At 72.1% G+C, this 56,487-nt stretch carries 52 protein-coding genes, 1 tRNA gene and 2 pseudogenes (2 of these 55 cut by a window edge); 42 read left to right on the plus strand and 13 right to left on the minus strand.

Annotation, left to right across the window (positions count from 1 at the left end; all coding sequences use genetic code 11):
- Positions 1-5, plus strand: partial view of a lytic polysaccharide monooxygenase gene (locus ACGF3H_RS12595; RefSeq protein WP_362486529.1) — the end only. Its footprint begins 601 nt before the window's first position; only the last 5 of its 606 coding nucleotides appear in the window; its start codon lies beyond the left edge, outside the window; its stop codon occupies positions 3-5.
- A 139-nt stretch (positions 6-144) separates the two neighbouring features.
- Here the strand turns inward: ACGF3H_RS12595 and ACGF3H_RS12600 are convergent, their stop codons facing one another.
- Positions 145-888: a DUF3152 domain-containing protein gene (locus tag ACGF3H_RS12600; RefSeq protein WP_362486531.1), complete on the minus strand. Its 744-nt coding sequence runs from the start codon at positions 886-888 to the stop codon at positions 145-147.
- 305 nt (positions 889-1,193) lie between these two features.
- On the opposite strand from ACGF3H_RS12600, the gene ACGF3H_RS12605 reads away from it, so the two are divergent.
- Genes ACGF3H_RS12605 through ACGF3H_RS12615 form a run of 3 tightly spaced genes read left to right on the plus strand, consistent with a single transcriptional unit; the run spans position 1,194 to position 4,008 of the window.
- The gene (locus tag ACGF3H_RS12605; RefSeq protein ID WP_362486533.1) at positions 1,194-1,880 is read left to right on the plus strand and encodes a response regulator transcription factor; all 687 of its coding nucleotides are present in this window, start codon (positions 1,194-1,196) and stop codon (positions 1,878-1,880) included.
- Complete coding sequence (locus tag ACGF3H_RS12610) at positions 1,877-3,424, plus strand: HAMP domain-containing sensor histidine kinase (RefSeq protein WP_362486535.1); 1,548 nt, start codon at positions 1,877-1,879, stop codon at positions 3,422-3,424. The genes ACGF3H_RS12605 and ACGF3H_RS12610 overlap by 4 nt, the downstream gene beginning before the upstream one ends.
- Positions 3,421-4,008, plus strand: a complete 588-nt coding sequence (locus ACGF3H_RS12615) for a hypothetical protein (protein ID WP_362486537.1) — start codon at positions 3,421-3,423, stop codon at positions 4,006-4,008. Before ACGF3H_RS12610 ends, ACGF3H_RS12615 begins: the two co-directional genes overlap by 4 nt.
- Positions 4,009-4,421: 413 nt before the next feature.
- On the opposite strand, the gene ACGF3H_RS12620 is transcribed toward ACGF3H_RS12615, so the two are convergent.
- The gene (locus ACGF3H_RS12620) at positions 4,422-4,892 is read right to left on the minus strand and encodes an ArsI/CadI family heavy metal resistance metalloenzyme (RefSeq protein WP_362486538.1); all 471 of its coding nucleotides are present in this window, start codon (positions 4,890-4,892) and stop codon (positions 4,422-4,424) included.
- A gap of 79 nt (positions 4,893-4,971) precedes the next feature.
- Between ACGF3H_RS12620 and ACGF3H_RS12625 the strand changes: the two genes are divergently transcribed.
- From ACGF3H_RS12625 to ACGF3H_RS12645, 5 genes and pseudogenes are all read left to right on the plus strand, one after another.
- A complete protein-coding gene (locus ACGF3H_RS12625; RefSeq protein ID WP_362486540.1) occupies positions 4,972-5,379 on the plus strand; it encodes a metalloregulator ArsR/SmtB family transcription factor in 408 nt (135 codons plus the stop codon).
- On the plus strand, positions 5,376-6,476 hold the full coding sequence (arsB, locus tag ACGF3H_RS12630) for an ACR3 family arsenite efflux transporter (protein WP_362486542.1): 1,101 nt from the start codon (positions 5,376-5,378) through the stop codon (positions 6,474-6,476). The genes ACGF3H_RS12625 and arsB overlap by 4 nt, the downstream gene beginning before the upstream one ends.
- On the plus strand, positions 6,469-6,888 hold the full coding sequence (locus ACGF3H_RS12635) for an arsenate reductase ArsC (protein WP_362486544.1): 420 nt from the start codon (positions 6,469-6,471) through the stop codon (positions 6,886-6,888). The genes arsB and ACGF3H_RS12635 overlap by 8 nt, the downstream gene beginning before the upstream one ends.
- Positions 6,885-7,388, plus strand: coding sequence for an N-acetyltransferase family protein (locus ACGF3H_RS12640; RefSeq protein ID WP_362486545.1), 504 nt, complete (start codon positions 6,885-6,887; stop codon positions 7,386-7,388). The genes ACGF3H_RS12635 and ACGF3H_RS12640 overlap by 4 nt, the downstream gene beginning before the upstream one ends.
- Positions 7,389-7,428: 40 nt before the next feature.
- A pseudogene (locus tag ACGF3H_RS12645) lies at positions 7,429-7,677 on the plus strand (DnaA ATPase domain-containing protein); the annotation flags it as partial.
- Positions 7,678-7,906: 229 nt separating this feature from the next.
- On the opposite strand, the gene ACGF3H_RS12650 reads toward ACGF3H_RS12645, so the two are convergent.
- A tRNA-Gly gene (locus tag ACGF3H_RS12650) sits at positions 7,907-7,980 on the minus strand.
- Between the two features lie 532 nt (positions 7,981-8,512).
- On the opposite strand from ACGF3H_RS12650, the gene dcd reads away from it, so the two are divergent.
- From dcd to ACGF3H_RS12665, 3 genes and pseudogenes are all read left to right on the plus strand, one after another.
- Positions 8,513-9,088 (plus strand): dCTP deaminase, encoded by a 576-nt coding sequence (gene dcd / locus ACGF3H_RS12655; protein ID WP_189230045.1) that lies wholly within the window; start codon positions 8,513-8,515, stop codon positions 9,086-9,088.
- Between the two features lie 13 nt (positions 9,089-9,101).
- Positions 9,102-9,611, plus strand: a complete 510-nt coding sequence (locus ACGF3H_RS12660; protein ID WP_362486547.1) for a phosphoribosyltransferase — start codon at positions 9,102-9,104, stop codon at positions 9,609-9,611.
- 964 nt (positions 9,612-10,575) lie between these two features.
- Positions 10,576-11,298: pseudogene (locus ACGF3H_RS12665) on the plus strand (replication initiator); the annotation flags it as partial.
- Here the strand turns inward: ACGF3H_RS12665 and ACGF3H_RS12670 are convergent.
- The 4 genes from ACGF3H_RS12670 to ACGF3H_RS12685 form a co-directional block, all read right to left on the minus strand.
- Complete coding sequence (locus ACGF3H_RS12670) at positions 11,253-12,674, minus strand: recombinase family protein (protein WP_362486549.1); 1,422 nt, start codon at positions 12,672-12,674, stop codon at positions 11,253-11,255. The pseudogene ACGF3H_RS12665 and the gene ACGF3H_RS12670 overlap by 46 nt on opposite strands.
- A gap of 195 nt (positions 12,675-12,869) precedes the next feature.
- A complete protein-coding gene (locus tag ACGF3H_RS12675; RefSeq protein ID WP_362486551.1) occupies positions 12,870-13,898 on the minus strand; it encodes a Yip1 family protein in 1,029 nt (342 codons plus the stop codon).
- A gap of 70 nt (positions 13,899-13,968) precedes the next feature.
- The gene (locus ACGF3H_RS12680; RefSeq protein WP_362486552.1) at positions 13,969-15,285 is read right to left on the minus strand and encodes a VCBS repeat-containing protein; all 1,317 of its coding nucleotides are present in this window, start codon (positions 15,283-15,285) and stop codon (positions 13,969-13,971) included.
- Between the two features lie 144 nt (positions 15,286-15,429).
- The gene (locus tag ACGF3H_RS12685; RefSeq protein WP_362486554.1) at positions 15,430-17,712 is read right to left on the minus strand and encodes a (Fe-S)-binding protein; all 2,283 of its coding nucleotides are present in this window, start codon (positions 17,710-17,712) and stop codon (positions 15,430-15,432) included.
- A 244-nt stretch (positions 17,713-17,956) separates the two neighbouring features.
- On the opposite strand from ACGF3H_RS12685, the gene ACGF3H_RS12690 reads away from it, so the two are divergent.
- The 7 genes from ACGF3H_RS12690 to ACGF3H_RS12720 all read left to right on the plus strand — a co-directional run bounded on the left by ACGF3H_RS12690 (position 17,957) and on the right by ACGF3H_RS12720 (position 25,931).
- Entirely contained in the window at positions 17,957-19,114 is a 1,158-nt protein-coding gene (locus ACGF3H_RS12690; RefSeq protein ID WP_362486654.1) for an MraY family glycosyltransferase, read from the plus strand.
- A 94-nt stretch (positions 19,115-19,208) separates the two neighbouring features.
- Positions 19,209-21,068 (plus strand): molecular chaperone DnaK, encoded by a 1,860-nt coding sequence (gene dnaK / locus ACGF3H_RS12695; protein WP_362486555.1) that lies wholly within the window; start codon positions 19,209-19,211, stop codon positions 21,066-21,068.
- A complete protein-coding gene (gene grpE, locus ACGF3H_RS12700) occupies positions 21,065-21,712 on the plus strand; it encodes a nucleotide exchange factor GrpE (protein ID WP_362486557.1) in 648 nt (215 codons plus the stop codon). Before dnaK ends, grpE begins: the two co-directional genes overlap by 4 nt.
- Positions 21,713-21,754: 42 nt before the next feature.
- Positions 21,755-22,945: a molecular chaperone DnaJ gene (dnaJ, locus tag ACGF3H_RS12705; protein ID WP_362486559.1), complete on the plus strand. Its 1,191-nt coding sequence runs from the start codon at positions 21,755-21,757 to the stop codon at positions 22,943-22,945.
- A gap of 4 nt (positions 22,946-22,949) precedes the next feature.
- Positions 22,950-23,405 (plus strand): heat shock protein transcriptional repressor HspR, encoded by a 456-nt coding sequence (locus ACGF3H_RS12710; protein WP_362486561.1) that lies wholly within the window; start codon positions 22,950-22,952, stop codon positions 23,403-23,405.
- A gap of 248 nt (positions 23,406-23,653) precedes the next feature.
- Positions 23,654-24,769 carry a substrate-binding domain-containing protein gene (locus ACGF3H_RS12715; protein ID WP_362486563.1) on the plus strand — a complete coding sequence of 372 codons (1,116 nt, stop codon included), beginning with the start codon at positions 23,654-23,656 and terminating at the stop codon, positions 24,767-24,769.
- A 139-nt stretch (positions 24,770-24,908) separates the two neighbouring features.
- Positions 24,909-25,931 (plus strand): LuxR C-terminal-related transcriptional regulator, encoded by a 1,023-nt coding sequence (locus ACGF3H_RS12720; protein ID WP_362486565.1) that lies wholly within the window; start codon positions 24,909-24,911, stop codon positions 25,929-25,931.
- On the opposite strand, the gene ACGF3H_RS12725 is transcribed toward ACGF3H_RS12720, so the two are convergent.
- Together ACGF3H_RS12725 and ACGF3H_RS12730 are read right to left on the minus strand one after the other, a co-directional pair.
- Complete coding sequence (locus ACGF3H_RS12725) at positions 25,894-26,910, minus strand: helix-turn-helix transcriptional regulator (RefSeq protein WP_362486567.1); 1,017 nt, start codon at positions 26,908-26,910, stop codon at positions 25,894-25,896. The two genes, ACGF3H_RS12720 and ACGF3H_RS12725, sit on opposite strands and share 38 nt — an antisense overlap.
- A complete protein-coding gene (locus tag ACGF3H_RS12730) occupies positions 26,907-27,917 on the minus strand; it encodes a helix-turn-helix transcriptional regulator (RefSeq protein WP_362486569.1) in 1,011 nt (336 codons plus the stop codon). The genes ACGF3H_RS12725 and ACGF3H_RS12730 overlap by 4 nt, the downstream gene beginning before the upstream one ends.
- Before the next feature lie 324 nt (positions 27,918-28,241).
- Here ACGF3H_RS12730 and ACGF3H_RS12735 point away from each other — a divergent pair, with 324 nt between their 5' ends.
- The 3 genes from ACGF3H_RS12735 (at position 28,242) to ACGF3H_RS12745 (ending at position 32,288) form a co-directional block, all read left to right on the plus strand.
- A complete protein-coding gene (locus ACGF3H_RS12735) occupies positions 28,242-28,577 on the plus strand; it encodes a hypothetical protein (RefSeq protein ID WP_189230031.1) in 336 nt (111 codons plus the stop codon).
- A 236-nt stretch (positions 28,578-28,813) separates the two neighbouring features.
- A complete protein-coding gene (clpB, locus tag ACGF3H_RS12740) occupies positions 28,814-31,435 on the plus strand; it encodes an ATP-dependent chaperone ClpB (RefSeq protein ID WP_362486571.1) in 2,622 nt (873 codons plus the stop codon).
- 319 nt (positions 31,436-31,754) lie between these two features.
- Complete coding sequence (locus ACGF3H_RS12745) at positions 31,755-32,288, plus strand: YbjN domain-containing protein (protein WP_189230029.1); 534 nt, start codon at positions 31,755-31,757, stop codon at positions 32,286-32,288.
- A 79-nt stretch (positions 32,289-32,367) separates the two neighbouring features.
- On the opposite strand, the gene ACGF3H_RS12750 is transcribed toward ACGF3H_RS12745, so the two are convergent.
- Entirely contained in the window at positions 32,368-33,558 is a 1,191-nt protein-coding gene (locus ACGF3H_RS12750; RefSeq protein WP_362486574.1) for a pyridoxal phosphate-dependent aminotransferase, read from the minus strand.
- Positions 33,559-34,424: 866 nt separating this feature from the next.
- On the opposite strand from ACGF3H_RS12750, the gene ACGF3H_RS12755 reads away from it, so the two are divergent.
- The 18 genes from ACGF3H_RS12755 (at position 34,425) to ACGF3H_RS12840 (ending at position 52,116) form a co-directional block, all read left to right on the plus strand.
- On the plus strand, positions 34,425-34,961 hold the full coding sequence (locus ACGF3H_RS12755; protein WP_362486576.1) for a DUF2617 family protein: 537 nt from the start codon (positions 34,425-34,427) through the stop codon (positions 34,959-34,961).
- Between the two features lie 88 nt (positions 34,962-35,049).
- On the plus strand, positions 35,050-36,831 hold the full coding sequence (locus ACGF3H_RS12760) for a polyamine aminopropyltransferase (protein ID WP_393816481.1): 1,782 nt from the start codon (positions 35,050-35,052) through the stop codon (positions 36,829-36,831).
- 170 nt (positions 36,832-37,001) lie between these two features.
- On the plus strand, positions 37,002-37,124 hold the full coding sequence (locus tag ACGF3H_RS12765; protein ID WP_362486578.1) for a hypothetical protein: 123 nt from the start codon (positions 37,002-37,004) through the stop codon (positions 37,122-37,124).
- 104 nt (positions 37,125-37,228) lie between these two features.
- The gene (locus tag ACGF3H_RS12770) at positions 37,229-38,035 is read left to right on the plus strand and encodes an SRPBCC domain-containing protein (protein WP_362486580.1); all 807 of its coding nucleotides are present in this window, start codon (positions 37,229-37,231) and stop codon (positions 38,033-38,035) included.
- A gap of 53 nt (positions 38,036-38,088) precedes the next feature.
- Positions 38,089-38,877 (plus strand): aldose 1-epimerase, encoded by a 789-nt coding sequence (locus ACGF3H_RS12775; protein WP_362486582.1) that lies wholly within the window; start codon positions 38,089-38,091, stop codon positions 38,875-38,877.
- Between the two features lie 10 nt (positions 38,878-38,887).
- Positions 38,888-39,460: an orotate phosphoribosyltransferase gene (gene pyrE, locus ACGF3H_RS12780; RefSeq protein WP_362486584.1), complete on the plus strand. Its 573-nt coding sequence runs from the start codon at positions 38,888-38,890 to the stop codon at positions 39,458-39,460.
- 120 nt (positions 39,461-39,580) lie between these two features.
- Positions 39,581-40,612 carry a class II fructose-bisphosphate aldolase gene (gene fbaA / locus ACGF3H_RS12785; RefSeq protein WP_359398058.1) on the plus strand — a complete coding sequence of 344 codons (1,032 nt, stop codon included), beginning with the start codon at positions 39,581-39,583 and terminating at the stop codon, positions 40,610-40,612.
- Between the two features lie 84 nt (positions 40,613-40,696).
- Positions 40,697-41,110, plus strand: a complete 414-nt coding sequence (locus ACGF3H_RS12790; protein WP_362486586.1) for a DUF3151 domain-containing protein — start codon at positions 40,697-40,699, stop codon at positions 41,108-41,110.
- A gap of 139 nt (positions 41,111-41,249) precedes the next feature.
- Positions 41,250-42,065, plus strand: a complete 816-nt coding sequence (locus tag ACGF3H_RS12795) for a tryptophan 2,3-dioxygenase (RefSeq protein WP_362486588.1) — start codon at positions 41,250-41,252, stop codon at positions 42,063-42,065.
- Entirely contained in the window at positions 42,058-43,263 is a 1,206-nt protein-coding gene (kynU, locus tag ACGF3H_RS12800; protein WP_362486590.1) for a kynureninase, read from the plus strand. The genes ACGF3H_RS12795 and kynU overlap by 8 nt, the downstream gene beginning before the upstream one ends.
- Positions 43,264-43,435: 172 nt before the next feature.
- A complete protein-coding gene (locus tag ACGF3H_RS12805) occupies positions 43,436-44,320 on the plus strand; it encodes an alpha/beta hydrolase (protein WP_362486592.1) in 885 nt (294 codons plus the stop codon).
- 168 nt (positions 44,321-44,488) lie between these two features.
- Complete coding sequence (locus ACGF3H_RS12810) at positions 44,489-45,487, plus strand: alpha/beta hydrolase (RefSeq protein ID WP_362486594.1); 999 nt, start codon at positions 44,489-44,491, stop codon at positions 45,485-45,487.
- Positions 45,480-46,694 (plus strand): acyltransferase, encoded by a 1,215-nt coding sequence (locus tag ACGF3H_RS12815; RefSeq protein WP_362486596.1) that lies wholly within the window; start codon positions 45,480-45,482, stop codon positions 46,692-46,694. The genes ACGF3H_RS12810 and ACGF3H_RS12815 overlap by 8 nt, the downstream gene beginning before the upstream one ends.
- Positions 46,687-48,084: a sensor histidine kinase gene (locus ACGF3H_RS12820; protein ID WP_362486598.1), complete on the plus strand. Its 1,398-nt coding sequence runs from the start codon at positions 46,687-46,689 to the stop codon at positions 48,082-48,084. Before ACGF3H_RS12815 ends, ACGF3H_RS12820 begins: the two co-directional genes overlap by 8 nt.
- Positions 48,081-48,767 (plus strand): response regulator transcription factor, encoded by a 687-nt coding sequence (locus ACGF3H_RS12825; RefSeq protein ID WP_362486600.1) that lies wholly within the window; start codon positions 48,081-48,083, stop codon positions 48,765-48,767. Before ACGF3H_RS12820 ends, ACGF3H_RS12825 begins: the two co-directional genes overlap by 4 nt.
- A 53-nt stretch (positions 48,768-48,820) precedes the next feature.
- On the plus strand, positions 48,821-50,203 hold the full coding sequence (locus tag ACGF3H_RS12830; RefSeq protein WP_393816482.1) for a sensor histidine kinase: 1,383 nt from the start codon (positions 48,821-48,823) through the stop codon (positions 50,201-50,203).
- Positions 50,200-50,865, plus strand: a complete 666-nt coding sequence (locus ACGF3H_RS12835) for a response regulator transcription factor (protein ID WP_362486604.1) — start codon at positions 50,200-50,202, stop codon at positions 50,863-50,865. Before ACGF3H_RS12830 ends, ACGF3H_RS12835 begins: the two co-directional genes overlap by 4 nt.
- A gap of 45 nt (positions 50,866-50,910) precedes the next feature.
- Positions 50,911-52,116 (plus strand): cytochrome P450, encoded by a 1,206-nt coding sequence (locus tag ACGF3H_RS12840; RefSeq protein WP_362486606.1) that lies wholly within the window; start codon positions 50,911-50,913, stop codon positions 52,114-52,116.
- Positions 52,117-52,233: 117 nt separating this feature from the next.
- Here ACGF3H_RS12840 and ACGF3H_RS12845 read toward each other — a convergent pair whose 3' ends face one another.
- Together ACGF3H_RS12845 and ACGF3H_RS12850 are read right to left on the minus strand one after the other, a co-directional pair.
- Positions 52,234-53,847 carry an ABC transporter permease gene (locus tag ACGF3H_RS12845; protein WP_362486608.1) on the minus strand — a complete coding sequence of 538 codons (1,614 nt, stop codon included), beginning with the start codon at positions 53,845-53,847 and terminating at the stop codon, positions 52,234-52,236.
- On the minus strand, positions 53,844-54,740 hold the full coding sequence (locus ACGF3H_RS12850; protein WP_362486610.1) for an ABC transporter ATP-binding protein: 897 nt from the start codon (positions 54,738-54,740) through the stop codon (positions 53,844-53,846). The genes ACGF3H_RS12845 and ACGF3H_RS12850 overlap by 4 nt, the downstream gene beginning before the upstream one ends.
- A 74-nt stretch (positions 54,741-54,814) precedes the next feature.
- Between ACGF3H_RS12850 and ACGF3H_RS12855 the strand changes: the two genes are divergently transcribed.
- Positions 54,815-55,318, plus strand: a complete 504-nt coding sequence (locus tag ACGF3H_RS12855; RefSeq protein ID WP_362486613.1) for a helix-turn-helix domain-containing protein — start codon at positions 54,815-54,817, stop codon at positions 55,316-55,318.
- Between the two features lie 61 nt (positions 55,319-55,379).
- On the opposite strand, the gene ACGF3H_RS12860 is transcribed toward ACGF3H_RS12855, so the two are convergent.
- On the minus strand, positions 55,380-56,291 hold the full coding sequence (locus ACGF3H_RS12860; RefSeq protein WP_362486615.1) for a diacylglycerol kinase family protein: 912 nt from the start codon (positions 56,289-56,291) through the stop codon (positions 55,380-55,382).
- 185 nt (positions 56,292-56,476) lie between these two features.
- Here ACGF3H_RS12860 and ACGF3H_RS12865 point away from each other — a divergent pair, with 185 nt between their 5' ends.
- Positions 56,477-56,487: the 5' portion of an adenylosuccinate synthase gene (locus tag ACGF3H_RS12865; RefSeq protein WP_362486617.1), read on the plus strand. Its footprint extends 1,273 nt past the window's final position; the window shows 11 of its 1,284 coding nt (coding positions 1-11); the start codon lies at positions 56,477-56,479; its stop codon lies beyond the right edge, outside the window.

Consider the following 56,487-nt stretch of genomic DNA (forward strand, 5'->3'; position numbering starts at 1 on the left):
GCTGAGCCGGGGAGCGCCGCACACGGCACCGGCCTCGGTCTGAACCGGTCGCGGCACCAGGAGCGCAGTAAGCCGTAGGGGCAGGGTGACCACATGGGTCCCCTGCCCCGAGCTGTCCGTTCACGACCCTGGGGCCGGCGCCGGTCATACGGGCGGCCCGGTGACGAAGTCGCCGTTCTCGTCGTAGGGCCAGGCGTTGGCGACGCACCCGTGCAGGCCCTTGATCTGCTGCATCATCACGGGGGCCAGTCGCCCGGCGCCCCCGCAGGTCGCGTGCGAGTGGCCGAGGAAGTGCCCCACCTCGTGGTTGATGATCAGCGCCCGGTAGTCATGGATCGGCCCGTCGAAGGTGGGCGAGCCCTTGACCCAGCGCTTGAGGTTCACCACCACCCCTCCGGGAACCTCGCAGTTGTACTCGCCTCCGGTGTCCTGCTGGATGCCGGCCCAGCACAGGGCGTCCGCCGTCGCCGGTGTCGCGATCCTTATGGTGATGTCGTGCCGTGATCCCGCGCCCACCAGCTCGAACGCGTTGTCCGGGTCGCGGGTCCAGCCCCGCGGGGCGGCGAGTATCCCGGCGATCTCGTTCGCCGCCTGGGACGGCGAGACGTCGAGGCCGGTCTCGACCTCCACGACGTAGCGCACCGGGCGGGAGCCGCCGCCCGCCTTCTCCCCACTGGCCTGCGCGGTGACGAACGTCCCGCTGCCCGTCGGGGGAACGTCGATCTCGGTCCGGCTCGCGGTGGGAGAGGGCGAGGGTGAGGGGGAGGAGGGGGGCCGTGTGGGGGTGGGGGTGACGTGCGTGGTCCGCGGGTGCGGCACCCCACTCGACGCGTCGCTCCGCCCGCCATCCAGCAAGTACGCCGCCGAACCCAGCAGGCCGGCGGTCACCAGCAGGCTGGTCAGCAGTCTCCGGCCCCGGTGGCGCGGCCGTTGCCGGCGATGGGAGTACCGGCGTCGGCGACCGGCCCGGTGACCGGCCGTGGTGCTGCCGGTGGCGGGTGCGGATTGCCGCTGTCGTGCCGCATGCATGGCAGCTCAATCTGGTGATCCCAGATGATCCCCATGAGCCGGTGCCGTCACGGAAAGATAACGACGCCCCGCGTTCCCCGGGCCATGTGATCGTTGTGTAACGGCGGCCGGAGAGGGACCTTCCTCGGGACGGTCACCTCGTCCGGTCTGCTTACACTGCCGAAATGCCACGGGTCCTGATCGTCGAAGACGACCTGGATGTCCGCAGGGCCGTCCAACTGGGTCTGCGGCACCAGGGCCATGAGGTCCTCGCCGTGGAAACGGGGGAGGAGGGGCTGGGACAGCTCGGCCCCTTCCGGCCGGACGTCGTCGTACTCGATCTCATGCTGCCCGGCATGTCCGGCCTGGACGTGTGTCGCCGGATCAGGGACCGCGACCAGGTGCCGATCATCATCGTGACGGCCCGGGGGGACGACGTCGACGTGGTCGTGGGACTGGAGACCGGCGCGGACGACTACGTGGTGAAGCCCGTGCAGGCCCGGGTGCTCGACGCACGGATACGGGCCGTACTGCGCAGACAGGACGCGTCGCTGCCGGACGGCACCCGTCCCCGGGCGGAGACGCACGGCGACCTGGTCGTCGACCGTGCCGGACTCGTGGTGACGCACCGCGGCAAAACCGTCACCCTCGCCCCCTCCGAACTGCGGCTGCTGCTGACCCTGTCGGCCTCGCCCGGCCAGGTGTTCAGCCGCCAGCAGCTGCTGGAAGCGGTCTGGGAACACAGCTACCACGGCGACATACGACTCGTGGACGCCTGTGTGAAGCGACTGCGCAACAAGCTCGGCGAGGGCAGGAATCCCCGTTACGTGCAGACCGTACGCGGATTCGGTTACCGCTTCGTCACCTCATGAGAAACCGGGGGTCCGCCGCCGTACCGGGTGCCGGCCCCCGGTGGTTCCTCCGAGCGGCACTGGCGCGCGTTCCGCTCCCCCTGCGCGGCCTGCGCCCCCGCCTGCTGACGTCCTTCGTCCTGGTGGCCATGGTCAGCTCCCTGGGCACCGGGGCCCTCGCCTTCCGCGAGGCGCGCACGGGGGTGCTCCAGCAGAGCCAGGACTCCGTCATCAACCGGTTCCGTACGAGCGTCGACGCCGTCGCGCCCTCCATCCCCCTTGCCCCGGACCAGTCGGACCTCCAGTTCGCGGTGGACCAGGTGCTGTACGCGAACCGTTCGTCGGGCTGGCGGATCATGGCCACGTACGGCGGCCACCGCGCCTATGCGCCGAGCGCCGGTTTCGTCGAGCCGAGCCCCGAAATGCTCCGGTCCGTCCGCGACCGACGTGCCGCGGTGTTCCAGCGGATGAACGTCGACGGGCGCCCTCGTCTCGTCGTCGGCATGCCCGTCACGTACACCTCGGGCGAGGGCCTGGAGACCACGCTCTCCGGGTTCGTGATGTACCTGGAGGTCCCGCAGACCACCGAAGAGGGGTACGTCGAGGCCATGGTCCACGGCATCGAGCGGGCCACCCTGGTGGCCCTGTGCCTCGCCGCCGTCCTGGCGCTGCTCGCCGCGAGTGGCGTACTGCGTCCCGTACGGGCGCTGCGCCGGGCGACGCGCCGGATGGCCGCGGGGCATCTCGACGTCCGGCTGGACGTCACCGGCTCCGACGAACTGGCCGACCTCTCCCAGTCCTTCAACGAGACGGCGGCCGAACTGGAGCGGACCGTGGGAGAGCTGCGCCGCCTGGAGGCCCAGGGGCGCCGCTTCGTGGCGGACGTCTCCCACGAGCTGCGCACGCCGCTGGCGGCGATGTCGGCGGTCACCGACGTGCTGGACCTGGAGGGGGAAGGGGAGACCGGTGAAGCGCTGCGGCTCATCAGCGAGGGAACGAACCGGCTGAGCGGACTGGTGAACGACCTGATGGAGATCTCCCGCTTCGACGCGGGGGCGGCCGAACTCAACCGGGACGAGATCGACCTGGCCGAGTCCGTACGGCGCACCGTCGCCTCCCGGTGGCGGCAGGAGCAGGTGGAGACCCGGCTGCCCGGACCGGGCGAGCTCCGCGCGCGCGTCGATCCGCGCAGGCTCGACGTGGTGACGGCCAATCTGATCGGCAACGCGCTGCGGCACGGAGAGCCGCCCGTGCGGCTGACCATGGGGGTACGAATGGACGAGGTCGGCACGGCCTGGGCCGTCATCGAGGTGACCGACAACGGGCCGGGGATCGCCGAGGAGGACATGCCGCACGTCTTCGAGCGGTTCTACAAGGCGAGCGCCTCACGGGCCAGGAGCGAGAGCAGCGGGCTGGGCCTGGCCATCACGGCGGAGAACGTGCGCCTGCACGGAGGACGCATACGGGCGGCGAACCTGCCCCGGGGCGGTGCGGTGTTCACGGTCGAACTCCCGCTGCACCGCGACGACACCGACACCGGTGCCGGCGGCGGGAGCACCCGGTGAAGGGCTCGCGGACGGCAGCGCTGCTGTCCGGGCTCACGGCCGCGGCCGCGGTCGCGCTCACAGCGTGCGGAGTCCCCCCGTCCGGTGTCATCGAGGCCGGTGCGCCGGCGAGCGGCCTGTACTCCCCCAGCGCGGCACCGCCCTCGACGCCCGCCAGCGTCTCCCTCTACTTCCTGCGCGACGGGGACCTGACGCCCTATCCCCGCCGGATCGACGACGCCGGGGACCTCGAGGCCGTCGTACACCTGCTGTTCGAGGGGCCGGCCGCGAACGAGACCGCGACGGCCACCACGGAGCTGCCCCGCCTGACGGACGCGCCACGGGTGGTGGTCGCCGACGGGATCCTCTTCGTGCAGCTCCCCGGCAGGACGGCTCCGCTGAGCCGTCGGGCCATGCTCCAGCTGACGTGCACGGTGAACCACGCGGAAGCCGACGGCGGCACCGCGCGCCGTTCCGCCGTGTCCGGCAGCCTCCAGGTGCTCGGGGACGGATGGACGATGACGCAGTCGGACCACGCGTGCCCCGTCGTGTCCCCTTCGCAGGAACAGCCGGAAGCAGCGACCCGGTGGGAGCCCTCCGACTGACCACCGGACGGCCCCCGCCGGGGAAGATTCATGCACGCGTAACCGAGGACACGATGGTCAGCGGGATCGAGTCCTCCGGGCTCAGGCGGAGGCTGCCAAAGACGACCGACGAGCTTTCAGCACGCGACGAGTGATCGCCAAGGACTGCAAAAAGGCCCGGGTCTGCTGGGGAAGCTCCGGTTACTCGTGGGCTGCTGCTGAGCTGGCCTGCGGCGGAGTGGCCAGGCGGTCGACCTGGCCGGCGAACTCCTCCCCGCTGTTCCCCGTGCGTCCCCGTACGATCTGGCACGGCGGTGGCACGGAGCTTCCATCCGTAGCCCAATGCTGTGCCCTATGACTGTCGCAGGGCGCGCTGACGCGAGTAGGCCCCGACCGTGGCCGGGGCCCGTTCTCACTCGTCCCCCCGCACCCCCTTAGCCGCAGGCACAGCCCGCGGCGGTCGGGGCCTCCTCGGCGGCCTGGCCGGTGCAGCAGCCGTCGCCGGTGGCGTGGGGGTCGGCGCTCTTGCCGAGGGTGTCGGCGTCGGCCTTGACGACGTAGACCTCCCAGGGCTCCTTGCCGGGGCCGTGCACCCACACCTTGTCCTGGAGGGCGTAGCAGCAGGAGGTGTCGTTCTCCTCGAAGGTGGCCAGGCCGGCGTCCTTGAGGCGGGACGTGGCGGCGGTGACCTGGTCGGTGGCCTCGACCTCGACGCCGAGGTGGTCCAGTCGGGTTTCCTCGCCGGGCTCGCCCTCGATGAGGACGAGCTTCAGCGGAGGCTCGGTGATGGCGAAGTTGGCGTAGCCCTCGCGCCGCTTTGCCGGGTCGGTGCCGAACAGCTTCGCGTAGAAGGTGATCGACGCTTCCAGGTCACTGACACGCAGGGCGAGCTGAGCGCGGGACATGGCAGGGCTCCCATCCGGTTGTTTCGATGTCTGTTGATGCAACATTGCGCGCTGAATCGAAGGATGTCAACATAGAGCTATGTCGAATCAAGATGTGGTGGTGCTCGGCCAGACCGACGAGTCCGGGGCCTGCTGCCCAGGGCTGTTGACCGCTCCTCTGGACGAGGACCAGGCCGTGGAGCTGGCGAAGGTGTTCAAGGCACTGGGCGACCCGGTGCGGCTGCGCCTGCTGTCGATGATCGCCTCACGGTCGGGCGGTGAGGTGTGCGTCTGTGACCTGACCCCGGCCTTCGATCTGTCCCAGCCGACGATCTCGCACCACCTGAAGCTGCTGCGGCAGGCCGGCCTGATCGACTGCGAACGGCGCGGCACGTGGGTCTACTACTGGCTGGTCCCGGAGACGACCGACCGGCTGGCGAGCATCCTGACCCGCCCCATGGGTGAGCCTCTGCCTGACCGCAGCGCGCCGGCCGGAGCAGCTTCGTGAGTACTGCTGCTCCCGAGCAGAACGTAGCGGGGCGTCTGTCCTTCGTGGACCGCTACCTCGCCGTCTGGATCCTTGCCGCCATGGCTGCCGGGCTGGGCCTGGGGCGCTTGGTTCCGGGCCTGGGTGACGCGCTGGCCAAGGTGACCGTGACCGGGGTGTCCCTGCCGATCGCCTTGGGCTTGCTCGTGATGATGTACCCGGTGCTGGCCAAGGTCCGCTACGACCGCCTCGACACCGTCACCCGCGACCGCCGTCTGTTGCTGCCGTCTCTGCTGCTCAACTGGATCATCGGCCCGGCGCTCATGTTCGCCCTGGCCTGGCTGCTCCTGCCGGACCTGCCCGCCTACCGCACCGGCCTGATCATCGTCGGCCTGGCTCGTTGCATCGCCATGGTCATCATCTGGAACGACCTTGCCTGTGGCCACCGTGAAGCCGCCGCCGTCCTGGTCGCCCTGAACTCCGTCTTCCAGGTCATCGCGTTCTCGGCGCTCGGCTGGTTCTACCTCTCCGTCCTGCCCGGCTGGCTCGGCCTGGAACGGACCGGCCTGGACGTCTCGGTGTGGGAGATCGCCCGCAGCGTGCTCATCTTCCTGGGCATTCCGCTCGCAGCCGGCTACCTCACCCGCCGCATCGGCGAGAGGACCAAGGGCCGCACCTGGTACGAAGCCGAGCTCATCCCGCGCATCGGCCCCTTCGCCCTGTACGGGCTGCTCTTCACGATCGTCATCCTCTTCGCCCTGCAAGGCGACGCCATCACCTCGCAGCCCCTCGACGTCGCTCGCATCGCCCTGCCGCTGCTGGTCTACTTCGCGATCATGTGGGCCGGATCGATGTTCCTGGGACGTGTGGCCGGCTTGGACCACCCACGCGCGACGACGCTGGCCTTCACCGCTGCGGGCAACAACTTCGAACTGGCCATCGCGGTCGCCATCGCCACTTTCGGTGCCTCCTCCGGCCAGGCCCTCGCCGGCGTCGTGGGCCCGCTCATCGAGGTGCCCGTGTTGATCGGTCTCGTGTACGTCGCCCTGTACGCGCGCCGCTACTTCACCGCCCCAGCCGCCACCCCTGCGCCCCAGAAGGACGCTGCCCATGCCTGACACCGCCGTTTCGTCCGTCCTGTTCGTCTGCGTCCACAACGCCGGACGCTCGCAGATGGCCGCCGCCTTCCTCACCCACCTCGCGGGGGACCGCGTCCAGGTCCGCTCCGCCGGCTCCGCCCCCGCCGCCACCGTTGACCCGACCGTCGTCGTGGCCATGGCTGAGGTGGGCATCGACATCGCGGCCGAGGTACCCAAGGCGCTCACGACCGACGCTGTCCAGGCGTCCGACATCGTGATCACGATGGGCTGCGGTGACACCTGCCCCGTCTTCCCCGGTAAGCGCTACCTCGACTGGGAGCTCCCCGACCCGGCCGGCCAAGGGGTTGAAGCGGTCCGCCCGATCCGCGACGAGATCGAGAAGCGCATCCGCGGCCTGGTCGACGAGATCGCCCCGGTGACCCGATCATGAGCAGAGCCGACGAGTACCGCATCACCGCGATGGCGGCCGAGCACGCCCACCAGGTCCTGGAGATCTACCAACTCGGCACCGACGAAGGCAACGCCACCTTCGAGACCACCGCTCCCAGCTGGGAAGAGTTCAACGCCGCCAAGCTGCCGGAACACCGGTACGTCGCCCTCGACGCCACGGGCCGGGTCCTCGGCTGGGTCGCCGCCGTACCGGTCTCCGACCGATGCGCGTACGCCGGCGTCATCGAGCACTCGGTGTACGTCCACCCCGACGCACGCGGCCACGGCATCGGCGCCGCACTCCTCCGCGAGCTGATCAGGTCGACCGAGGCCGCCGGGATCTGGACAATCCAATCCGGCATCTTCCCCGAGAACACCGCCAGTCTCGCCGTTCATCAAAGGGCCGGCTTTCGCACCGTCGGTACGCGCGAGCGCATCGGCCAACACCATGGCGTATGGCGCGACGTCGTACTGATCGAACGCAGGAGCCCCGCCGTCTGACCCACGACGGTGCGAATGAACCTGTGTCCTCGTCCTTCTCAGGAAGCGCTACCGCGAAATGGACATCCTGCTCGTGGACGACATCCAGTTCCTGGCGGACAAGGCGTCGACGCAGGAGGAGTTCTTCCACACCTTCCACACCCTCCACAACGCCAACACGCAGATCGTCCTGTCCTCCGACCGGCCGCCCAGGCAGCTGGTGACGCTCGAGGACCGGCTGCGGAACCGTTTCGAATGGGGCCTGACCACCGACGTCCAGCCGCCCGAACTGGAGACGCGCATCGCGATACAAGAAGGACACGATGGTCCGTGCGGGCCAGTCCTCGGAAAAGGCCGCGATGATCTACCAGCACTCCGAAGAGGAGCGGCAACGGGAGGTCGCCGGCACGCTCGACCGCAGTGCACGGAAGGCCCGTGGTGCCGTGGCACGGAAACCGGATGATCAAGCATGTGGCACGCGACGACTGAGCGAATCCGCACAGCAAAAAGGCCCGGGCCGATGACCTGGGCCTTCTTCATGGAGCGGGTGACGAGAATCGAACTCGCGCTCTCAGCTTGGGAAGCTGATGTTCTACCATTAAACTACACCCGCGCGATCCGCCGACCGGAGTCGGTGCTGGACGCTCGCTCACTCTACCCCATCGCTCGCCCCCGGTGATCCCGCCGTGGGGCCGGACGTCGTTCCGGCGTGAGGAAGCGGCTGCGGGGTACCGGAGTTGGGGCGTACCGTGGGCGCGTTCCCGAGGGTGCCCGGGAGGGCGGAGTGCCGCCTGGAGAGTCGTCTCTTTGATCCCGTAATGTGGCTTTCGTCGTCAGCGTAGTTCGCCAGACGCGGCTCTTGGGGAAGGGACTTGAAGGACTTGATGGATCGCACCGTCCTCCGTTGTGCCGATGGGCACGTGTTCACCGCCGCCACGTTCCCGATGCAGAAGGCCGAGCGGCTCGGCCCCGGCCGGCTCGTCCGATGTCCGCGCTGTGCGCGGCTGCGGAGCGCCGTGCCGGTGGTGGCGGAGAAGCGCTAGCCGGCCTCCCGGGCACGGAGAGTCGCGGAGACCCCAGCAGGACCGGGCGCGCGGCGCGGCGGCGGTTGTCGCAGCTCCGCGCGCCTTGCGTATCCTCGGTGCGTGCTTCTCTCAGACAAGGACATCCGGGCCGAGATCGACTCCGGGCGGGTGCGTATCGATCCCTTCGACGACTCCATGGTGCAGCCGTCGAGCATCGACGTGCGCCTCGACCGCTACTTCCGGGTGTTCGAGAATCACCGGTACCCGCACATCGACCCCTCCGTGGAGCAGGCGGACCTGACCCGGCTCGTGGAGCCGGAGGGGGACGAGCCGTTCATCCTGCACCCGGGCGAGTTCGTGCTGGCCAGCACGTACGAGGTCGTCTCGCTGCCCGACGATCTGGCCTCGCGGCTGGAGGGGAAGAGCTCGCTCGGGCGGCTCGGGCTGGTCACGCACTCCACCGCCGGGTTCATCGACCCCGGCTTCTCCGGGCACGTGACGCTCGAGCTCAGCAATCTCGCGACCCTGCCGATCAAGCTGTGGCCCGGGATGAAGATCGGGCAGCTCTGCATGTTCCGGCTCACCTCGCCGGCCGACCATCCCTACGGCAGCGAGCGGTACGGGTCGCGGTACCAGGGGCAGCGGGGGCCGACCGCCTCCCGGTCCTTCATCAATTTCCATCGGACCCAGGTATGAGCAGGACGCGCGCATGAGTGAAGTACGGGAGAACCTGACCTACGAGCAGTTCGGCGTCGCCGTCCGCGAGCTGGCGCAGGCCGTCGCCGACGACGGGTACGAGCCGGACATAGTGCTCTCCATCGCCCGTGGCGGGGTCTTCGTGGCCGGCGGGCTGGCGTACGCGCTGGACTGCAAGAACATCCACCTGGTGAACGTCGAGTTCTACACCGGGGTCGGGACCACGCTCGAGATGCCGGTCATGCTCGCGCCCGTGCCCAACGTCATCGACTTCTCCGACAAGAAGGTCCTCATCACCGACGACGTCGCCGACACCGGCAAGACGTTGAAGCTGGTGCGGGACTTCTGCCTCGACACGGTCGCCGAGGTGCGCAGCGCGGTGATCTATGAGAAGTCCCACTCGCTCGTCAAGTGCGAGTACGTGTGGAAGCGCACGGACGACTGGATCAACTTCCCGTGGAGCGTCTTGCCTCCAGTACATAGGTCGGGCGAGGCCGCCAAGCCGAACAAGGAGGCGCTCTAGGGGGCTTCATGGTCGGTGCCGTACCCGAGCAAGTCGTCGGGTTGTCAGCGCCGACCGATATGCTTCTGCCGTCCACTTCCGGTCCATCCCGAGCTTCGGCCTTAAGGGCCGAGGGCCCCTGAATGCTCAGGGGTTCGGTACCACCGGACGGGAAGTGGGACATGGCAGAGAAGCGAGAGCCAGACGAGTCGGAGAAGGATCAAGGTAAGCCGGAGGGCGGCCGAAGCGGCAGGCCTTCGAAGGCGGACATCTTGGTCACGATTCTCACGACTGTGACGGCGATCGCGACCTGTGTGGAGCAGCTGGCGCGGTAGCGCTGGGAGAAGCGGGAGCCGGACGACAGGGCCAAGCGAGACGGGCCCGACCGTCTGATACTCGGCCGGACCCGCCTCGATAACTCCATGCACGAGCCCGGTCCTGGTTGCCCCCAGGGCCGGGCCTCCGTGCTGGAGGTCTGATGGCAACGTGGGTTTGCGCTGCCAAGTTCACCGGGCTAACGGTGACTATCCAACCGAGCTTGGCCAACTGTGTTTGCAAACCCAGATTGCCCAGCCACTATAACCGGCCTCGGCCTAGCCAGCTCTAGCTAGCCCTAGCCGTTTCCCGCGGGAGTGGACGAGCCTTCCAGTAGAGAGCTTGAGTCATTCACCCAGCTCAGAGCCCCTAACGTGCTGTGGCACCCCGAACTTCGTGCGTAACCCAGTGCTTATTTTCTGCTACACCTGGTAACGGTCGTGTGACGTCCTCAACCAGAGCTCACCTCAGCTCCCATCCCGTCCGCCGTCGACCCACACACAGTGGAGCGGGCGTGGTTCAGGGCGTCCAGGTGGAGCGCGCCACTGTACGAACGCCCGAACGCCCTGGGCCGCGTCTGCTCGGCTCTGCCTGGGTCGACGGTGGTCGGGATGGGAGCTTCCCGCGCACGCCACATACCGGCCCGCAGTCGGCGGCGGCGCCCCCTCCATTAGCCTGCGGCAACCGCCGGGCCTCTCGCTGCCCGTTCTGCGCCTGGACCTACGCCGGAGACACCTACCACCTGATCCGCGCCGGCCTCGTCGGCGACCCTGCCAAGGGCACCCCGGAGACGATCCGGGACCACCCGCGGGTGTTCGCCACCCTCACCGCCCTCTTGTTCGGCCCGGTCCACAACCGGCCCTGCCGCTGCGGCACCCACCACGGCGAAGACGCCCCCGAGCTGGGTACCCCGCTCGACCCCGAGACGTACGACTACGCGGGCGCGGTCCTGTGGAACAACCACGCCTCAGACCTGTGGCGCTACTTCACGATCTACCTGCGCCGCGAGATCGCCAAGCGGGCCGGACTCACGCAGAAGGAAGCGAAGGAGCGGTCCCGGGTCTCCTTCGGCAAGGTCGCCGAGTACCAGAAACGCGGCGCCGTCCACTTCCACGCCGTGATCCGCTTCGACGGACCCGACGATCCCCCGCCGACGTGGGCCACGCTCGAGCTGCTCACCGACGCCATTCATGCCGCCGCCGCGCGGGCGGAAGTCGACGTCCCCCCGTCCGGAGACCAGCCCGCCCGAACCCTGCCCTGGGGCACGCAGCTCGACGTACGCCCCATCCGGGCCTTCGGTGACGTCGAGGACATCACCGAACAGGCCGTCGCCGGCGGGTCTGCTCGTCAGTGCCAGACCGGCTCGATCAAGCTGGGATCGAACTTGCGACGCCCCCGGCCGGCCGGGTGAATGAGCACAGCCGAGAGACTGTGCAGCACGATCTCCTGTTGGCGCTCGATCGGTAGTCCGAAGAACTCCTCGACCGTCAGGTTCGTCGTCTGGCCCTTCACCTCCGCCTGCTTCTGCTCCTTGTAGAAGCGGGCTCTCTCCAACTTCAGCTCGTCCCGCGCCCGCTCCTTCGCCGGCAGAAGCTGCAAGAGTGTGGTCACGGTGATCTGCTTGGTCCGCTCGGCCTCGACCAGCTGGGCAATGTCCTCGGTGATCTGCTCCAACTCGGCTTCCTTTGGCCATCGCTGGTCGATCGGTACGCCCGTCACTGACGCTCTCGCGCGCTGCTCCTCCAATACGAGTTGAGCTATCAGCCGGTCGACGGGCTCTCCGGTGCGACCGACCTTGCCGCAGCCGCCGTTCACCACAGAGCACTGGTATGTGAACCTGGTGGCCTTTGATTCCGGTGTCCAGCGCTGGTTGATCTGGCCTCGGATCTTGGTCTTGCACAGTCCGCAGCGGGCGATCCCTGACAGCAGGTACTTACGGGCAAGCGAGGTTCCGGGGCGCTTCTGCTTCCGCTCTGCGATCGCGGCGCGCACGGCTTCCCACTCTTCGAGCGTGTTGATCGGCTCCCACTCGCCGATGACCGGATGACCGTCCTCTCCGTAGAGGATTTCGCCGTGGTAGGTCCGGTAGCCAACCAACCTGGGGTTGGTCAGGATGTGCTCGACGTGGTGGTGGGCCATGCGCTTGGTGCCTTCGCGGGGGTTGCCCAAGCCTTGTTCTTGCCATCTCGTGCGGATGGTGCCGATGCGGACACCGGCCAGGATCTCTTGCTGTGCCTCGCGGATCGCCTGGGCCGCCTTCGGGTCGACCTTGGTCCGGTCGTCCTTCCGCCATCCGTAGGGCGCCGGTCCGCCGCTGTCCTTGCCCTGCTGGGCCAGCTCTAGGTGCTTTCGCTTGATGCGGCGTGATGCATCGTGCGAGGACTTGTTGGCGAAGGCGACCATGATGCGGGCCATGGTGCGCCCGTCCGGTGTCCCGATGTTGATGTCATTGGTGATGGTGGCGAACTCCAGCCGCGGGCGCTCGTCGTAGATCTCGATGAGGCGTTCCAGGTCCCTCGGCTGTCGGGCGAGCCGGTCGAGGTCGTAGGCCACGATGCCGTCGATCAGGCCGGCACGGAGGTCCTTCAGCATCAGCTCGAACTCGTCGCGCACGACATTGCGCTTGAACGCGGACACGTCGTTGTCCTCGTAGACCTTCACGGCATGCCACGACCGCAGGTCCGCCAGGCGCTCGCAGTCCCGTTGCTGCCGGGCGACGCCCAGAGCGTCGCCCTCGTCGTCCCGCGAGATGCGGGTGTAGATCCCCACCCTGCGTGCCAAGAACGGGCCTCCCCTGCCTTTCGAAGCAGGCTCAGGTTACTACCGTCATGGAGTCAAGTCAGACCGTCCGTACTGCCTCCCGTCGTGCGCCGGGACGGGCAGGTGCTCGACGCCTGATTCGGCGGTCGGACGTGTGAAGAAGGGGCCCCCGGTACCGGGAGCCCCTTTTCCGTGCGGTGGATGTCAGAACGTGCCCAGCTTGACGATCGACAGCAGCGCGACCAGCTGGATCGCGGACGCGCCGAGGGCCTTCGGCCAGGGCAGGTCGTGGGAGCGGCTGACCATCGAGGTGAGCAGGGCGCCGGCCGCGACCCATGTCGCCCAGCCCAGGATCTGCACGAAGGGCGCGTCGCCGCCGGCGAACATCGCGACGACCAGCCGGGGCGCGTCCGTGATCGACATGATCAGCATGGACAGGCCGACGGTGGGCTGCCAGGCGCCGTCGCCGCCGAGCTGGCGGGCCAGGGTGTGGGTGACGACGCCCAGCACGAAGGCGCTCAGCACCATCGCGACGGCCGTGGTCAGGACGATCGGGACCGCGTTCGACAGGGTGGCGTTGATGGCGTCCTGGCGGGCGCCGTCGAAGCCGAAGACGGCCAGCAGGCCGTAGAGGAAGGTCACGACGAGGGCGGGGCCCCACATCGTGTAGTCCCGCATCTGCAGGAAGGTCTGGCTGGGGGCGGTGACGATGCCCTTCAGCAGGGCCTTCCAGTGCAGGCGCGGGCCGACGGGTCCGGGGGGCGGTGCCGCCGAGCCGGCGCGGTAGGTCTCGCCCTGGGTGTAGGGGTCCTCGCCGATCGCGAACGCCTGGGTGTGGCCCGGGTTGTTGGCCGCGTACGGGTCGTACGGGGGCTGTCCGCCGTGCGGGTGGTGCGGGCCGCCCTGCGGGTGGCCGCCGTCGCCGAAGTACTCCGGCTCCCCGTGTCCGCCGTGGCCGCTGTGGGGCCCCGGCCACTGCCCGCCGCCGGGGCCGCCGGGCCCGTACGGCTGCTGCGGGTACGGCTGCCCCGGCGCCGCGGGAGCGCCGTACGACGGTCCCTGCGGCGTCTGCTGCTGCCCGTACGGAGGGTGTTGCGGTCGCGCGTGAGGAGCGCCGTTGTCCCGGCCGCGTCCGATCCTGAATCCAGCCACGCCTTCGAACGTACCTGGTCCCGGAGAGTGACGTGCGGGGGCCGGGGTTTCGGGGGGCCCTTTGCGGCCGAGCTGTGACATCCCCTAGGGAGGCCCCCGAGGCGACCCCGAGGGCTGCCTCCGCACGGCCGGGGGCGTCGCCGCAGGGCCCTCATGGGCTCAGGAACTGCGACGTCGAGAACGTGACCGAGGCCCGCCCCGTCACCAGTCCCTCCGCCGCGCCTCGGTGGACCTCGACGGAGTCCGCGGTGTCCCCCTCGTACGTGCGCACCACCAGGTCCGCGCGGCGGTCGCCGTCGAAGTCGCCGACGGCCAGGACCCGTGCGGTGCCCCGGGCGGCGGGCGTCACGGTGACCGCGCCCCGGGTGGTGGAGCCCGTCTCGCGGCCCGGCAGGACGCGTACGCGGGTGCCGCTGGTGACCAGCTCGCTGAGGCCGTCGCCGTCGAAGTCGGCGGCGTCGAGGATCGTGCCGGGGACGTCCAGGGTGCTGCGGGCGCCGGTGGGGAGGTCGTAGCGCAAGGCCGTGCCGGTCGTGGCGCCCACGGCCGCGTCCAGGGAGGCGCCCCTGCCGAAGGCGCCGAGGGCCACGTCGACGCCGGGGGGCAGGGTGGTGCCGGTGCGGGTGGGGCCGGCCGGGCCGCCGAGGACGACGGCGGCGGCGCCGGTGCCCGCCGAGGCGCGGACGACGAGGTCGTCGGAGCCGTCGCGGTCGACGTCGGCCGCGGGGCCCGCGGGGGCCTCGCCCGGTGAGGGGAGCGGGGCGCCGGCCGCGTGCGGGGCGCCCTGGCGGGTGAAGGGGCCGCGCAGGTAGCTGAGGTGGCCGGCCGAGGCGTGGAGGACGAGGTCCTGGGCGCCGTCGCCGTCGAAGTCGCCGCAGACGGGCCGGTCGGGCCAGTCGTTGCCGAGCCGGGCGCGGTCGGGGACGGTCAGGACGACCGCGCGGCCGGTGAGGCCGTCCGGGGAGCCGAAGAGGAGCTGGAGGGGGACCGGGGGGCGGCCCTGGCCGTCGTAGGGCGGGTCGGTGGTGACGACGAGGTCGGTGAAGCCGTCGTCGTCGAGGTCGCAGCCGGCCTCCGCCTCGAAGACGGCCGGCAGCCGGCCCTGCACGCGGGCGGCGTGGGTGGCCGGGGAGAGCAGTTGGCGGGCGCCCGGGACGAGTCCGTGGGGCGAGCCGTAGACGATGCCGATGCCGGCGTCGTCGGCGTGGCTCTCGGCCTTGACGAGGTCGTTCAGGACGAGGTCGCGGTGGCCGTCGCCATTGAAGTCGTCGGGGGTGGTGCTGCCCCTGCCGTGCGGGACGGGCAGCAGGGGCGGGGCCTGGGCGGCGCGGGGGGCCGGTCCGGTGGACGTGGGTCCGTCGGCGCCCGTGGTGTGCGACGGGCCGTGGCCGCAGGCGACGAGCAGCAGCAGGGAGCCGAGGGCGGCCGCGCCTCCGGTGGCCCGCCGCGTGCTTCTTCGTATGTGCACCGTCACCTCGTCCGCATCACACGTCACCGAACAACGCCCCGGTCATGATGCACGTGTTCGAGTGGCGGCGACAGTCCGGGAACGGCGACGCCCCCGGGTCCTGGCGGATCCGGGGGCGTCGGCCGGTCTGTGGCGGCCGTGGGGCTACTTCACCGGCTCGGGCGTCGGCTCGGTCTCCTGCTCGGCCTCGCCGGCCGGGTCGGCCGGGGTCTTGACGGACTCCAGCAGGAGCTGGGCGACGTCGACGACCTGGATCGACTCCTTGGCCTTGCCGTCGTTCTTCTTGCCGTTGACCGAGTCGGTCAGCATGACGAGGCAGAACGGGCAGGCGGTGGAGACGATGTCCGGGTTGACGGAGAGGGCCTCGTCGACGCGCTCGTTGTTGATGCGCTTGCCGATCCGCTCCTCCATCCACATCCGCGCGCCGCCGGCGCCGCAGCAGAAGCCGCGCTCCTTGTGGCGGTGCATCTCCTCGTTGCGGACGCCGGGGACGGCGGCGATGATCTCGCGCGGGGGCGTGTAGATCTTGTTGTGCCGGCCCAGGTAGCACGGGTCGTGGTAGGTGATGATGCCCTCGACCGGGGTGACCGGGATCAGCTTGCCCTCGTCGACGAGGTGCTGGAGCAACTGGGTGTGGTGGATGACCTCGTAGTCGCCGCCGAGCTGCGGGTACTCGTTGCCGAGGGTGTTGAGGCAGTGCGGGCAGGTGGCGACGATCTTCTTCGCCGACTTCGGCTTCGCCGACTCGGGCACGACCTTGCCGTCCTCGTCCATCTCCTCGCCGAAGGCGGCGTTGAGGGACATGACGTTCTCCATGCCGAGCTCCTGGAAGAGGGGCTCGTTGCCGAGGCGGCGGGCGGAGTCACCGGTGCACTTCTCGTCGCCGCCCATGATGGCGAACTTGACGCCCGCCATGTGCAGCAGTTCCGCGAAGGCCTTGGTGGTCTTCTTGGCGCGGTCCTCGAGGGCGCCGGCGCAGCCGACCCAGTACAGGTACTCGACCTCGGTGAGGTCCTCGATGTCCTTGCCGACGACGGGGACCTCGAAGTCGACCTCCTTGGTCCACTCCAGGCGCTGCTTCTTCGCCAGGCCCCAGGGGTTGCCCTTCTTCTCCAGGTTCTTGAGCATCGTGCCCGCCTCGGACGGGAACGCGGACTCGATCATGACCTGGTAGCGGCGCATGTCGACGATGTGGTCGACGTGCTCGATGTCGACGGGGCACTGCTCGACGCAGGCGCCGCAGGTGGTGCAGGACCACAGGACGTCCGGGTCGATGACGCCGTTCTCCTCGGCGGTGCCGATCAGCGGGCGCTCGGCCTCGGCGAGGGCCGCGGCGGGGACGTCCTTGAGCTGCTCCTCGGTGGCCTTCTCGTCGCCCTCCATGGTCTTGCCGCCGCCGGCCAGCAGGTAGGGGGCCTTGGCGTGCGCGTGGTCGCGCAGGGACATGATCAGGAGCTTGGGCGAGAGCGGCTTGCCGGTGTTCCAGGCGGGGCACTGCGACTGGCAGCGCCCGCACTCGGTGCAGGTGGAGAAGTCCAGCAGGCCCTTCCAGGAGAACTGCTCGACCTGGGAGACGCCGAAGACGTCGTCGTCGCCGGGGTCGGTGAAGTCGATCGGCTTGCCGCCCGACGTCATCGGCAGCAGCGGGCCGAGGGCGGTGCCGCCCTTGGCGTCGCGCTTGAACCAGATGTTGGGGAAGGCGAGGAAGCGGTGCCAGGCCACGCCCATGTCGGTCTTCAGGGCGACCGTGATCATCCAGATGAAGGAGGTCGCGATCTTCAGGCCGGCGAAGAAGTAGGTGAGGTTCTGGAGCGTGGAGACATCCAGGCCCTCCAGCGCGTCCACGACCGGGTAGGAGATGAAGAACGAGGCCTCGTAGCCGGCCACGTGGTGCTGGGCGCCCTCGAGCGCGTGCAGCATGAAGATGCAGACGCCGACGATGAGGATGACGGCCTCGACGAAGTACGCCTGGCCGAAGTTGGAGCCCGCGAAGCGGGACTTGCGGCCCGGCTTCCTCGGGTGGCTCAGCTGCCGGATGACGATCAGGGCCAGGATGCCGAGCACCGTCATCGTGCCGATGAACTCGACGAAGACGTTGTACGGCGCCCAGTCGCCGATGACCGGGAGGAGCCAGTCGGCCTGGAACAGCTGCCCGATGGCGTTGACGATCGTCAGCAGCAGCGAGAAGAAGCCCACCGCCACGAACCAGTGCGCGACGCCGACGACGCCCCAGCGGTTCATCCGGGTGTGGCCGAGGAACTCCCTGACCACGGTGACGGTGCGCTGTCCGGGTGCGTCGGTGCGGGTGCCCGCGGGCACGCTCTGGCCGAGCCGCATGTAGTTGACGATCTGGAGGACGGCGCGGGCGAACAGGGCCACGCCGACCGCCATCAGAACCAGCGACACGACGATCGCGGCGAGTTGCATTTGGGGGCTCCTCGGGCCTGCGAGGGGTGGGGCGGGGTTCTTCACCTACCCCGACATTACTAAGCGGTAACTTATGCAGTCCGTCTGAGACTACCCGTATCTCCAGTCGCACTGTAGTCAGAGCCGCGGTGATCTGCGTCGCTGAGGCAACCCTGACCGCCCGGGGACCGTCGCCCCGTCGCCGCCACGCCGTACTGGACAGGACATTCGTCGCACATCGTGATATTCGGCTTAGTTTATGTCCGTGCTCTACGGGATCACTGCCGCCACCGCGTCCCTGCTGCTCGCCGCCCTCCTCGCCGCGCTGCTCAGGGTGGCCGCCCTGCGTCTGGGTCTGGTCGACCGGCGCCGCGCGCGGCCGGTGCCCCTGCTCGGCGGCGTCGCCGTCGTCCTCGTCACCTGCCTGGTCGCGGGCGCCTGTCAGTGGGCGGGCGTCGTGCCGCTCGGCACGGGTGTGGTGCGGCTGCTCGTCGCCGGCTGCGCCGTCGGGGCGCTGGGCCTCGCCGCCGACCTCTGGCGGCTGCGGCGACGGTGGCTGCTGGCCGGCACGGCCGTCGCGGCGGCGTGCGTGGTGCCGTACGACGGGACCGGTCCGCTGGCCGGGGGGCTGGCGGTGGCCTGGATCGCGCTGGTCGCCACGGCGTTCCGGGGGCTGGACCACGCCGACGGGCTGGCCGGCGCCGTGGGGGTCGTGACCGCCTTCGGCGTCGGCGTCTGTGCGGCGGCGGAGCTGATGGACGGCCTCGCGGTGCTGCTGAGCGCGCTGGCCGCCGCGCTGGCCGGGTTCCTGCTGCACAACTGGCACCCCGCCCGGATCGCGCTCGGGGCCTCCGGTTCGCTCTTCGCCGGCTTCCTGCTCGCCGGGTCGGCGGTGTTCACCCGGGCGGGGCAGGCGCCCGGTGCGGGCGCGGGGGTGCTGTTCGCGCTGACCGCCCTGGCGAGCGCGGACGCCGTGCTCGTCCTGCTGTCGCGCCGGCTGGCCGGGCGGCCCCCGCTGCGCGGCGGGCCGGACCACCTCGCCCACAGGCTGCGCAGGCTGGGGCTCACACCCCACGGCGTGGTCGTGCTGCTCGGTGCGGGCGCGTTCTGCGGGGTGGTCGTGGGGGTGCTCGTGCACGTCGGCCGGGTCGGGGGGACGGCCGTGCTGTGGGTGGCGGGCGTCACGGCCGCCGTGGTGCTGGGGCTGCTGCGGGTACGGGTGTACGAGCCGCGGCGGCCGGGCCCGGACACCGCCGTCCGAGGGACCCGCCGGGTGCCGTCCTCACGTCCCGCCACGGGGGTCCGCGCGACCCCCCGGCCGCTGCCTCGGTCGTCCTCGCGGCGGGCGGATTTCCCGGTCCGGCAGGCCGCCGGTCCGGAAGAAGCGCAGGTCAGCGCGCCATTGCGTGTAAGGAACGGATAAGAGTTGAGTCTGCTCGACTCACGTCTGTTGACCCAGCGGTGGGCGTCATGCACACTTGAGCCTGTTCCACTCAAGTCAGCTGGAGGAAATCACCATGGCACGTGCGGTCGGCATCGACCTGGGCACGACTAACTCCGTCGTCAGCGTTCTGGAGGGCGGCGAGCCCACCGTCATCACCAACGCCGAGGGCGCCAGGACCACGCCGTCCGTCGTCGCCTTCGCCAAGAACGGTGAGGTGCTCGTCGGCGAGGTCGCCAAGCGCCAGGCGGTCACGAACGTCGACAGGACCATCCGGTCGGTCAAGCGCCACATGGGCACCGACTGGAAGATCAACCTGGACGGCAAGGACTTCAACCCGCAGCAGATCAGCGCCTTCGTGCTGCAGAAGCTGAAGCGGGACGCCGAGTCCTACCTGGGCGAGAAGGTGACCGACGCGGTCATCACCGTCCCGGCGTACTTCAACGACGCCGAGCGCCAGGCCACCAAGGAGGCCGGCGAGATCGCGGGCCTGAACGTCCTGCGCATCGTCAACGAGCCGACGGCCGCCGCCCTCGCGTACGGCCTCGACAAGGACGAGCAGATCATCCTCGTCTTCGACCTCGGCGGCGGCACCTTCGACGTCTCGCTGCTGGAGATCGGTGACGGCGTCGTCGAGGTGAAGGCCACCAACGGTGACAACCACCTCGGTGGTGACGACTGGGACCAGCGCGTCGTCGACTACCTGGTCAAGCAGTTCCAGTCCGGCCACGGCGTGGACCTGTCCAAGGACAAGATGGCCCTCCAGCGCCTCCGCGAGGCCGCCGAGAAGGCCAAGATCGAGCTGTCCTCGTCCACCGAGACCTCGATCAACCTGCCCTACATCACGGCGTCCGCCGAGGGCCCGCTGCACCTGGACGAGAAGCTCACCCGCGCCCAGTTCCAGCAGCTGACCGCCGACCTGCTGGAGCGCTGCAAGACGCCGTTCCACAACGTCATCAAGGACGCCGGCATCCAGCTGTCCGAGATCGACCACGTCGTCCTCGTCGGTGGCTCCACCCGTATGCCCGCCGTCGCCGACCTGGTCAAGGAGCTGACCGGCGGCAAGGACGCCAACAAGGGCGTCAACCCGGACGAGGTCGTCGCCATCGGCGCCGCCCTGCAGGCCGGTGTCCTCAAGGGCGAGGTCAAGGACGTCCTGCTCCTCGACGTCACCCCGCTGTCCCTCGGCATCGAGACCAAGGGCGGCATCATGACCAAGCTCATCGAGCGGAACACGACGATCCCGACGAAGCGTTCGGAGATCTTCACCACCGCCGAGGACAACCAGCCGTCCGTGCAGATCCAGGTCTACCAGGGCGAGCGCGAGATCGCGGCGTACAACAAGAAGCTCGGGATGTTCGAGCTGACCGGTCTGCCGCCGGCGCCCCGCGGCGTCCCGCAGATCGAGGTCGCCTTCGACATCGACGCCAACGGCATCATGCACGTGACCGCGAAGGACCTGGGCACGGGCAAGGAGCAGAAGATGACCGTCACCGGCGGCTCCTCGCTGCCGAAGGACGAGGTCGACCGCATGCGCCAGGAGGCCGAGCAGTACGCGGAGGAGGACCACCGCCGCCGCGAGGCCGCCGAGTCCCGCAACCAGGGCGAGCAGCTCGTCTACCAGACCGAGAAGTTCCTCAAGGACAACGAGGACAAGGTCCCGGGCGAGATCAAGACGGAGGTCGAGGAGGCCGTCGCCGAGCTGAAGGAGAAGCTCAAGGGCGAGGACTCCGCCGAGATCCGCACCGCCACGGAGAAGGTCGCCGCCGTCTCGCAGAAGCTGGGCCAGGCCATGTACGCCGACGCCCAGGGCGCGCAGGCCGCCGGCGGCGAGGCCCCGGGCGCCGGTGCGGGTGCCGGTGACAAGAGCGGCGCCGACGACGACGTCGTCGACGCCGAGATCGTGGACGACGAGCGCAAGGACGGTGCGGCGTGACCGAGGAGACCCCGGGCTTCGACGAGAAGCCCGACGTCCCCTCTGGCGCCACGCCTGACGCCGCCGAACCGAAGGCCGCCTCCGAGGAGGAGGCGGCCCCGGCCGGGGACGCGAGTGACAACGCGGGCCTGGTGGCCCAGCTGGACCAGGCACGCACGGCGCTCGGCGAGCGCACGGCGGACCTCCAGCGGCTCCAGGCCGAGTACCAGAACTACCGCCGTCGGGTCGAGCGGGACCGCGTCGCGGTCAAGGAGGTCGCCATCGCGAACCTCCTGTCCGAGCTGCTCCCCGTGCTCGACGACGTCGGCCGCGCCCGGGAACACGGCGAACTCGTCGGCGGATTCAAGTCCGTCGCGGAGTCGCTGGAGACCACCGTGGCCAAGATGGGCCTCCAGCAGTTCGGCAAGGAGGGCGAGCCCTTCGACCCGACGATCCACGAGGCCCTGATGCACTCGTACGCGCCGGACGTCACCGAGACGACCTGCGTGGCGATTCTGCAGCCGGGGTACCGGATCGGCGAGCGCACCATCCGCCCCGCGCGGGTGGCGGTGGCCGAGCCGCAGCCGGGTGCGCAGACCGTCAAGGCCGAGGAGCCGGCCGAGGCGGCCGACGACAAGGAGAACGGTGGCCCGGAGGAGGGCTGACGTCACGACGTACGCGTACGCAGGAGAGGAGGGACGTCGGGGATGAGCACCAAGGACTTCATCGAGAAGGACTACTACAAGGTCCTCGGCGTCCCCAAGGACGCCACCGAGGCCGAGATCAAGAAGGCGTACCGGAAGCTCGCCCGCGAGTTCCACCCGGACGCCAACAAGGGCAACACCAAGGCGGAAGAGCGCTTCAAGGAGATCTCCGAGGCGAACGACGTCCTCGGTGACGCCAAGAAGCGCAAGGAGTACGACGAGGCCCGCGCGCTCTTCGGCAACGGCGGCTTCCGCCCGGGGCCGGGCGCGGGCGGCGGCACCTTCAACTTCGACCTGGGCGACCTCTTCGGCGGCGGCGCCCAGGGCGGCGGCGGGGCCGGCGGCTTCGGCGGCGGTCTCGGCGACGTCTTCGGGGGCCTGTTCAACCGCACCGGCGGTGCCGGTCCGGGCACCGGCACGCGGACCCAGCCGCGGCGCGGCCAGGACGTCGAGTCCGAGGTCACCCTCAGCTTCACGGAGGCCATCGAGGGTTCGACGGTCCCGCTGCGCATGTCCAGCCAGCAGCCCTGCAAGGCCTGTTCGGGCACCGGCGACAAGAACGGCACACCGCGCGTGTGCCCGACCTGCGTCGGCACCGGGCAGGTCGCCCGGGGCTCCGGCGGCGGCTTCTCCCTGACCGACCCCTGCCCGGACTGCAAGGGCCGCGGCCTGATCGCGGAGAACCCCTGCGAGGTCTGCAAGGGCTCCGGCCGCGCCAAGTCCTCGCGGACCATGCAGGTCCGCATCCCGGCCGGGGTGTCCGACGGGCAGCGCATCCGGCTGCGCGGCAAGGGCGCACCGGGCGAGCGGGGCGGCCCGGCGGGCGACCTGTACGTGGTGGTGCACGTCAAGGACCACCCCGTCTTCGGCCGCAAGGGCGACAACCTCACCGTCACCGTCCCGGTCACCTACGCCGAGGCGGCACTCGGCGGCGAGGTCCGCGTCCCGACCCTGGGCGGCCCCCCCGTCACGCTGAAGCTGCCGGCGGGCACACCCAACGGCCGCACCATGCGCGCCCGCGGCAAGGGCGCGGTGCGCAAGGACGGCACCCGCGGCGACCTCCTGGTCACCGTCGAGGTGAGTGTCCCCAAGGACCTGACGGGGAAGGCTCGTGACGCGCTCGAGGCGTATCGCGAGGCGACCGCGGAGGAGGATCCGCGGGCGGAGCTGTTCCAGGCCGCGAAGGGAGCTTGACGGAATGGACGGTCGTCGACGCAATCCGTATGAACTGACCGAGGACACCCCGGTCTACGTCATCTCGGTGGCGGCCCAGCTGTCCGGCCTGCACCCGCAGACCCTGCGCCAGTACGACCGCCTCGGCCTGGTCTCCCCCGACCGCACGGCCGGGCGCGGCCGGCGCTACTCGGCCCGCGACATCGAACTGCTCCGCCAGGTGCAGCAGTTGTCGCAGGACGAGGGCATCAACCTGGCCGGAATCAAGCGCATCATCGAACTGGAGAACCAGGTCGCCGCGCTCCAGTCCCGCATAGCGGAGCTGTCCGACGCGCTGGACGGCGCGGCGACGGCGATGCGCCAGCGGGAGGCGGCGGTGCACGCCTCGTACCGCCGGGACCTGGTGCCGTACCAGGAGGTCCAGCAGACCAGCGCGCTGGTGGTGTGGCGGCCCAAGCGGCAGCAGCAGGCGCCGGACTGACGGCGCGTGACCATACCCCCGAAGGGGCCCGGAGGTTCGCCCGAACCTCCGGGCCCCTTCGCGTGCCCGTCACGTGGACGGCGTGTAAAGGGAGTCGGGAGGCGATTCCGCTCCGTCTCCACGTCGGCTGCGGAGCGTGGTGTTGTCATCTCGTTAAGTGGTTCCGCTTGACGGTGGGGGGCGTCGGCGCGTTGGCTTTTCAGTCACCTGGGTTGCAATGCGGCCCCCGCGTCCGGAAGGCACCAGAAGTGAGCTCCTGCATCCGTCGTATCGCCATATCCGTGGCAGCGTCCACGATGACCGTTTCGCTGGCCGGCTGCGGTGTGCTGGGCGCTTCGGGGAGCAGTGACGACGTGAGCCCGTCCAAGGGCAACGACATCACGGTGGGCCTGCTGCTTCCGGAGACGGAGAACACGCGCTACGAGCAGTTCGACCACCCGTACTTCGAGAAGAAGATCGCCTCCCTGACCCGTGACCAGGGCAAGGTCGAGTACGCCAACGCCGGGGCGGACGAGACCAAGCAGGCCGCGCAGATGCGCAAGATGATCGACGACAAGGTCGACGCCATCGTCCTGGACGCGGTGAACTCGCACACCATCGCGTCGAGCGTGCAGCAGGCCAAGGACGCCGGCATCCCGGTCATCGCCTACGACCGGCTGTCCGAAGGCCCGATCGACGCCTACATCTCCTTCGACAACGAGCTGGTCGGCGAGGTCCAGGGACGCTCCCTCGTCGAGGCGCTCGGCGACCGGGACGACACGGCCCAGATCGTCATGATGAACGGCTCCTCCACCGACCCGAACGCCAAGCAGTTCAAGACCGGCGCGATGTCCGAGCTGAACGGCAAGGTGAAGATCGCCCAGTCCTTCGACACCAAGGACTGGAAGCCGGTGAACGCCGAGGCGAACATGGCCGAGGCGATCCAGTCGGTCGGCAAGGACAACATCGACGGCGTGTACTCCGCCAACGACGGCATGGCGGGCGGCATCATCAAGGCCCTGGAGGCCGCGGGCGTCACCGACCTGCCACCGATCACCGGCCAGGACGCGGAACTGGCGGCGGTCCAGCGGATCGTCGCCGGCGAGCAGTACATGAGCGTCTACAAGTCCTACCCGCAGCAGGCCGAGAACGCCGCGGAGATGGTCGTGGCGCGCGTCCAGGGCAGGGACATCCAGTTCGACGCGCTCACCCGGGACAAGGTCGACAGCCCCAGCAACCAGGGCATTCCGGCGCAGCTGGTGCCGGTCGTCGCCCTGACGAAGGCCAACATCGAGGACACCGTCGTGGCGGACGGCTTCTACAAGGTCTCCGACATCTGCACGGCGAAGTACGCGGCGGACTGCGCGGAGATCGGGCTGAAGTAACCGCCGCCGACTGCCCGGGCATTGCGGTGCGAACCGGTGACTTCCGGCCGTCGACCGGCGCGGAGCCGTGTTGCGGACCAGGTCCCGGCCGCGCATAGTTGCGCTGCGGAAAGAGCCGGAACCGGGGGTGGGATGGGCGATGGCCGGGCACGGGGCTCAGGAGCATCCGCACGGCGCCGACCGGCTGTGCGCCGCCGGGGATCGCGTGTACTCCCGGGCCGTACGGCGCGGCCGGGTGCCGCGCCGGGACGCGGAGCCGGTGCCCTGCCTGCTGGAGCTGGCCCTGCTGCACCCGGACCCGGACGACATGGAGTGGCTCGTGCCGACCTCCCCGCAGGAGGTCATGACACGGCTGCTGCGCGGGGTGTACGACGAGGTCAGGGCCAGCCAGCGCCGGGTGGGTTCGGCGGTGGAGGCCTTCGAGCGGTACGCGGGCCTCGGCCGACGCATCCAGGCGTCGGCGGCCACGGAGGGCACGGCGATCCGGGTGCTGGACGGCCTGGCCCGCATCCAGGCCGCGATGGACGAGGCGACGGAGGCGTGCACGACCGAGGTGCTCACCGTCCAGCCCGGCGGCATCCGGCGTGAGGCCGAGCTGTCGGAGGGGCTGCACCGGGCGCTGGCGCTGCGCGGGCGCGGGGTGCGGATGCGGGACCTGTACACGCACGTGGCCCGGCACGGGCAGGGCCTGCTCAACTACCTGGAGCTGATGGGCGACACGGTGGAGGCCCGCAGCCTCGACGAGGTGGTCGACCGCCTCATCCTGTTCGACCGGACGGTGGCCTTCATCCCCGCCAACAGCGACCGCACGATGGCCCTGGAGCTGCGTCACCCCGGGCTGGTGGCCTACCTGGTGACGGTCTTCGAGCGTCTGTGGCGGCTGGCGATCCCGCTGACGGTGCCGCTGCCGGACACCGGCTTCGAGGGCGTCTCGCACCGCGAGCGGTCCATCGCGGCGCTGCTGGCGGAGGGCCACCAGGACGCGGTGGTCGCGGAGCGGCTGGGCATCAGCGTGCGGACGTGCCGGGCGCACATCGCCCGCCTGTCGGAGACCCTGGGCGCGGCCAGCCGGACCCAGCTGGGGGTGCGCATCGCCCAGGCCGGCCTGGACGGCTCGCCGTCCGTCAGCGTTCCTGGTCGAGAATCCCCGACTGTCCGATGAGGTACCCGAGCTGAGCCCGGCTCTCGCTGCCGAGGGTGGCGGCGAGTTTGGCGATGTGGACGCGGGCGGTGCGGACGTTCATGCCGAGGCGGTCGGCGATGTCGGCGTCGGTGTGGCCTTCGGTGAGGAGGGAGGCGATGGTGCGCTGGCGGGGCGTGACGCCGTTCAGCGACGGGCGCTGGGCCGCCTCCGGGTGCATGGGTGTGGCGAGCCGCCAGAGGCGCTCGAAGGTGGTCACGAAGTACGTGACGAGTGCGGGGTGGCGGACCTCCAGCGCCAGCGTGGCCTCGTCGTCGGCGGGGATGAAGGCGATCCGCCGGTCGACGACGATGAGACGGTCGGTCACCTCGTCCAGGGAGCGCGCCTCGGCGTCACCGCGCAACTGCTCGTAGCGGGCCCGGACCATCGGCAGGTGGCGCTGCGTGTGCTGGTAGAGGGTGCGGATCCGTCCGCCGCGGTCGAGCATCTCCTGGTCGCGCAGCAGTGACAGGTCCTGGGCCAGTTGCCCGCGCCGGTCGCCGTAGTGGGCGCTGGGCTGGACGCACAGCAGTTCCTTCGCCGCGTCCGCCATGGCGTCGCTGATGGCCTGGTTGATCTGCGGGATCCCGCAGAGGACGCGTACCGCTCCCGCGTCGGCCCCGGCCGTGCGCCGGCCGTCCACCCGCATGAGCGGTTCGAACGTCGCGGACAGCCGGGCTTCCCGTCTCCGCTCCTCCGCGACGCGCTGTGCCGACTCGTCCAGCATCCGGTGCAGGGCGACGGCCGGGGCGACCGGCTCCAGCCAGCCGAGGTCGCCGACGGAGGGCTGCAGCAGCCCGTAGGCGGCCAGACAGGGGGTCGCGGCGGCTTCCCGGGCGGGCACCCGGCCCTCGCGCAGTGCCTGGGTGTACAGGGCCGTCCCCGCGGCGCAGAGGTCCTCCGGACCGTGCTCCGGGTGCGGCCCGTGGTCCGCCGTGTGCCCGCCCGCCTCCTGCGTCACGCGCCGCCCCCGTCGGTGACGTTCTGGTCGCCCTGCTCCAGGATCCCCGACTGGGCGATGAGGTAGCCGAGCTGCGCGCGGCTGCCGCTTCCGAGGACGGACGCCAGTTTGGCGATGTGCGCGCGGCAGGTGCGGACGTTCATGCCCAGGCGGCGGGCGATGGCCTCGTCGACGTGGCCCTCGACCAGGAGCTTGGCTATGGAGTGCTGGATGTCGGTGATGCCGTCGGCCGCGGTCTCGTAGGGGGCGCCGGCGGTGAGCGGCACGGCCCGGCTCCAGATGAACTCGAAGACCTTGATCAGGTAGCGGACCAGGCCCGGGTGGCGAATCTCCAGGGCGACCTGCCGGTCGTCGCGGATGGGGATGAACGCCACGGCCTCGTCGCAGATGATGAGCCGCTCGACGAGTTCGTCGATGGTGCGGTACTCGGCCTTGCCGTTCGGGAACTGGTCCACGTAGGCCAGCCGCTCGGGGCTGTAGCGCGCCGTGTGCTGGTAGAGGGTGCGGATGCGCACCCCGCGCTCGATCAGGGTCCTGTCGCGTTCCAGTCCCTCGATGAGCCTGCGCTCGGGGTGCCGGGCGCTCGGCTGGACCGTGAGCATCTCGATCAGGCACTGGTCCGTGGCCAGGTCGAGGGCCGCGTTGATGCGGTCGAGCCCTTCCAGCACGGTGATCGAGTGGGTCGGTGCCGCCCCCTGCGCGCTGAGGGCCATGAAGGGCTCGAAGGCCGCGGCCAGCTCGATCGAGGTGCGCCTGCGCTCGGAGATCTCGTGCTCGATGGGATTCAGCCGCCGCGCGAGGGCGACCGCCGGCGGCACCGGAAGGAGCCATGCGGCGTCGTCCGGGTCGGGGTGCAGCAGCGCGAACTCCCGCAGGCAGGGGACGGGATCCGCCTCGCCGCGGGCGATACGTCCGGTGCGCAGGGCGTTCGCGTAGAGGCGGGCCCCCTCCTCGCACAGTTCGGTAACTGCATGGGGATGTGTCGCTTTGGCCTGATTTGTTGTCAAATCTCCACCCCCCAGGGTCCTGAACGTGCAGGAACATGATGCACCGATTGTGTGGCCATGACGTGCCTATATGAGCCATCGTCTTATCCGACGGGGGAAGAGGGGACCTTCAAGTGAGGACGAAGCCGACTATGTCTAAGAGAATGCTTCGCTCGGTGCTTGTCGCCGCCTTCTCCGCCGTTATGGCCTTCGGGACTCTGAGTGGCCTCTCCGCGGCGAAGGGCGACGTGCGGGCGGACAGCGTCTGGTCACTGGCGGCGCAGACCGCCGCACCTGCCGGCGCGGACGGAGAAGCTCTCACGGACGACAGTGTGTGGTCTTGATATGACGACTCCACCCGACGACCGCTCCTTCCGTCGTGAGATGGCCACCGCCTACCGCTCCGGCTGGCACTTCATCGACCTGGTCACCGCGATCCCGCACGCCGGCGATTCGCTGATGGTGACCGTCTTCGGTGAGCCGGTCGTCGTCACGCTGGACGAGGACGGAGACGTGCGGGCGTACCGCTGTCTGCGACGGCCTCGGGGGGCGCCGCAGCCCGTGCGGTGTGCCGTCCGATACGGAATGATCTTTGTGAACCTGGACCAGAGGGACCACCGGCTCGCTCAGCCGGAGGTCTCCGAAGTGAGGACCATCTCGGCCACCCCCCGCAGTGCCTGACGCGATTCCCCCGTCGTAACAGATCGCTCAGGTGCTTCCCCCCGGCAGCGGCGTCACCGTGACCTGAACACGGTGACGCCGCTGTCGTATGCGGGGGTTTTGTCCGGGTATCGGCATGATCCGGCCGGGCGAGGCGGGCTGGTGCCGCGACCCCGCCGCCGTTTCTCCCTTGAGTGGAATAGACTCAACTTTGTGCACGTTGACCGAGTCAGCACCGCAAGGAGGGAATCCAGAACGTGGACGCCGAGCTGACCAACCGGAGCCGGGACGCGATCAACGCGGCCAGCAACCGGGCCGTGACCGAGGGACACCCCGACCTCACCCCCGCCCACCTGCTCCTGGCTATGCTCCAGGGGCAGGACAACGAGAACATCACCGACCTGCTCGCCGCCGTCGAGGCCGACCTCGCGGCCGTGCGGTCCGGCGCCGAGCGCATCCTCGCCGGGCTGCCCAGCGTCACCGGGTCCACGGTCGCGCCGCCGCAGCCCAACCGTGAGATGCTCGCCGTGGTCGCCGACGCCCAGGCACGCGCCAAGGAGCTCGGGGACGAGTACCTCTCCACCGAGCACCTGCTCCTCGGCATCGCCGCGAAGGGCGGCGCGGCCGGTGAGGTACTGGAGGGGCAGGGCGCCAGTGCGAAGAAGCTGCAGGAGGCCTTCCGCAAGGCGAGGGGAGGGCGCCGCGTGACCACCGCGGACCCCGAGGGCCAGTACAAGGCGCTGGAGAAGTTCGGCACCGACCTCACCGCCGCCGCCCGCGAGGGCAGGCTCGACCCGGTCATCGGGCGGGACCAGGAGATCCGGCGGGTCGTGCAGGTGCTGTCCCGCCGCACCAAGAACAACCCCGTCCTCATCGGTGAGCCCGGCGTCGGCAAGACCGCCGTCGTCGAGGGGCTCGCCCAGCGGATCGTCAAGGGGGACGTGCCCGAGTCGCTGAAGGGCAAGCGGCTGGTCTCGCTGGACCTGGGCGCGATGGTCGCCGGGGCCAAGTACCGCGGCGAGTTCGAGGAACGGCTGAAGACCGTCCTCGCCGAGATCAGGGACTCCGAGGGCCAGGTCATCACCTTCATCGACGAGCTGCACACCGTCGTGGGGGCCGGTGCCGGCGGCGACTCCGCCATGGACGCCGGGAACATGCTCAAGCCCATGCTCGCGCGCGGTGAGCTGCGCATGGTCGGCGCGACCACGCTGGACGAGTACCGGGAGCGGATCGAGAAGGACCCCGCCCTGGAGCGGCGCTTCCAGCAGGTGCTGGTCGCCGAGCCGACCGTCGAGGACTCCATCGCCATCCTGCGCGGGCTCAAGGGCCGCTACGAGGCCCACCACAAGGTGCAGATCGCCGACAGCGCGCTGGTGGCGGCCGCCACCCTCTCCGACCGGTACATCACCTCCCGCTTCCTGCCCGACAAGGCCATCGACCTCGTCGACGAGGCCGCGTCCCGGCTGCGCATGGAGATCGACTCGTCTCCCGTCGAGATCGACGAGCTCCAGCGTGCCGTCGACCGGCTGAAGATGGAGGAGCTGGCGATCGGCAAGGAGACCGACGCCGCCTCGCTGGAACGGCTGGAGCGGCTGCGCCGCGACCTCGCCGACAAGGAGGAGGAGCTGCGCGGCCTCACCGCCCGGTGGGAGAAGGAGAAGCAGTCCCTCAACCGCGTCGGCGAGCTGAAGGAGAAGCTCGACGAACTGCGCGGGCAGGCCGAACGCGCCCAGCGCGACGGCGACTTCGACACCGCCTCCAAGCTCCTCTACGGCGAGATCCCGACCCTGGAGCGCGACCTGGAGGCCGCCTCCGAGGCCGAGGAAGCGCTGACATCTTCCGCCTCCGGCGGGGGCGCCAAGGACACCATGGTCAAGGAGGAGGTCGGCGCCGACGACATCGCCGACGTCGTCGCCTCCTGGACCGGCATCCCCGCCGGGCGCCTGCTGGAGGGCGAGACGCAGAAGCTGCTGCGGATGGAGGACGAGCTCGGCAAGCGGCTGATCGGGCAGACCGAGGCCGTGCGGGCCGTGTCCGACGCCGTGCGGCGGAGCAGGGCCGGGATCTCCGACCCGGACCGCCCGACCGGATCGTTCCTCTTCCTCGGTCCGACCGGTGTCGGCAAGACCGAGCTGGCCAAGGCGCTCGCCGACTTCCTCTTCGACGACGAGCGGGCCATGGTCCGCATCGACATGTCGGAGTACAGCGAGAAGCACAGCGTCGCCCGGCTGGTCGGCGCCCCGCCCGGATACGTCGGGTACGAGGAGGGCGGCCAGCTCACCGAGGCCGTGCGCCGGCGGCCGTACACCGTCGTGCTGCTGGACGAGGTGGAGAAGGCGCACCCGGAGGTCTTCGACATCCTCCTCCAGGTGCTGGACGACGGGCGCCTCACCGACGGGCAGGGCCGCACCGTCGACTTCCGCAACACCATCCTCGTGCTGACCTCCAACCTGGGCAGCCAGTACCTGGTCGACCCGCTGATCGGGGAGGCCGAGAAGAAGGAGCAGGTCCTGGAGGTGGTCCGGGCGTCGTTCAAGCCGGAGTTCCTCAACCGGCTCGACGACCTCGTGGTCTTCTCGGCCCTGAGCAAGGACGAGCTGAGCCGGATCGCGCGGCTCCAGATCGAGGCGCTCGCCCGGCGGCTCGCCGAGCGTCGCCTCACCCTGGACGTCACCGACGAGGCCCTGGCCTGGCTGGCCGTCGAGGGCATGGACCCGGCCTACGGCGCCCGCCCCCTGCGCCGCCTCGTCCAGACCGCGATCGGCGACCGGCTCGCCCGGGAGATCCTCTCCGGCGAGATCAAGGACGGCGACACGGTCCGCGTGGACCGCTTCGGCGACGACCTCATCGTGGGCCCGGCGAGCGGCAAGACGCTGTAGTCCCGGCGATCCCGGCGCGGCCCGTCACCCACTTCCGTGGGGTGGCGGGCCGCCGTGCGTCGCCGTGACCGCCGTGCACCGCACCGGCGCCGGACAGGTGTGCGGGAGCCGGTCCTGGACACCCGGGCGGAGGAGCGGAGGGCGGCGCCGCGACGGATGCCCGGCAGGCTCCCGCCGTACGCGCCCCGGCCGCCGTCCGCCGGGGTCCACCCGACCGGCCGGATCGTGTCAGCCCAGGGCTGACAGGGCCCCGGCGGGCTTGCCACGCCCCTCCCCGCATGGGGGAGGATGGTGTGATCCGTACGAAGGGAAAAACACGGTGAGCATCGACCCGTCCTCGATTCCGAACTTCGGGGGCCAGCCCGAGCCGCAGCCCCAAGGACCGGCGGGCCCCGTCGTCCCGGATCAGGACCTCGTGAAGCAGCTCCTCGAACAGATGGAGCTCAAGTATGTCGTCGACGACGAGGGTGACCTCGCGGCGCCGTGGGAGCAGTTCCGTACGTACTTCATGTTCCGTGGCGAGGGCGACCAGCAGATCTTCTCGGTGCGGACGTTCTACGACCGCCCCCACCAGATCGACGTCAAGCCGCAGCTGCTGGAGTCGCTCGACGACTGGAACCGGCGCACCCTGTGGCCCAAGGTGTACTCCCACACCCACGACGACGGCACCGTCCGCCTGATCGGCGAGGCGCAGATGCTGATCGGCATGGGCGTCAGCCTGGAGCACTTCGTCTCCTCGACGGTCAGCTGGGTGCGCGCCGCCATCGAGTTCGACCGCTGGCTGGTGGAGCAGCTCGGCCTGGAGCAGGAGGTCAACGAGGCGGAGAAGCCCGAGGACGAGGGCGGCGAGTAGTCCGCCCCCGCGTACCGGGGAGCCCGGCCGGGCACCGACCGCCGTACGGCGTCGCGTGCCGGGGCCGGGCTCTCGTCGTTCAGCCCCCGAGCGTCTTCAGCCTCCGCACGGCCTCCTCCAGCACCGACGTCCGCTTGCAGAACGCGAACCGGACGAAGGGGGCGCCGGACTCCCGGTGGTCGTAGAAGACGGCGTTGGGGATGGCGACGACACCCGCGCGTTCCGGCAGGTCGCGGCAGAAGGCGAAGCCGTCGCTCTCGCCGAGGGGACGGATGTCGGTGGTGACGAAGTACGTCCCGGCGGGGCGGTAGACGCCGAAGCCCGCCTCCGCGAGGCCGGCCGCGAGGACGTCCCGCTTGGCCTGCATGTCCGCGCGGAAGGCCGCGAAGTGGGAGTCGGGCAGCGCGAGGGCCTCCGCGACGGCGTACTGGAAGGGGCCGGACGCCACGTACGTCAGGTACTGCTTGGCCGAGCGGACCGCGGTGACCAGGGCGGGCGGGGCGGTGATCCAGCCGACCTTCCAGCCGGTGAACGAGAACGTCTTGCCGGCCGACCCGATGGTGACCGTGCGCTCGCGCATCCCGGGGAAGGACGCCAGGGGGACGTGTTCGGCCGTGTCGAAGACCAGGTGCTCGTAGACCTCGTCCGTCACCACCAGCAGGTCCCGCTCCACGGCCAGCTCGGCGACCGCCGCGAGTTCCGCGCGGGTCAGGACGGTGCCCGTCGGGTTGTGCGGGGTGTTGAGCAGCAGCAGGCGGGTGCGGTCGGTGACCGCGTCGCGCAGCTCGTCCAGGTCGAGGCGGAACGTGCCCTCGTGCGGGCGCAGGGTCACCGGCACCCGCGTGCCGCCCGCCATGGCGATGCAGGCCGCGTACGAGTCGTAGTACGGCTCCAGCGCGATCACCTCGTCGCCGGGTTCCAGCAGGGCCAGCAGTGAGGCGGCGATGGCCTCGGTGGCGCCGGCGGTGACCAGGACCTCGGTGTCCGGGTCGTAGGACAGGCCGTACCGCCGCTGCTGGTGGGCGGCGACGGCGGACCGCAGCTCCGGGACGCCCGGGCCCGGCGGGTACTGGTTGCCGCGCCCGTCGCGCAGGGCCCGTACGGCCGCCTCCCGGATCTCCTCGGGGCCGTCGGTGTCGGGGAAGCCCTGGCCCAGGTTGATCGCCCCGGTCTTCGCCGCCAGGGCGGACATCTCGGCGAAGACCGTGGTCCCGAACTCGGCGAGCCGGCGGTTGAGGAAGGGGCGTGCGCTGGAGGTCATGGCGGCCATCCTGCGCCGAAGCTCTGGAGTTCCTCAACTCTGCTTTGGCGCGTGGCGGGTGAGGGGATCCCCCGTTCACGCAACGAGCTTCACGGAAAGCGGGGCGCCCGACGGGGGGTTGCTTCGGGGGAACTTCCGGGCGGGAGAGCCCGGGGGAATCGGAAGGAGGGTGACGCCATGGTCTTCGGCATCATCCTGATAGTGGTCGTCGCTCTGATCGTCTTCGGCGCTCGGGGCCGCTCCGGCGCCGGGCGGGCGCGCAGCCGGGGCTCGCGGTCGTCGCGCGGAAGCTACCGCAGCAGCAACAACAGCTGGTGGGCCGGGGGAGACAGCGGCTCGTCCTCGGGCGGGCACCACGGAGGCCACTCTTGCGGGAGCAGCTCGTCCTGCGGAAGCAGTTCGTCCTGCGGTGGCGGCTCGTCCTGCGGAGGCGGGTCGTCCTGCGGGGGAGGGGGCGGCGGATGCGGTGGAGGCAGCTGACACGGGGCAGCTGAGCTCCTGCCGGGGGAACGGCATCCGTTCCGAGGGGCCCGCACCTGGGCCAGGGCCCCGCGTCCCCACCGAGAGCGCCCGCCGGGAATCACACCCGGCGGGCGCTCCCGCACACCGGCGCACGCCGACCGGACCGGGCGCGCGCTGTGGTTGAACAGGTGAGCTGTATACCCCCCGAGGGATGGAAACGCCACGAAGTTGGGTAAAAACGCTGTGGTGCCGCCGCAGTTCATGATTGCCTCTCACTCGTCAACACAGCCCCCCGGACGACCTGTTGACCCCCCTCCTGACCGGCCGACTGGGCTGACCGGGCCGCCTCCCCGACAGTGACCGGGGGCGCAGGCCCACACCTTCCTCTCCTTGTGTGCTTGCGGAGCCGATCCATGCTCACGACCCTGAACACCGCCTACACCGACACCCGCGCCGCCGACCTGGCCTGGGCCCTCGGGCGCGAACCGCTGCCCGCGCTGGCCAGCCTCGACATCGAGCTGACGGGGGCCAAGCTGCAGTTGAGGCTCCTCGGCGCCTCCCACCAAGTCCTGCTGGAGGAGGAGCGGGGCAGCTGCTCGGAGACGGTCGCGTGCATCCCGGGCAGCAGCACTCCGCTCCCCCTGGGCGTGGCCAAGCGGGTGGGCGACTGGGAGTACGAGTTCGCCGCCCGCGTGGAGCTGCTCACGCCGGGCTCCTTCGCGGGCCGGGCCCAGGAACTGCTGGCCCTGGTCGCCGACCACCCGCACGGGCTGGCGGGCGTCTTCCCCGGCAGCCCGCACGCCTTCACCGCGCTGCTCGCGCACCGGCACGAGGGACAGGTGCACTGGCGCACCTGGCACGCCTACCCGCAGGACAGCCAGCTGGTGGCGACCCGGACCCGGGTCGGCGTCCGGGTGCCGGCCCGGCAGCTCAGCCCGACCGGGGCATGAACCGGGTAAACCCGTGGCGGCCCGGGAGGCACACGTTTCACACGTGTGGGTGACGTGGCGCAGCCGGGTAGTGACGTAACGTCACTGCGTGATCGAACCGCACGCTCCCGCTCCGCCCGGCTCACCGCCCTCCTGGGACGGCGCGGCCGGACCGGACGCCCCGGCCCGCCCGGACGGCCGCGGTCGTCCGGGCGGGCCGGGCGGTCGCGGCGGCCCCCGTGCGCAGGGCGGTCCGAGCGGTCCGAGCGGGCCGTGCCCGGACGCCTCCGGGACGACGGGGCCCGGTGGGGCGGTCCGGCTGCCCGTCCGGCCCGGCACCGGGCGGTTCCTGGTCCTCGCGGGCGTCTTCGTCTGCGCGGCCTGCGGCCTCGTGTACGAACTCGAACTGGTCGCCCTGGCCTCGTACCTGATCGGCGACTCGGTCACCCAGGCGTCCGTCGTCCTGTCCGTCATGGTGTTCGCGATGGGTATCGGCTCGCTCGCCGCGAAGCGGCTGCGCCGGTTCGCCGCGGCCGGCTTCGGCGCGGTCGAGGCCGTCCTCGCCCTCGTCGGCGGCTCCAGCGCCATGGCCCTGTACGCCGTCTTCGCCTGGACCGGCGGCTGGGGCGGCCTGTGGTGCGACGGCCCGCGCTTCCTCCTGGTCGCCTTCTCGCTCGCCATCGGCCTGCTGATCGGCGCCGAGGTGCCGCTGCTGATGGAGCTGATCCAGCGCATCCGCCGCCAGGACGCGGGCGGCGCCGTCGCCGACCTGTTCGCCGCGGACTACGTCGGTGCCCTCGTCGGCGGTCTCGCCTTTCCCTTCGTCCTGCTGCCCTTCCTCGGCCAGCTCACCGGCGCGCTGCTCACCGGCACGGTCAACGCGGCCGTCGGCGCCGCCCTGGTGCTCGGCCTGTTCCGGCGCGACCTGAGCCGCCGGGCCCGCCGGCTGCTGGTGACCGCCAACGTCGTCGTCCTCGCCGTCCTCACCTCGGCGACCGTCCTCGCCGACGACTTCGAACGCGCCGCCCGGCACGCGGTCTACGGCCAGGACGTCCGCGTGGCCGTGCAAACCGGCGTGCAGGAGGTGGTCCTCACCGGCGGCACCGACGGCCGGTCCCTCCACCTCTTCCTGGACGGGCGGCTGCGCGTCAGCGGCCGCGACGAACGCCGCTACCACGAGGCCCTGGTGCACCCGGCCATGACGGGCCGGCACGCGCGCGTGCTGATCCTCGGCGGCGGTGACGGACTCGCCGCACGGGAGGTGCTGCGCCACCCGGACGTCCGCCGCGTCGACGTCGTGGAACTCGACCCGGGGCTCGCCCGGCTGGCCCGGCACGACCCCGGCCTGTCCACCCTGAACGAGCACGCCTACGGCGACCCGCGCGTCCACGTCACCGCCGCGGACGCCTTCCACCGGCTGCGCTCGGCACCCACGGCGACGTACGACGTGGTGATCTCCGACCTGCCCGACCCGGGCATCACGGCCAGCACCAAGCTGTACTCGCAGGAGTTCTACGGCCTGCTGCGGCGGGTGCTCGCGCCGGGCGGGCGGCTGGTCGTGCACGCCGGTCCGGTCTCCTCGCGGCCCCGGGCGTTCTGGACCGTCGACGCGACGCTGCGCGCGGCCGGCCTGCGGACCGTGGCCTACCGCGTCGGCGGCCCGGACCCGGGCTTCACCGCGGGCCCCGACCGGGCGGCCGGCACCTCCCGCGCCCCGCGGGACCGCGGTTTCGTCCTCGCCGCCCGCACGCCCCCCGGCCTGCGCCTGGACCCCGCGGCCCCCCGTCCCCGCACCCTCACCCGGGACTCCCTCGCCGCTGCCGCCCGGTCGGCGGCCCGCACGCGCGTGCCCGGCCTGCCGCCGTCCACGCTGGTGCATCCGCGGTACTGACCCCGCCGCCGCGCCCCCGCGCCCGGCCGCCGCCCGCGCCGACCCCGCGCGCGGCGGCCCGCCCCTCCCCGGGCCGAACCGCCGAGCTCTGCGGATCGTCCGCAGCGAGGACCTGCAGCCGCCCCGCCCGCCCGCCCCGCCGCCGGGCGGGGCGGACTCACCCTGCGGCAATGCGCCTGCATTCCCCTGGGGCCGTCGGTCCGATCGCCGCGGCGCCGGTGACCGCGGCCGTCCTGCCCGGCACCGAGGCCGGCGCCCAGGAGTGGCCCGCGCCCGGCTCCAGGCGGTGGTGAGGGCGGCCGGGACGGGGCTCGTGACGCCGGGGGCGCCGGGGACGGCGGGTGAGTTCGTGCCGACGGGGGGTGCGCCGGGCCCCCGCTGGGTAGGCTGCGCTGACATGGAGCATGAGGTGTTCGTTCCGGTTCCGGCCGAGCGGCTCAGGGACGTGCTGGCCGACCCCGTCCGGGTCGCCCGGGCGATCCCGGGGCTCCAGCAGGACGCCGGTGCCGAGCCCGTCGCGGGACGGCTGAAGGTGCGCATCGGCAGTCACTCCATCACCTACCGGGGCTCGCTGCGCCTCACCGCGCGCGACGACGGGGCGTACGTCGTGGAGGGCGACGCCACGGAGTCGCGCGGCACCGGCGCGGTCACGCTCGTGCTCGTCCTGCGTGTACGGGACGCCGACGGCGGCACCACCCTGGCGTTCACCGCGACGGCCGACGCGGACGGGCGGGTCACGGAGCTGCCGCAGGAGTCGGTGACGTCGGCCACCACCCGCCTGATGAGCCGGTTCGCGGAGAACCTGGCCGCGGCGGCCGGGGCGTCGCCGGCGGCGGACGAGGAGACGGAGCCGCCGCACACGTCGGTCTTCGACACCGAGGTCCCCCCGTCCTCCCTCGCCCCCGACACGGACGGACCCGGCGCGCGGGACGGCGGCACCGAGGAGACCCCGGACGCCCCGCGGCCCCCGGCCCCCACCCCCGAAGCCGCCGAGCCCCCCGCCGAGGCCGCGCACGCGCGCCGCACGATGATCGGCCGCAGCGCCGAGGAGGTGGACCACGCGCCGCCGCGCGGCCGGTACGCCCCCGTCCCGGCACCGCAGGCGAACGCCTCCGTCACCCCCCTGCGCTGGGCCGCCCCGGCGGCGGCACTGGTCGTGGCCTCGGCGATCGTGGTCGGCCGGGCCCTCCGCAAACGCCACTGACCCGCTGCCCCGGCCCGGTGGGGCCCCCTTGATCGCCCCAGTAGGGTCGTGGCGTGAGTAACGAACCCATCACGCTGACCGCGGGTGACGCGGAGGCGACCGTGCTGCCGGGCAACGGCGGCCGGATCGGCGGGCTCAGGGTCGGCGGCACCGAGCTGCTCCGCCAGGGCGACCGCTACGGCTGCTTCCCGATGGTCCCCTGGTGCGGCCGGATCCGCGAGGGCCGCTTCCGGGACGGCGCCGTCGTCCACCGGATGCCGCTGAACTCCCCGCCGCACGCCATCCACGGCACCGCACGCGACGGCGCCTGGCGCACCGCCCGCGTCACCGGGAACGAGGCCGTCATCACGTACGACCTCGTCGACCCCTGGCCGTACCCGGGCCGCGTCACGCAGGTGATCGCGCTCGCCGAGGACGCCCTGACGCTGACGATGTCCGTGGAGACGTACGAGTCGTCCTTCCCGGCGCAGATCGGCTGGCACCCGTGGTTCAACCGCACCCTCGACGGGGCTGACGTCGCGATCGCCTTCGACCCCGCCTGGCAGGAGGAGCGCGGCGACGACCACCTGCCCACCGGCAACCGCGTCGATCCGAAGCCGGGCCCCTGGGACGACTGCTTCGGCATGCCCGACGGCGTCGACGTCACTCTCACCTGGCCCGGGCGGCTGGAACTGAGGGTGACCAGCCCGGAGCAGTGGGCCGTGGTCTACGACGAGCAGGAGGCCGCCGTCTGCGTGGAGCCGCAGACCGGGCCGCCGAACGGCCTGAACACCCTCCCGCGCCTGGTCACGCCCCTGGAGCCGCTGGAGGCCACGACGACCTGGAGCTGGACCCGGCTCTAAGCTGGTGCGCATGACGGACGTCAACGAAGCAATGCCGCCAGGCACACGCGGCGCGCTGCTGCAGCAGATCAAGGACAAGGCCGTGGTGCACGGCAAGGTGACCCTCTCCTCGGGCCTGGAGGCCGACTACTACGTCGACCTGCGCCGCATCACCCTGGACGGGGAGGCCGCGCCGCTGGTCGGGCAGGTGCTGCTGGACCTGACCGACGACCTGGAGTTCGACGCGGTCGGCGGGCTGACCATGGGCGCCGACCCGGTCGCCGCGAGCATGCTGCACGCCGCCGCCGCGCGCGGCAGGCGCCTCGACGCGTTCGTCGTCCGCAAGGCCGCCAAGGCGCACGGACTGCAGCGCCGCGTCGAGGGCCCGGAGATCAAGGGCCGCCGCGTCCTCGTCGTCGAGGACACCTCCACCACCGGCGGCTCCCCGCTCACCGCCGTCGAGGCCGTGCGCGAGGCCGGCGCCGAGGTCGTGGCCGTGGCGACGATCGTCGACCGGGCGACGGGTGCCGCCGAGAAGATCCAGGAGGGCGCGGGGGTGCCGTACCGGTACGCCTACTCCAAGGACGAGCTGGGCCTCGACTGAGGTCCACTCGGAGTATTCCGCCCCGTCTGGAAAGATGGGGCCGACGATGACGTCGCCCCCAAGGTCTAGGTCAGGGCCGTAAGCACCTATCACGCCCACCCGCACATACAAGGAGCGGACATGCCCATCGCAACTCCCGAGGTCTACAACGAGATGCTGGACCGGGCGAAGGCAGGAAAGTTCGCCTACCCGGCCATCAACGTGACCTCTTCCCAGACGCTGCACGCGGCCCTGCGCGGTTTCGCGGAGGCGGAGAGCGACGGCATCGTCCAGATCTCCACCGGCGGCGCCGAGTTCCTGGGCGGCCAGCACAGCAAGGACATGGTGACCGGCGCCGTCGCCCTCGCCGAGTTCGCGCACATCGTCGCCGAGAAGTACGACGTCACCGTCGCGCTGCACACGGACCACTGCCCGAAGGACAAGCTCGACGCGTACGTGCGCCCGCTGCTCGCCGTGTCCGAGGAGCGCGTCAAGGCCGGCCGCAACCCGCTGTTCCAGTCGCACATGTGGGACGGCTCGGCCGAGACCCTGGCCGACAACCTCTCCATCGCCACCGAGCTGCTGGAGCGCGCCCGCGCCGCGAAGATCATCCTCGAGGTCGAGATCACCCCGACCGGCGGCGAGGAGGACGGCGTCTCCCACGAGATCAACGACTCCCTCTACACCACGGTCGACGACGCGGTCCGCACCGTGGAGGCCCTGGGCCTCGGCGAGAAGGGCCGCTACCTGCTCGCCGCGTCCTTCGGCAACGTGCACGGCGTGTACAAGCCGGGCAACGTGGTGCTCCGTCCCGAGCTGCTCAAGGAGCTGAACGAGGGCGTCGCCGCCAAGTACGGCCAGCCGGCCGGCAGCAAGCCGTTCAACTTCGTCTTCCACGGCGGCTCCGGCTCCTCCGAGCAGGAGATCGCGACCGCGCTGGAGAACGGCGTGGTCAAGATGAACATCGACACGGACACCCAGTACGCCTTCACGCGTCCGGTCGCCGACCACATGTTCCGCAACTACGACGGCGTCCTGAAGGTCGACGGCGAGGTCGGCAACAAGAAGACCTACGACCCGCGCACCTGGGGCAAGCTGGCCGAGGCCGGCATGGCCGCGCGCGTCGTCGAGGCCTGCGGCCACCTGCGCTCGGCGGGCCAGAAGATCAAGTAACGGCCGTCGGTGCCCGACGGGCCCGGCACCCCTGGGGCGCCGGGCCCTCGCACGTCCGCCCCCGCCATGGCGCAGACTTGTCCCATGGCCATTCACGAGAACCTCCTCGGGGGACCGCCCCCGACCCACCTCCCCGACGACCCCGGGCCGCGCGAGCTGCTGGCCGGCGGCACCTCCGCCGCCGACGTCGCCGCGAAGTACCCGACGTCCTCGCTGGCCTGGGCCCGCCTGGCCGACGAGGCGTACGAGCGGGGCGGCGTCGTGGAGTCGTACGCCTACGCCCGCACGGGCTACCACCGCGGCCTGGACGCCCTGCGCCGCAGCGGCTGGAAGGGCCACGGCCCGGTGCCCTGGGAGCACGAGCCCAACCGCGGCTTCCTGCGCGCCCTGCACGCCCTCGCCCGCGCCGCCCAGGCGATCGGCGAGAAGGAGGAGTACGAGCGCTGCACCCAGTTCCTGAAGGACTCCTCGCCGACGGCGGCCGAGGTGCTCGGCTAGACGGACCGGTCCGCAGGGCCCGCGACGGGCGGGCCTTGCGGTTTCCTGGGAGCATTGCGGAGGATGCCGTTGGGGACCGGGGCCCCGTGCCGGTAACGGCAGGGCGGACCGCTACCCGTAGTGCCATCAGGAGACAGCGATGTCCCACGACGCCCCGAATCTCGACTTCGAGGGCAGCACGCCGTACGAGGACTACGTCAAGGCGGACGTGCTCACCCACCTCCAGCACACCCTCTCCGACGACCCCGGAGAGATGGTCTTCCTGGTCACGACCCAGGTCATGGAGCTGTGGTTCACCGTCATCGTCCACGAGTGGGAGACCGCGGCCCGCGCCCTGCGCGAGGACCGGCTCCAGCCGGCGACCGACGCCCTCAAGCGGTCGGTGCGGGAGCTGGAGGCGCTGAACGCCTCCTGGACGCCGCTGGCGGGCCTCACGCCCGCCCAGTTCAACTCCTACCGGAGCGCCCTCGGCGAGGGCTCCGGCTTCCAGTCGGCGATGTACCGCCGCCTGGAGTTCCTGCTCGGCGACAAGTCCGCGTCCATGCTCGTCCCGCACCGCGGCGCCCCGCGCGTCCACGCCGAGCTGGAGAAGGCGCTGCACGAGCCGAGCCTGTACGACGAGGTGGTCCGGCTGCTCGCCCGGCGCGGGTACGCCATCCCCGACGCCGTGCTCCAGCGGGACGTCACCCGGAAGTACGAGGCCGCCCCCGAGGTGGAGGCCGCCTGGACCGCCGTCTACTCCGGCGACCAGAACGGCGACCTGGCCCGCCTCGGCGAGGCGCTCACCGACGTCGCCGAGCTGGTGTGGCGCTGGCGCAACGACCACCTGGTCGCCACCCGCCGCGCGATGGGCTCCAAGACCGGCACCGGCGGCTCCGCCGGGGTGGCCTGGCTGGAGAAGCGGGCCCGCGGCAACGTCTTCCCCGAGCTGTGGACGGCGCGGTCCTATGTCTGAGCTGATGAGTGTGGCCGAGGAGCTGGACGCCGCCGACGCGCTGGCCGCGGTGCGCGAGCGGTTCGTCCTCGACGACGTGACGTACCTGGACGGCAACTCGCTGGGCGCCCTGCCCGCGCACGTCCCCGACCGCGTGGCGGACGTCGTACGGCGCCAGTGGGGCGAGCTGCGCATCCGTTCCTGGGACGAGAGCGGCTGGTGGAGCGCGCCCGAGCGGATCGGCGACCGGATCGCCCCGCTGGTCGGGGCGGCGGCCGGGCAGATCGTGGTGGGCGACTCCACGAGCGTCAACGTCTTCAAGGCGGTCGTCGCGGCCGTGCGCATGGCGGGCGAGGGGCGCGACGAGATCCTCGTCGACGCCACCACCTTCCCCACCGACGGGTACGTCGCCGAGTCCGCGGCCCGGATGACGGGGTGCGCACTGCGGCCCGTCGTCCCCGCCGAGGTGCCCGCGGCGCTGGGCGACCGCACCGCCGCGGTCCTGCTCAACCACGTCGACTACCGCACGGGGCGGCTGCACGACCTGCCCGGGCTCACCGCCGCGGTGCACGCGGCGGGGGCGTACGCCGTGTGGGACCTGTGCCACAGCGCGGGCGCCCTGCCGGTCGGGCTGGACGAGCACGGCGTCGACCTGGCGGTCGGCTGCACCTACAAGTACCTCAACGGCGGCCCCGGTTCGCCCGCGTACCTGTACGTGCGCCGGGACCACCAGGACCGCTTCGACTCCCCGCTGCCCGGCTGGAACTCGCACGCCGAGCCCTTCGGCATGCGGCCCGCGTACGCCCCGGCCCCCGGCGCGGTGCGCGGCCGGGTCGGCACGCCGGACATCCTGTCCATGCTCGCCCTGGAGGCGGCCCTCGACGTGTGGGACGGGGTGTCCGTCGAGGCGGTGCGCGCCAAGTCCCTCGCCCTGACGGACTTCTTCCTGCGCTGCGTCGGGGAGTACGTCCCCGAGGGGCGGGTCGAGTCCGTGACGCCGGCCGCGCACGCCGAGCGCGGCAGCCAGGTGGCGCTGCGCTGCGACGACGCGGGGGACGTCATGCGGCGGCTGATCGGGCGGGGGGTGGTCGGGGACTTCCGCGCCCCCGACGTGCTGCGCTTCGGCTTCACCCCGCTGTACGTCGGGTTCGCGGACGTGGAGCGGGCCGCGCGGGTGCTCGCCGAGGTCCTGGCGGAGGGCCCGGCGCGGGCGGCCTGAGGAACGGGCCGCGGTGAGGGCGGCGCCGGGACGGCCGGTCCGGACCGGCGCCTCCCCTCACCCAGCGTGACGTCCCCGGGTCCGCGCACGTCACCGGCCTGATAACGTCCCGCCGACGGCCGATTCCCTTCCCCGGTCCGCCAACACCGTTTCGTCGCTGAGAGGTTGGAGCATGCCGGACGCCGCCGCAGAACCGGGCACCGCTGCCGCGCGGAACGCCGCGGAGGAGGAGTCGGCCCTCTCGCACCCGGCGGTCGACCCCGACAGCACCGCCGCGTACGGCGACCACCCCGACCAGGTGATCGACTTCTACGGCCCGCGCGGCGCGGGCGGCCCCGGTACACCGGCGCCCGTCGTGGTCGTCCTGCACGGGGGTGCGTGGCGGTCCCCCTACGACCGGCGCCACATCAGCCCGTTCGCCGGTTTCCTGGCCGGCCGGGGCTTCGCCGTGGCGAGCGTCGAGTACCGGCGGGGCGACACGGGCGACCACGCGGTGGCGGGCCGCTGGCCCGACACCTTCGACGACGTGGCCGCCGCGCTGGACGCGCTGCCCGCGCTGGCCGGGCGGCACCTGCCGGGGGCCGACGCGCGCCGTACGGTGCTCACCGGCCACTCGGCGGGCGGCCACCTCGCCCTGTGGGCGGCGGCCCGGCACGTGCTGCCCGCCGACGCCCCGTGGCGCCTCGACAGGCCGCCGTCCCTGCGCGGTGTGGTCGCCCTCGCGCCGATCGCCGACTTCGAGGTCGCCGGGAAGCTGGACGTGTGCGGGGGAGCCGCGCGGCAGCTCCTCGGCGGCGACGAGCACCGCGCCGAGCGCCGGCCCTACGCCGACCCGGCCCTGCTGCTGCCGACCGGCATCGCGACCACCCTCGTCCAGGGCCGCGCCGACGTCGACGTCCCGGAGGCGGTCGCCGAGGCGTACGCCGACGCGGCGGCGCGGGCCGGTGAGATCGTGGGCCTGACGCTGCTGGAGGACGTCGGCCACTTCCCGTTGATCGACCCGGCGGCGGACGCGTGCGCGGTGGTGGCGGAGGAGATCGCCCAGCTGGCCTGGTGAGCGCTCCGGCGGCCGTCCCCGGCCTCCGGCGGGGCGTCACGTCACCCCCGTAGTACCTGAGAGCCACGTCGCGGATGAGCTCTCCGGCGGGACGCCGGTTACCCGCCCCGATCCATAACTTCCCTTCCAGGCAAGCCCGATGAGCGGGCGTGCGGGAGGGGAGCGGTCATGGGGTCCGTGGGGTCCGGTACGGCGGTACGGCGGCGTCGGCGCGCGGGGAGAGGACGCAGGGCCGCACTGGCGGCACTCGTCGCCGGTGCCGTGGCGTTCCCCCTCTCCGCCGCCGCGCGGCCCCAGGTCCCCGCCCCGCCCCCCGCGGTGCTCGCCGCCCCGACGGCCGGCACGCTGGCGGACACGTACGCCGCCAACCGGGCCAACGCCGCCGAGGCGGCCCGGATGGCCGACGCCCACGGCGACCGGCACCGCGCGGCGGCCGACCGCTCGCTGGCCGATCCGTCCCGGCAGCTCCTCGCCTTCGACGGCCGGGGCGCCGGCCTGGCCACGGAGGTCCTCGGCGACCTGGCCGACGCCGACCGCGTCGCCGTCCTGGTCCCCGGCTCCGACACCGGCCTCGACACCTACGGCCGGTTCCGCGCCGCCGCCCTCGCCCTGCACCGGCAGCTCGTCGCGCGGGCGCCGGACGGCACCCGGACGGCGGTCGTGGCCTGGCTCGGCTACCGGACCCCCGGCACGGTCAGCACCACGGTCGCCACGACCGGCCGCGCCGACGAAGCCGCCCCGGAGCTGCGCGGCCTGGTCGACACCCTGCGCGCCGTCACCGGCCCCCGCGCCCGCGTGGCCCTCCTCTGCCACTCCTACGGCTCGGTCGTCTGCGCCCGTGCCGCCGCCGGTCTGGACGTCGCCGACATAGCCCTGGTCGGCAGCCCCGGCACCGGCGCCGACACCGCCGCGGGCCTCGGCACGAGCGCCCGGATCTGGGCGGCGCGGGGCGCCGACGACTGGGTGGAGCACGTCCCGCACGTCAGCGCCGGGCTGTTCGGCACGACCCTCGGCTTCGGCACCGACCCGGTCTCCCCGTCCTTCGGCGCCCGGGTCTTCGACGCCGGCGACGGCGGTCACAGCGACTACTTCGACGCCGGCTCCCTCTCCTTGACCAACCTGGCCCGGATCGCCCTGGGCGACACCACGGAGGTGACCCGTGACTGACGCGGGACGACCGGCCCGGCCACGGGCCCTGACCGCCCTGCGGCACACCGCCGCCCGGATCGACGCGGCGACGCCCGCCTCCAGGGACCGCGCGGTCGACGCCCTGCGCGCCCTCGCCATCCTCGGCGTCGTCCTCGGCCACTGGCTGGTGACGGCCCTGGTCGCCGACGGCGGCGGCCTGCACACCGCCAGCCCCCTGCAGCACCTGCCCCGGCTGGCCCCGGTCTCCTGGGCCTTCCAGACCCTCGCCGTGTTCTTCCTGGTCGGCGGGCACGTGGCCACCCGGAGCCGGGCCGCGGCCCGCGACCGGGGCACACCGTACCGGCGGTGGCTGGCCGCCCGGCTGGGCCGGCTGTTCCGGCCGGTGGCGGCCGTCCTCGCCCTGTGGACGGTGACGGCGGTCCTGCTCCTCCTGACCGGCGCCTACCCCGGCACGGTCCGCACGCTGGTCAAACTCGCCCTGTCCCCGCTGTGGTTCCTCCTGGTCTTCGCCGCGCTGACCGCGGCGACACCCCTGCTGGCCCGGCTGCATCCGCTGTGGCCGCTGGTCGTCGTCCTCCACGTCGACCTGCTGCGCTTCGGGTTCGGCGGGCCGGACTGGCTGGGCTGGATCAATCTCGCCGCGGGCTGGGCGGTGCCCTACACGCTCGGCGCCGCCTGGACCCGCGGTGAGCTGGAGCACCGCGGGGCGGGCCTGGCCCTGCTGGCCGGCGGTGCGGCGGCGACCGCGGCACTCGTCGCCTGGGCGGGCTACCCGGCGTCCATGGTCGGCGTCCCGGGCGCCGCCGTCTCGAACCTGAACCCGCCGACGCTGGCCGCGGTGACCTTCGGCCTCGCCCAGTGCGGCCTCGCCCTGCTGCTGCGCGAGCGGCTGCGCCGTGCGCTGCGGCGGCCGGTGGCGTGGGCGGCGGTGGCGCTGGTCAACCTGTTCGCGATGACCGTCTTCCTGTGGCACCAGACGGCCATGATGGCGACCACCGCCACCGGCCTCCTCGCCGGCCGCCTGCCCGGACTGCACACGCTCCCCGACGGACCGGACTGGGTCGCGGCCCGGCTCGTCTGGCTGCCGGTGTTCGCGTCGGCCCTGGTCCTGTGCTGGGCGGCGTTCCACACCTTCGAGCGCGGCGGCACCCGGCGCCGCTCCCGGACCGTCCGCACCCACCGCCCGCGGACCCGGGCGACGACGAAGGGTGCACGTCATGTCTAGGCTGGACGCCGTGACGCCAGGGGGGAGCAAGCGTGCGACCGGCACGCGCTGGTTGGGGGTGCTGCGGGACGACCTGTGGACCGCGCGGGTGGATCCGCTGCCGCCCTCGGTGTGGCTGCGGTGGTTCCCGCACGGGATCGTCTGGCTGGCCGCGCTCGGCGTGCTGCTCGGCGACGCGGCGCAGCTCGACGACAACGGCCGGCTCGGCGGAGGGTTCGCCTTCGTGATCGCCCTCGGCCAGAGCGGCGCGATGGTCCTCGCGCTGTGGCGGCCGGTCCCGGCGTGGTGGCTGTCCCTGGCCGCCACACTGGTGGGGGCGACGGCGGTGCGCACCGTGATGGCCGACGGAAACGACTTCACCTGGCCCTGGACGGCGGCCGGGATCATCGCCCACATGTTCGTCCTGCTCCTGCTGGGCCTGCGGGTGCGCACCCGGGTGGCCCTGGAGACCCTGGCCCTGACGGCGCTCCTCACCTACGCCCTCCAGGGCCTGCTGGGGGCGCGCAACTACCTGCCGACCGGCCAGCTCGCCGTCATCCTCTTCACGGTGGTCGTCGTGCTCGGCACCGCCCTGCGCGGCCGCCGCGAGGCCCGTACGCAGCTTGCGGAACAGACCACGCTCACCGCCGAGGAACGCGCCCGGCGCACCCTCCTGGAGGAGCGCAGCCGCATCGCGCGCGAGCTCCACGACGTCGTCGCCCACCACATGTCCGTCATCTCCATCCAGGCCCAGGTCGCCCCCCACCTCGTCGAGAACCCGCCGGACGAGCTGAAGGAGAACCTCGCGGGCATCCGGGAGAACGCGCTGGAGGCGCTGACCGAGCTGCGCCGCGTCCTCGGCGTGCTGCGCTCGGAGGACCCCGACGTCCCCGGGACGACGCCGGACCGCGGCGGCACCGCCCCGCACGCCCCGCAGCCCACGCTCGACCGGCTCGACGCGCTGGTGGAGAACACCCGGGCCGCCGGACTGACCGTGACCGTCGAGCAGGACGGCCGGCGCCGGCCGCTGCCGCCCGGCGTGGAGCTCTCGGCGTACCGGATCGTGCAGGAGGCGCTCAGCAACGTCCTGCGGCACGCGCCCGGCGCGACCGCCCGGGTCCGCCTCACGCATCTCCCGGCCGGGCTGCGCGTCCACGTCTCCAACACCGCGCCCACGCGGGCCCCGGCGCCGTCGCAGGGGGCGGGGCACGGGCTGCTCGGCATGCGGGAACGGGTCGCGATGCTCGACGGCACCCTGACGGCCGAGCGGCTGCCGGACGGCGGTTACCGGGTGGCCGCGTTCCTGCCCGCCGACGGCCCCGGCCACCCCGGCGACCACTCCGTCCGCCGGCCCGCCGACCGTTCCGCCCGCCACCCCACCGACCACTTCCCCGAGGACGACACCCCATGACGACCGGCAGCGACGGCCGAGTGATCCGCGTGCTGATAGCCGACGACCAGCAGATGGTCCGGCAGGGCTTCACCGTGCTGCTCAACACCCAGCCCGACATCGAGGTGGTCGGGCAGGCCGTCGACGGCCTGGACGCCGTGGCCAAGGTCGCCGGACTCGCCCCGGACGTCGTCCTGATGGACATCCGCATGCCCGAGCTGGGCGGCATCGAGGCGACCCGCCGGATCACCGGGGCCACCCCGCAGATCAGGGTGCTCGTACTGACCACCTTCGACCTGGACGAGTACGTGTACGAGGCGCTGCGGGCCGGCGCGTCCGGGTTCCTGCTGAAGGACGCGTCGGCCGACCAGCTCGCCGAGGCGGTCCGGGTGGTGGCGGCCGGGGACGCGCTGCTCGCGCCGGGCATCACCCGGCGGCTGCTCAATGAGTTCTCCCGGCTGCGCGAGGGGCCCCGGGCCCCGCTGAAGGAACGGGTCGGCGGTCTGACCGAGCGGGAGACGGAGGTCCTGACCCTGATCGCGCAGGGCCTGTCCAACGCGGAGATCGCCACCCGGCTGGTCGTCGCCGAGCAGACCGTGAAGACGCACGTGGGCCGGATCCTGGTGAAGCTGGGGCTCAGGGACCGGACGCAGGCGGCGGTGTTCGCGTACGAGTCGGGGCTGGTGCGGCCCTCCGGGTACTGAGCGGGGCGGGAACCGTAGTACTTGAGACGGACCCCGCAGGACCCCTCTCACAGGTGACGACCGCGCACCCGGCTGCGCCTACCGTTACCGGCGTGACCGAGACGACTCAGACGCGGACCGTCCCCTCCGGGAGCGGCGGCGCGCGCAGCCCGGAGTACCGGCTGGCCATGGACGCCCTGAGCGGCCTGCGCCGGGACTTGTTCCACGACGCGTTCGCCTGCCGTCCGCTGCCGCTCATGGCGACGGACGGCCCGCTGACCCGACGGCTCTCCGGCAAGCCGCGGTGGTACGCCGCCCGCCTGCCGCACGCGGCGGTGCTGGCCCTCACCGTGCTCGCGCTGTTCGGCGGTTCCGTCGCCGCGGGCACCATGGACGGGCCGGTGGCCCTGCTGAGCGGGCTGGTGTGCGCGGCGCCCGTGCTGGCCACGCTGGTCCGCCCGGTCGGCGCGTTCTGGATGTCGATGGCGGCGACACCGGTGGTCGCGCTGCTCGACGGCAGCCTCGGCGAATGGCCCTGGCAGCCCGGCGCGTTCATCTGCCACCTGGCGGTGCTGGTGATCGTGGCGATACGCACCCGGCCCCGCGCGGCCGCGTGGATGTGGGTGCTCACAGCCCTCTACGCCTTCCTGGTGGAGACCCTCATCGGGGACGGCGAGCTCAACACCTCCGCGCCGATGCTGTTCCTGTCCGCCCTGGCCCTGCTGATGGTCGCGGTCGGGCACGTCCGCCGCGAGGCCCGGCAGGAGGTGACGGCGCAGCGGACGGTCACCGCGCACGAGCGGTCCCGCCGCACCCTGCTGGAGGAGCGCACCACGATCGCCCGCGAGCTGCACGACGTGGTCGCCCACCACATGTCGGTGGTCGCCATCCAGGCCGAGGCCGCGCCCTACCGGGTGGAGAATCCGCCCGAGGAGCTGGAACGGGCCTTCGCCACCATCCGGGAGAACGCGGTGGCGGCGCTGACCGAGCTGCGCCGCGTGCTCGGTGTCGTCCGCGCCGAGGACTACGAGGCGCCCGACGCCCCGCAGCCCACGCTCGCCGACCTGGACGCGCTGCTCGCCAACGTGCGCGACGCGGGCCTCACCGTCGACAAGGCGGTCACCGGCGCGGTGCGCGAACTGCCGCCCGGCGTGGAGCTGTCGGCGTACCGGATCGCGCAGGAGGCGCTCAGCAACACCCTCCGGCACGCGCCCGGCGCGAGCGCCCGCGTCGAGGTCTCCTACGTCCTGGGCGGCCTGGGCCTGAGGATCGTCAACGGCCCGATGCCCGAACCGTCCCTGGTCAAGCCCTCGCCCGGCGCCGGGCACGGCATCACCGGCATGCGCGAACGCGTGTCGATGCTGAACGGCGGGATGACGGCCGGGCCCGTCGACGACGGAGGATACGAGGTGTCGGTGTTCCTGCCGGTCACCGTGCCGGCCGAAGGTGACGCATGACCATCCGGGTCCTGATCGCCGACGACCAGATGATGGTGCGGGAGGGCTTCTCCGTGCTGCTGAACGCGATGCCCGACATCGAGGTCGCCGGCGAGGCGGTCAACGGCCGGGACGCCGTCGACAAGGTCCGCGAACTCGCCCCGGACGTCGTCCTGATGGACATCCGCATGCCCGAGCTGAACGGCATCGAGGCCACCCGGCAGATCATCGCCGCGGACGGCACGGCGAAGGTGCTCGTGCTGACCACCTTCGACCTGGACGAGTACGTGTACCAGGCGCTGCGCGCGGGCGCGTCCGGCTTCCTCCTCAAGGACGCCTCCGCCCGGCAGCTCGCCGACGGAGTACGGGTGGTGGCCGCCGGCGAGGCACTCCTCGCCCCCTCGGTCACCAAGCGCCTGATCACCGAGTTCTCCAAGCTGTCCGACGGCCCCCGCCCCATGCCGTCCGCGCACGCGGCGTACGGCGACCTGACCGAGCGGGAGACGGAGGTGCTGGTGCTGATCGCGCAGGGCCTGTCGAACGCGGAGATCGCCGAGAACCTGGTGGTCGCCGAGTCGACGATCAAGACCCACGTCAGCCGGATCCTGGTGAAACTGGGCCTGAGGGACCGCACCCAGGCGGCGGTCTTCGCCTACGAGGCCCGCCTGGTGACGCCCGGCTGACCGAAGCCCTGGTCAGTGGCGGCCGGGCCGCGCTAGCGTCCGGCCATGGCAGCCTTCGACCCGTGGGACCCGGCGTTCGTCGCCGACCCCTACCCCGCCTTCGCCGAACTGCGGGCCCGGGGACGCGTGCACCACTACGAGCCCACCGGCCAGTGGCTGGTCCCGCACCACGCGGACGTCTCGGCGCTGCTGCGCGACCGCCGGCTGGGCCGCACCTACCAGCACCGCTTCACCCACGAGGACTTCGGCCGCACCCCGCCCCCGCCGGACCACGAGCCGTTCCACACGCTCAACGACCACGGCATGCTCGACCTGGAGCCGCCGGACCACACCCGTATCCGGCGCCTGGTGTCCAGGGCCTTCACCCCGCGCACGGTGGAGCGGCTGCGGCCCTACGTGCACGGGCTGGCCGACGACCTGGTGGCCCGGCTGGTCGCGGCGGGCGGCGGTGACCTGCTGACGGACGTGGCCGAGCCGCTGCCGGTCGCCGTGATCGCCGAGATGCTGGGCATCCCGGAGTCCGACCGTGCGCCCCTGCGTCCCTGGTCGGCGGACATCTGCGGCATGTACGAGCTGAACCCGTCCGAGGAGACGGCGGCGAAGGCGGTCCGGGCGTCGCTCGACTTCTCCGACTACCTGCGCGCACTGATCGCCGCCCGCCGCAAGGAGCCGGGCGACGACCTGATCTCCGGCCTGATCGCGGCGCACGACGAGGACGACGACCGTCTCACCGAGCAGGAGATGATCTCGACCTGCGTCCTGCTCCTGAACGCGGGCCACGAGGCCACGGTGAACGCGACGGTCAACGGCTGGCTGGCCCTGTTCCGCAACCCGTACCAGCTGGCGGCCCTGCGCGCGGACCACTCGCTGGTCCCGTCGGCCGTGGAGGAGCTGATGCGCTACGACACCCCGCTCCAGCTCTTCGAACGCTGGGTGCTGGACGACATCGAGATCGACGGGACGACGATCCCGCGCGGCGCGGAGATCGCGATGCTGTTCGGCTCCGCCAACCACGACCCGGCCGTCTTCACCGCCCCGGACCGCCTCGACCTCACCCGCCGCGACAACCCCCACATCTCCTTCAGCGCGGGCATCCACTACTGCATCGGCGCCCCCTTGGCCCGCATCGAACTGGCCGCCTCGATGAACGCCCTCCTGACCCGGGCCCCGTCCCTCAGCCTCACCGAGGAACCGAAGCGCAGACCCAACTTCGTCATGCGCGGCCTGAAGACACTCCCCGTAACCCTCTGAACCACCCCCCTTCACCCACCCAGCCTGCGGGCAGTCGTGCCGCTGGGGCGGCACGGGTGGGCGCAGGCGGCACCCCGCACCGCCGGTCCGCGCACCCCGCCCCGCCCCGACGGCCCGTCACCCCACGACGTCCCGCCTCCGCAACGCCCCCAGCCCCACCCCGACCAGCACACCCGCGATCAGCGTCAGCACCAGCACCGGCGGCCAGCTCATCCCCCCGCCCGGCAACCTGGGCAGATGCCCGAACGGCGACAGCTCCAGCACCCCCCGCGGCACATCCAGCGCGGGCCCCACCCACCCCAGCAGCAGCACCGCCCCGGCGACTCCCCACGCCGCCACCGCCCCCCGCGGCAGCACCCCGTGCAGCAGCATCGCCACCCCGCCGATCACCCACACCGCCGGCACCTGCACGAGACACGCGCCCAGGACCGTCCCGGCGTCCCGCCCGTACCCCGCGGCGAAACCGAGCCCCGCGAGCAGCATGAGGAGCACCGCGCCGCCGAAGGCGATCACCAGGTGCCCGGCGGCCCACCGCAGCCGGCCCACGGACCCCGCGAGCACCGGCTCCGCCCTCCCGGACGTCTCCTCGCCGCCGAGGCGCAGGACCGACGCCACCACGTACAGCGCGGCGACCAGCCCCAGCATCCCGACCATCGCCGAGACGAACGCGTCCGTCAGCCCGGCCTGCCCGGCCTGCCCGCCCATCCGCTCGATGACCGCGCGGGCCTGCTCGTTGTCGCCGACCAGATCGGCCGCGCCCTCCGTCATCCCGCCGTAGACCACCCCGGCGAGGAGGAAGCCGGCGCTCCAGCCGAGCACGCCGCCCCGCTGCAACCGCCAGGCCAGCGCGCCGGCCGTGCCCAGCCGGCCGTGCGCCGGGCCCGGCCGGGCCGGCAGGAAGCTCATGCCGAGGTCCCGGCGCCCGGCCAGTCCGTAGGCGACCACGCCCTGCGCCACGGCCGCGCCGGCGAGGAGCAGCAGCACCCACCACCGCTCGCCGGCGAAGGCCCGCAGGTTCGTCTGCCAGCCCAGCGGCGACAGCCAGGTCAGCACCGACGAGCCGTCGTCCCGCGCCGAGTCGCCCGCCGCGCGCAGGACGAACGCGGCCCCGAGGACCCCGGCCGTCAGCCCGCGCGCCGGCCGCGCGCTCTCCGTCAGCTGCGCCACGACGGCCGCCGCCGTGGCGAAGACCATCCCGACGCCCGCGACCCCGAGCCCGAAGGCCACCGCCCCGGCCACCCCCTGCCCGGCCAGCCCGGCGACCACCAGCACCGCCAGGACGCCGTTCGCGACCGCCGCCGCCAGCAGGGCCGCGGTGAGCGGGGCGCGGCGGCCGACCGTCCCGGACGCGACCAGTTCCTGCCGGCCGCTCTCCTCCTCGTCGCGGGTGTGGCGGACGACGACCAGCAGGCTCATGACGGCCGCGAGGCCGGCGGCGTAGACGCCGACGCGCCAGGCCGTGAGCGCGCCGAGCGAGTCGCCGAAGACGGGGCCGACCATCGCGCGCAGGGAGGAGTTCGTCTCCATCTGCCGCATCAGCCCGGCGCGTTCGGCCGCGCTGCCGTACAGCCCGTCGAGGGTGCGCGGCATGGACAGCACCATGAGCGCGTTCACCGCGACCCAGACGGGGATCATCGCCCGGTCGCGCCGCAGGGCGAAGCGCAGCAGCGTGCCCGTGCCGGCCAGTTGACGGGAGGTCACGGGCCGTGCGGCGAAGGCGGTGGTGGTCATCGGGCCGCCACCTCGGCCCGGTAGTGCCGCAGGAACAGCTCCTCCAGTGTCGGCGGCGTCGACGTCAGCGACCGCACGCCGGACTCGCTCAGGGACCTGAGCACGGCGTCCAGCTTGTCGGTGTCGACCTGGAGCCGCACCCGGCGGCCCTGGACGTCGAGGTCGTGCACGCCCGGCAGCCGGGCCAGTCCGTTCGGGGCGCCGGCGAGTTCGGCGGTCACGCTGGTCCGGGTCAGGTGGCGCAGGTCGGCGAGCGAGCCGCTCTCCACGGTCCGCCCCTTGCGGATGATGCTGACGCGGTCGCACAGCTCCTCGACCTCGCTGAGGATGTGGGAGGAGAGCAGGACGGTCCGGCCGCGCTCCCGTTCCTCGGCGACGCACCGCCGGAAGACCTCCTCCATCAGCGGGTCGAGACCGCTGGTCGGCTCGTCGAGGATGAGCAGGTCCACGTCCGAGGCGAAGGCGGCGACCAGCGCGACCTTCTGCCGGTTGCCCTTGGAGTACGTCCGGCACTTCCTGGTCGGGTCCAGCTCGAACCGCTCGACGAGTTCCGCCCGGCGCCGGGCATCCAGGCCGCCGCGCAGCCGTCCGTAGAGGTCGATGACCTCGCCGCCGGAGAGGCTGCGCCACAGCGACACGTCGCCGGGCACGTAGGCGATGCGGCGGTGGGCCTCCACGGCGTCGGCCCACGGGTCGCGGCCGAGCACCTGGGCGGCGCCCGAGTCGGCGCGCAGCAGGCCGAGCAGGACGCGGATGGTGGTGGACTTGCCGGCGCCGTTGGGGCCGAGGAAGCCGTGGACCTCGCCGGCCTCGACGTCCAGGTCGAGGCCGTCCAGCGCGTGCGTCCGGCCGAACGACTTGTGGAGTCCGGAGACGCTGATTGCCTTCGTCATGGTTCGGAACGTACGCTTCTTTCAGAACTTTGTGAAGTTCAGAAACCGTCAGGGTGGTGAGGGATGATCGGACGATGACCGAAGAAGCGGATGCGAGAGGGCCGGCCCGAGATCCCGAGGCGGTGTCCCGGTTCGTGGAGGGGTTCGCCGCGCAGCTCGTCGAGGCCGGGATGCAGCGCATGCCGGCCCGGGTGTTCGCCGCGCTGCTCGCCTCCGACTCGGGCTCCCTGACCTCCGCCGAACTCGGCGAACAGCTCCGGGTCAGCCCGGCCGCCGTCTCCGGGGCCGTCCGGTACCTCGCCCAGCAGCACATGGTGGCGCGGGAGCGGGAGCCCGGCTCCCGGCGGGAGCGCTACCGGGTGCACAGCAACCAGTGGTACGAGGCGCTGACCAACCGCGAGGCCGTGCTCAAGCGGTGGGAGGGCGCCCTGCGCGAGGGCGTCACCAGCCTCGGCGCCGGGACACCGGCGGGGCGCCGCATGGCCGAGACGCTGGCCTTCTTCGAGTTCGTCGACGGGGAGATCGCGGCCATGATGAAGCGCTGGCGCGAACACCGGGAGAAGGTCTTCGGCGGCTAGGAGGCCGAGGCGGGCCCGGCAGCGTGCAGCGTGGCGGCACGCTCGCCCACGGGGCGCTGCCTCACCCCGGCAGCGTCAGCCCCCAGGCCCCCTCCCGGGCCACCCACGTCCGCGTCCGCACCGGCCCCGACACCACCGCGTCCGCCCGGTACCGGTAGTGCGCCCCCGACACGGTCACCGTCCGCCCGGTCGCCGTCAGCGGCTGCGCCTCCGCGCCGACCGACACCGGGCGCACCTGCACCTCGGCCAGCCCCCCGGAGCCCGGCAGCACCGACACCGCGTCGACCGGCTGGTCCAGGTCCACCAGCGTCGCCCCGTCGACCTCCACCCGCAGCCGGGCCGGACCGGCCGTCCCGGGGCCGGTGGTGATCCGGGCCGGCCGGACCGGGGCCAGGGTCCGGACCAGGGACTGGCAGGTCCGCAGCCAGGGTCGGCCCGCCGCGTGCGCCCAGCCCCCGGCGTCCCCGGCGTACCCGGCGTCCGCGGCGTCCGCGTCGAAGGGCTCGCGCACCGTGGCCGGCGGGATGCCCACCTCGCCCAGCACCACCCCGTCGCTGTCGTCGACGAGCAGGTCCAGCCGCCGTACCGCCCCGTCCAGCACCGCCCGCGCCGCCGCCACCGCGCCCGTCGGCAGCCCGAGCGACCGGGCGAGGCCGAGCACCGGCCCCACCGGCACCACCGACAGCGCGCACCCCGCCAGCTCCCGCTGCCGGTGCAGCAGCGCGACGGCCCGCAGCAGCGCACGGTCGTCACCGATCACGACGGGGCGCCGCGAACCCCTCCGCCGCAGCGCCCGCGCGAACTCCTCGGGGTCCTGCGGCAGGCACACCTTCGTGTGCGCCGCACCCGCGCCGAGCACGTCCTTCGCGATCCGGACGGACTCGCCGTCCGTCCGGCGGGCGACCGGATCGACGACCACCAGAAGCTGATCGGGCGTCGCGGATGATCTCGCGGAAGTCGCCACCTCGGCCATGCCTCGCTTCCTCGGGTAGCATCTTTGTGCAAGAGCCCCTTGCGCTATTGCGCCAGGGGCTTCGTCTATTCCGGGGCATCCGGTCCGACGGTTGGCGGCCAACGACGGTCGCGGTGCACGCGGTGGATCCCCTCCGCGTACGCCCTCGACCATGGACATGCCCCGCCCGGAAGGGGTGTACGCGCGTGCCCGCACT

Origin of the sequence: Streptomyces sp. NPDC048185, from assembly GCF_043202495.1 — a bacterium.
Lineage (GTDB): Bacteria > Actinomycetota > Actinomycetes > Streptomycetales > Streptomycetaceae > Streptomyces.

Excerpts from the sequence above, each read along its gene's own strand:
- ACGF3H_RS12605 (WP_362486533.1), top strand. The coding sequence starts at position 1,194 with ATGCCACGGGTCCTGATCGTCGAAGACGACCTGGATGTCCGCAGGGCC.
- ACGF3H_RS12610 (WP_362486535.1), top strand. The coding sequence starts at position 1,877 with ATGAGAAACCGGGGGTCCGCCGCCGTACCGGGTGCCGGCCCCCGGTGG.
- ACGF3H_RS12620 (WP_362486538.1), bottom strand. The coding sequence starts at position 4,892 with ATGTCCCGCGCTCAGCTCGCCCTGCGTGTCAGTGACCTGGAAGCGTCG.
- ACGF3H_RS12625 (WP_362486540.1), top strand. The coding sequence starts at position 4,972 with ATGTCGAATCAAGATGTGGTGGTGCTCGGCCAGACCGACGAGTCCGGG.
- ACGF3H_RS12635 (WP_362486544.1), top strand. The coding sequence starts at position 6,469 with ATGCCTGACACCGCCGTTTCGTCCGTCCTGTTCGTCTGCGTCCACAAC.
- ACGF3H_RS12640 (WP_362486545.1), top strand. The coding sequence starts at position 6,885 with ATGAGCAGAGCCGACGAGTACCGCATCACCGCGATGGCGGCCGAGCAC.
- ACGF3H_RS12660 (WP_362486547.1), top strand. The coding sequence starts at position 9,102 with ATGAGTGAAGTACGGGAGAACCTGACCTACGAGCAGTTCGGCGTCGCC.
- ACGF3H_RS12675 (WP_362486551.1), bottom strand. The coding sequence starts at position 13,898 with ATGTCACAGCTCGGCCGCAAAGGGCCCCCCGAAACCCCGGCCCCCGCA.
- ACGF3H_RS12685 (WP_362486554.1), bottom strand. The coding sequence starts at position 17,712 with ATGCAACTCGCCGCGATCGTCGTGTCGCTGGTTCTGATGGCGGTCGGC.
- dnaK (WP_362486555.1), top strand. The coding sequence starts at position 19,209 with ATGGCACGTGCGGTCGGCATCGACCTGGGCACGACTAACTCCGTCGTC.
- dnaJ (WP_362486559.1), top strand. The coding sequence starts at position 21,755 with ATGAGCACCAAGGACTTCATCGAGAAGGACTACTACAAGGTCCTCGGC.
- ACGF3H_RS12710 (WP_362486561.1), top strand. The coding sequence starts at position 22,950 with ATGGACGGTCGTCGACGCAATCCGTATGAACTGACCGAGGACACCCCG.
- ACGF3H_RS12720 (WP_362486565.1), top strand. The coding sequence starts at position 24,909 with ATGGCCGGGCACGGGGCTCAGGAGCATCCGCACGGCGCCGACCGGCTG.
- ACGF3H_RS12735 (WP_189230031.1), top strand. The coding sequence starts at position 28,242 with ATGACGACTCCACCCGACGACCGCTCCTTCCGTCGTGAGATGGCCACC.
- ACGF3H_RS12750 (WP_362486574.1), bottom strand. The coding sequence starts at position 33,558 with ATGGCCGCCATGACCTCCAGCGCACGCCCCTTCCTCAACCGCCGGCTC.
- ACGF3H_RS12755 (WP_362486576.1), top strand. The coding sequence starts at position 34,425 with ATGCTCACGACCCTGAACACCGCCTACACCGACACCCGCGCCGCCGAC.
- ACGF3H_RS12765 (WP_362486578.1), top strand. The coding sequence starts at position 37,002 with ATGCGCCTGCATTCCCCTGGGGCCGTCGGTCCGATCGCCGCGGCGCCG.
- ACGF3H_RS12770 (WP_362486580.1), top strand. The coding sequence starts at position 37,229 with ATGGAGCATGAGGTGTTCGTTCCGGTTCCGGCCGAGCGGCTCAGGGAC.
- pyrE (WP_362486584.1), top strand. The coding sequence starts at position 38,888 with ATGACGGACGTCAACGAAGCAATGCCGCCAGGCACACGCGGCGCGCTG.
- fbaA (WP_359398058.1), top strand. The coding sequence starts at position 39,581 with ATGCCCATCGCAACTCCCGAGGTCTACAACGAGATGCTGGACCGGGCG.
- ACGF3H_RS12790 (WP_362486586.1), top strand. The coding sequence starts at position 40,697 with ATGGCCATTCACGAGAACCTCCTCGGGGGACCGCCCCCGACCCACCTC.
- ACGF3H_RS12795 (WP_362486588.1), top strand. The coding sequence starts at position 41,250 with ATGTCCCACGACGCCCCGAATCTCGACTTCGAGGGCAGCACGCCGTAC.
- kynU (WP_362486590.1), top strand. The coding sequence starts at position 42,058 with ATGTCTGAGCTGATGAGTGTGGCCGAGGAGCTGGACGCCGCCGACGCG.
- ACGF3H_RS12805 (WP_362486592.1), top strand. The coding sequence starts at position 43,436 with ATGCCGGACGCCGCCGCAGAACCGGGCACCGCTGCCGCGCGGAACGCC.
- ACGF3H_RS12810 (WP_362486594.1), top strand. The coding sequence starts at position 44,489 with ATGGGGTCCGTGGGGTCCGGTACGGCGGTACGGCGGCGTCGGCGCGCG.
- ACGF3H_RS12820 (WP_362486598.1), top strand. The coding sequence starts at position 46,687 with ATGTCTAGGCTGGACGCCGTGACGCCAGGGGGGAGCAAGCGTGCGACC.
- ACGF3H_RS12825 (WP_362486600.1), top strand. The coding sequence starts at position 48,081 with ATGACGACCGGCAGCGACGGCCGAGTGATCCGCGTGCTGATAGCCGAC.
- ACGF3H_RS12835 (WP_362486604.1), top strand. The coding sequence starts at position 50,200 with ATGACCATCCGGGTCCTGATCGCCGACGACCAGATGATGGTGCGGGAG.
- ACGF3H_RS12840 (WP_362486606.1), top strand. The coding sequence starts at position 50,911 with ATGGCAGCCTTCGACCCGTGGGACCCGGCGTTCGTCGCCGACCCCTAC.
- ACGF3H_RS12845 (WP_362486608.1), bottom strand. The coding sequence starts at position 53,847 with ATGACCACCACCGCCTTCGCCGCACGGCCCGTGACCTCCCGTCAACTG.
- ACGF3H_RS12850 (WP_362486610.1), bottom strand. The coding sequence starts at position 54,740 with ATGACGAAGGCAATCAGCGTCTCCGGACTCCACAAGTCGTTCGGCCGG.
- ACGF3H_RS12855 (WP_362486613.1), top strand. The coding sequence starts at position 54,815 with ATGACCGAAGAAGCGGATGCGAGAGGGCCGGCCCGAGATCCCGAGGCG.
- ACGF3H_RS12860 (WP_362486615.1), bottom strand. The coding sequence starts at position 56,291 with ATGGCCGAGGTGGCGACTTCCGCGAGATCATCCGCGACGCCCGATCAG.